Source organism: Streptomyces aculeolatus, assembly GCF_020400605.1.
In the GTDB taxonomy this organism is placed as follows: Bacteria; Actinomycetota; Actinomycetes; order Streptomycetales; family Streptomycetaceae; genus Streptomyces; species Streptomyces aculeolatus.
The window spans coordinates 1-56,300 of sequence record NZ_JAINRD010000012.1 but is presented as its reverse complement, the minus strand read 5'-3'; the positions used below and the strand labels follow the sequence as shown (position 1 = coordinate 56,300).

The window sequence follows — 56,300 nt, the reverse complement described above, 5'->3', positions numbered from 1 at the left end:
CTTCTCGATGGCCGCGAAGGAGTCGCCGATGGTGCAGCGGCCGCCCTGCACGTTGCCGAAGGCGTAGTTGATGTGGGTGAGCTTCTGTGCCGTGCCGGAGGTGTCGAGGTTCTTGGCGTGGTAGTTGCGGTCGTAGACGCCCCATTCGGTGAAGTAGCCGAGCTTCACCCCGGCGGCTTTGGGCCCGGCGGGGTTCGTCGCGGCGCCCGCGGAGCTGGACGGGGCGAGCGTGGCCAGCACCGTGAGCGGGATCGCGAGCGCCAGAGTCAGCAGAACGCCGATGACGCGGGTGCGGGTGCGTACGTGGGGGGATCTCAAGGGCGTGCTCCTCGAGCTAGGTCCGGATACGTGTGGGGGTGGGACCTGCGTCGCCCGGCGAGCATGGGTCAGGATGTCATGCTCACCGCAGTAATGCGGGAGCGTAGGGAAGGTCTGTACCAATCGTCAATAGGTCTGGACCACAGGGGGGTTGGCCGTGTACCGCGGGGTGACGTGCCCGCGCCGGCGCCCTGCGGCGTCAGTGGCGCGGCGCGTTCCGCGAGCGCTGCGGCCGGGTGCCGCGGCGGTCGCGGGCGTTCCAGCAGGCCGTGTGCCAGTGCCGGCGCAGGTCCGCGCCGCTGTGTTCCGGCCACGCCACCACGTGCGGCGTGCCGGGGCGGATCTCCTGGTCACAGCCCGGGCAGCGGTAGCTCTTGTCGGCCGCGGACCCGGAGACGCGGCGGAAGAGGAACTCCTCGCCCCCGTAGTCCGCCGCGTCGGGCATGCCGACGCGGCCGGCGAGGTCGTCGTCCGCGGGCGGACGGGCGGCGCCGCGCGAGCGCGGCTTGTTCCGGCGGGGGGACACGTCGGCACCTCGGGAAGATCGTCGTCACGGAGTCACTACCAGGGTACGGGTCGGGAAGTCCAGCCCCGGGCACAAAGAATGACGATTCACCCGTCGATCGCCAACAATGAAGACGACTTCGGGGTTGTGCCCCATCGCCGCTGGTGACGGGCCTTTGGTACCCCTCGCACAACGGCACCATCGGTACACAGGGGGCAGGATGCACATCGGCTCGTTTGTGCTCGCCGCCCAGTTCCCCGGCCAGGGACAGGGCGAAGCCCTGCACCGCGCCGTGCGGACGGGCGTAGCGGCGGAGGAGGCGGGGCTCGACTCCGTCTGGCTCGCCGAGCACCACTTCATCCCGTACGGCACCTGCCCCTCGGCGGTCACCCTCGCCGCGCTGCTCCTCGGCCGCACCAGCCGCATCCGCGTCGGCACCGCCGTCAGCGTGCTGCCCACGCAGCACCCCGTCGCACTCGGCGAGCAGGCCGCGCTGCTCCACCACGCCGCGCAGGGGCGTTTCGTGCTCGGCGTGGGGCGCGGCGGACCGTGGGTGGACCTGGAGGTCTTCGGCACCGGCCTCGCGGCGTACGAGAGCGACTTCCCCGAGTCGCTGGACCTGCTGCTGCGCTGGCTGCGCGAGCCGCGGGTCGGAGCCGGCGGCGCGCGGTACGAGTTCCGCGAGGTCGCCGTCGTGCCCCGGCCGGCCGAGGCGCTGCACGGCGGCGCCGACGTGCCGGTGCTCGTCGCGTGCACCTCGCCCGCCACCGTCCGGCTCGCCGCCGGGCGCGGGCTGCCGATGCTCCTCGGCATGCACTGCGGCGACGAGGAGAAGGCGGAGATGGTGCGGCTGTGGCGGCGTACCGCGCGGGAGGCCGGGATGAGCCCGGAGGCGATCGACGCGGCGGAACACGTCTCGGCCGGCGTGGCCCAGGTCGACGACACCCCGGAAGGCGCGGCGGAGCTGCTGCGCACCGCCCTGCCGGGGGCGTTCCGCAGCGGCGTGGGGGCGATGGAGACGGTGGACGGCAGAAGCCGTCCGATGCGCGATCCGGAGGCGTACACGGAACTGCTGTGCGCGCTGCACCCGGTGGGCCCGCCCCGGCTGTGCGCCGACCGGCTGGCGGCGACCGCGGAACGCACCGGCATCACGCGCTTCGCGCTGCTCGTCGAGGGCTCGGGGGAGCTGTGCGCCACCGAGCGGAACGTGCGGCGTATCGGTTCGGAGGTGCTGCCGCTCCTCGCTCGCTGACCACGGGATGGGGCGGCGCGAGCGGACGGCGTGGGGAGCGGCAGCGCGGGGGGTGTCCTGGGGCCCTTCAGCAGTCACGCAGCTCCGGTGACTGGTTGAGCAACTGCGCCCGCACCGAGGTGAAGCGGGCCAGAGGCTCCTTCGTCGGGGCTTCCAGGGGGAATACCGCCACGCGATGACAGTTCTGGAAGGCGAGCCGGACGCCGAAGTGGCGTTCCAGTGCCTCCCGTATCGCATTGCTGGCGAGCGCGCGCAACAGCTGGCCGCGGGCGTGCTCGTCCGGGGGCGGGACCTTGTTGTCGGCGAAGTCTCCGCCGTCGACCTTCAGTTGTGCCACCAGGGAACTGATCATGTCCCAGGCATAGGGAAGCGAGGTCCGGACGCAGTCGACAAACTCCCTTTCGTCGACATCTCCCCGCTCGGCTTGATCGAGCAGGGCAGGTGGGACGTCCAGCGACATGGATTCTCCTCTCGCAGCCCCGCGGGGTTCGGGCGGGGCCTGACCGGACAGGTACGGCGATCACCACTCTCGGTGCCCATGTGACAACCGCCTGCTTCCACCGTAGGGCGGAGGATGCGGCTCCACCACAAGAACGCGTACACAACTGGCCATTGCCGAAAGGTGCATCAGGGGTCAGATCGCAGGGTGCGCCGGGAGTCGAGTAGCGTGGTGCGCCATGCGCCTCGTCATCGCCCGCTGCTCCGTCGACTACGCCGGGCGGCTCACCGCACACCTCGCCTCCGCGCCCCGGCTGATCCTGGTCAAAGCCGACGGCAGCGTCTCCGTCCACGCCGACGACCGTGCGTACAAGCCCCTCAACTGGATGTCACCGCCGTGCACTCTGAAAGAAGGTGAGCAGGACGGTGTCGCCGTGTGGACGGTCGAGAACAAGGCAGGCGAAAAACTGATCATTACGATCGAGGAGTTGCTGCACGACACGTCGCACGAACTGGGCGTCGACCCGGGCCTGGTCAAGGACGGCGTGGAGGCCCACCTCCAGGAACTGCTCGCCGACCGCATGGAGGCACTGGGCGAGGGCTGGACCCTCATCCGGCGCGAGTACCCCACGGCGATCGGCCCCGTGGACATCCTGGGCCGGGACGAGAAGGGGACGACCGTCGCGGTGGAGATCAAGCGGCGCGGCGAGATCGACGGCGTGGAGCAGCTGACGCGCTACCTGGAGCTGCTGAACCGCGACCCGCGGCTGGCGCCGGTGCGGGGGGTGTTCGCGGCGCAGGAGATCAAGCCGCAGGCGCGGGTGCTGGCGGCGGACCGGGGGATCGAGTGCGCGGTGCTGGACTACGACGCGCTGCGCGGAACGGACGACGGCAAACTCAAGCTCTTCTGACCCGGGGGGCATTCGCCGGCGTCTGGCAAGGGACCGCCGCAAGGCGCCCGCGGCCTGGTCACCGGGGAGCCGGTGGGGCGGGGGTGTTGGTTGTGGGGTCCTCCGGGTGCTTCGCTGTCGGGTGTGCCCTGGTGAGGGTGCAGGTGCCGGTTGTGCAGCGGCGTTGCAGGCGGCCGTGGGAGATCGTCTGTGCCAGGCCCGCCAGCCAGCAGGTGGGGCAGCCGCGGAAGGCGATCAGGGACAGCGGGGCCGCCAGGAGGGCGGCCGGGCCGGCCACGGGTATCAGGCCGACCGAGGCGGTGATCAGCCCGAAGCCGAGGGCGCCGCGCGCCAGATGGCGGGGGACGGATGTGCCGGCGAAGCTCCTCTCGGGCGCCGGCGGCTGCGCGGTGGCCCGGGTCCTCGCCTCCCGCGCGGGCCTCCCGGTGTGCAGCGTCATGAGGCTCCTCCGAGTGAGTGCCGCAGTGCCGCGCGCGCTCTGTGCAGGCGCGACTTCATCGCGGCGGTACTGAGGCCGAGCGAGCGTGCGACGGTCCTGCCGGGCAGGCCCTGGACGTCCCGCATGATCAGGACCTGCCGCTGGTCACGGGGCAGGGCGCAGACCGCGGCGGCGATCCGCTCCACCTCCAGCCTGCGCAGCACCGCGTCCTCCGCCGACGGTTCCGCGGACGCCTCCGGTTCGGCCGGCGCCTCGCCGCTCCGCGGGACGAGCCGCCGTACCTGCCGGAGGCATTCGTTGCGAACGATCCGGAACATCCATGAGGCCAGCGCGCCGGTGGCCCGCAGGGTGCCGATCTTCCGGTAGAGGATGATCAGCGCCTCCTGCGCCGCGTCCTCCGCGTCCTGCGGCGAGGCGCACAGCGATACGGCGAACTTGCGCACATGAGGCTGCGACTGCAGGACGACGGCCGTGAGGGAAGTGGCGTCGCCGTCCTGAGCGGCCTTGATCAGCCGCTCGTCCGGCCAGGGGAAGCGTTGACTCCGCGCCCGGGCGCCGGTCAGCTTCGGCTCCCGTAGCGCCGCATCAGGTGCCAACTGCATGCGCCCACGAGCAAGGCTCCGATCACGACGAGTCCGGTGACCATCATCGGCATTCCTCCTGGTTCTGCCCGGCCCGTTCGGCCGGTACAGGGATAGGAGGCCGGGAGGTCCGGAAAGGATTCACCTCCCGGCGCCGCTGCACGCTCCCGCGGGGTTCCCGTGGCCCCGGGGGGCCCGAACGGGCTGCGGGGCCCTCTGCGGAGCGCCGGCGGCCGCGTCAGGCGGCCTCGCCGGAGGGGGCGCCGTCCGCTTCGCCGGACGCCGCCGAGTCGGTGCCGGTGGTCGTGCCGCCCTGGGGCGTCGTGCCGCCGTCGTCCGTCGTCGTGCCACCGTCGTCCGTGGTGCCGCCGTCGTCGGTCGTGCCGCCGTCGTCGGTGGTGCCTCCGTCGTCCGTGGTCCCGCCGTCGTCGGTCGTGCCGCCGTCGTCCGTCGTGCCCCCGTCGTCGGTGGTGCCGCCGTCGGTCGTCGTACCGCCGTTCTGGGTGCCGCCGTCGCCGCCGCCCGTGTCCGTACCGCCGCCGTTCGACGTACCGCCCTGCGAGGTCCCGCCGTCCGACGACGAGCCGCTGTCCGAGGGCGTACCCGGCGAACTGCTCGACGGGCTCTGCGGCGGTGCGCTGCTCGTCTCGTCGCCGGCGTCGGTCCACTCCTCTGACGGCTCCGGGGCCGACGACTCCGGCGACGGCGGCGCCGACTCGGAGGACGGGGTGCGGGACGGCTCCTCGGTGGGCAGCGCGTCGTCGTCCGCGGCGGCCGACCTCTCGACCTCGACCCGGTCGGAGGGCGGTTCGTCGCTGCCCGTCATCCCGAGGGTGACCACCGTGCCGAGCACCGCGACGAGCAGCGCGCCGGCGCCCGCCGCGATCAGGTTGCGCTTGGAGGCCGAAGCCGCCTCGGCACCGGGCCCGCGCACCGCCGGCGTCGCCTTCGTCTCCGCGCCCCCCGACGGCGGGGAGAGGAGCACCGCGGGCCGCTCCTCGCCCTCGCCCGGCTCGTCGAACGCGGCCACCGCCTCCGGTACGGCCGCGGCGCCGGCCGGCACGACCGGCAGCGCCGTGGTCACCGCCTCGCTGGCGCCGCCGTGCGTGACGAGCACGAGCGCACGCCGGCTGGCGATCTCGCCGCCGCGGTCGGAGATCGCCCCGCGCAGCGCGAGCGCCGCCTCCAACTCGGCCCGCGCCCGGGCCTCGTTGCCGGTGCACAGCGCCAGCACGCCCAGCTCGTGGTGGAAGTACGCCTCCGCCGCGACCTCGCCCGCGCGCCGGGCCGCCTCCTGCCCGTACCGCAGCGCCCGCTCCCAGGCGCTCCAGCGCAGCGCCGCGGCGAACGCGGGCGCGGCGGCGCGCGCGAGCAGCACGGCGGTGCTGGCGGTGGTGCCCTCCCGGTCGGCGACGAGGCCGCCGAGCGAGGCGAGGATGGCGTCCGCGTCGTCGGCGACCGTCTCGGGGGTCACCGAGCGGTGCGCGGACCACCAGGCGTAGTGCTGCGCGGCGGTGAGCGCCGGCTCCTGGCCGCCCTCCGCGGGCTGGTCGTAGCCGGCGGCGATGAGCTGGGCGGAGACGCCGGCCGCCAGCCGGTAGCGGCCGAGGCCGCCGGAGACCAGGCCGCAGCCGGCGAGTTCGGCGAGCGCGGTGTCGGCCAGCGCCTCGCCGGCGAGCGCGGGCAACTGCGCGTGGTGCGGGAAGACGCCGCCGAGGCCCACGGCGAAGCGCAGCGCGGTACGCGCCGCCCCGCTGAGCCGCGACGCCAGCAGCGCGGCCGGCGCGGCGCTCTCGGCCAGCGTCGGCAGCGGCTCGCCCATGCCCGGCCCGGCGAGCCGCAGCACGGCACCGGCCTGCACGAACCGCAGCGGCAGGCCCTCGGACTCGAACCACAGGTCCGCCGCCCAGGTGCGCTCGTCGTCGCTGAGCGGGCGCCGTCCGGCGCGCTCCAGGAGCTGCATGCAGGCGGCGCGGCCGAGGCCCGGCAGCGAGACCTCTTCGAGGTACGAGGCGGCCGTCGGCCCGGCGACGTCGGGGGTGACGGAGATCAGGTACGCGCACTCGGGGGTGGCGTCCAGCAGCTCTTCGAGCGCCGTGCCGCCGAACTCGGCGTCGTCGAGCACCACGACCGCGCCGATCGTCGGCAGCAGCTCGGCCAGCCGGCCGGGGTCGGGGCGCCGGCCGGCCAGCTCGTAGACGGCGGCGCACAGTTCGTAGCGCAGGTCGGTGGGGGTACGGGCCCGGCCGTTCAGCCGGATGACGCCGTCCGGTGCCAGCTCGGCGCAGTCGGCGGCGACGGCCTCCAGCAGGGCGGTGCGGCCGGAGCCGGAGGGGCCGGTGAGGCGGACGGAGCGGCCGCGGGAGAGCAGGCGCACCAGCCGCTCGCGGATCTCCTCGCGTTCCAGCAGTGGCAGTTGCGGGCCCGCCGGGCCGGGGGGCGGCGACGGCGGCCGGCGCTGTTCCGCGCGCTCCTCCGCGGTCATCCGGCGCGGCGGACCGGGGCGTTCCGCGGGCGGGCACAACTCGGCGTGGGTGCCGTCGACGGGGTTGACGGTGAGGCGGTACTCGCCGGCGATGACCCGGGCCATACGGGCAGGGCCCGGCCGGGAGCCGGCGGGGGAGCGGCCGTCGCCCGGGCGGCCGCGCCCGGCGCCCTTGCCGCCGGGGGCCGCACCGGTGCCCGCGCCGGCGGCGTCGGGGAGCGGGCCGGGGAAGGAGCCCGGGGCGGCCTGGCCGGCCTCCGCGGTCTCGTCGGGTACGCCGTCGGCGTCGTCGCCGTGGGGGCCCAGCACCTCTCCGGCGTACGGCCGCACGGGGTCGTCGCCGGGGAACGCGCCCGCGGCCTCGTACGGAGCCGGCGGCTCCGCGCCGGGGAACGCGCCCCCGTCGTGCTCCGGGTACGCGGCCCCGGGCTCGTCGGGGTCCGGGTGCGTGTACCCCGGCTCGCCGGGGTACGGACCGGGGGAAGCACCCGGGGGCGGGGTTATGCCCTCGGGTGTGTCGTCCTGTCCGTGGCCCGTGTTCGGGTCCATCGCGAAGCCCCCTGCCCGCCGTCCTGCGCCGTGCCGCTCCCCGGCCCGGAAACCCTATGACCTCCGCCGGGCGACCTGTCGAGGGGGACTCCCCGACGACGCCTTTTGTTCACTGAATCGTGAGGATGCGGTGGAGTCTCGTGGCCACCAGCAGTCGCTGCATCTGCGGCGGCACCCCGCGCAGCACGAGCCGGCGATCGGCCCGTCCTGCCCTGCGGTGTGCCCCCATGATGACACCCAGTCCTGTGGCGTCCCAGGAGTGGAGGTCGGTGAGGTCCAGGACCAGGTCGCCGTGGCCCTCGTCGACGGCCCGGTGCAGGGCGACGCGGGCGTCCGCCGCGCTGCGGACGTCGAGGCGGCCCCCGACGGTCAACTCGGCGCAGTCCCCTTTGATGTACGCGGGCGCCCCGGGGCCCGTACCGTCCGCGGTGCCGTCCGGCACCGGGCGGCGGGCGTTCCGGCGCGCGGGGCCCGCGCGGTGGCGGGCCGGGTGGTAGGGCGGGGCGCTTTCGCGGCCCTCCGCCTCAAACATGTGCGCTCCCCGTCTGCGGTTCTCGTTGTCCGTGATGCCGAGTCCGTGCCGGTTCCTCTAGTGATCTGACTCCCCCGGGCGGTGCCGGGTTGCCGTCTGTGCGGGTATCCGCCCCGATTTCACCCCTCCGGGGGACGCCGCACCCGCCCTCGGCCGCCTTCGCGGGCGGGCCGGGGCGACGGGCGGCCCGGGTCAGTGCTCGTAGAAGCCGCGGCCGCTCTTGCGGCCGATGTCGCCGGCGTCGACCATGCGGCGCATCAGCTCCGGCGGCGCGAACTTCTCGTCCTGGGTCTCGGTGTAGATGTTCTCGGCGGCGTGCAGCAGGATGTCGACGCCGGTCAGGTCGGCGGTGGCCAGCGGCCCCATGGCGTGGCCGAAGCCGAGCCGGCAGGCGGCGTCGATGTCCTCGGCGGTGGCGACGCCCGACTCGTACAGCTTGACGGCCTCGACGACGAGCGCGGTGATCAGCCGCGTGGTCACGAAGCCGGCCACGTCGCGGTTGGCGACGATGCAGGTCTTGCCGGTGGATTCGGCGAAGGCCCGGGCGCGGGCGAGGGTCTCGTCGCTGGTCCGCAGGCCCCGTACCAGCTCGCAGAGCCCCATCATGGGGACCGGCGAGAAGAAGTGCGTGCCGACGACGCGCTCGGGGCGGGCGGTCGCCGCCGCGATCTTGGTGAGGGGGATCGCGGAGGTGTTGGAGGCGAGCACGGCGTCGTCGCGCACCAGGCCGTCGAGCGTGCGGAAGATCTCCTGCTTGACGTCGAGCCGTTCGAAGACCGCCTCGACGACGATGTCCGCGTCGGCGGCGGCACCGAGGTCCGTGGTGGTGGTGATCCGGGCGAGTGCCTGCTCGGCGGTGGCCGCGTCCAGCTTGCCCTTGGCGACGAACTTCTCGTACGAGCCCTTGATGCCGTCCGTGCCGCGCGTCAGCGCCTCGTCGGTGAGGTCGCGCAGCACGACGTGCCAGCCGGCCTGGGCGGCGACCTGGGCGATACCGGACCCCATGAGTCCGGCTCCGACGACGGCGAGCTTTCCGGCGGATTCCACGGTGGTTCCCTCGCTATACGGCTCGTTCACGTGCTCCGAAGCGGACACTAGCGCTCCTGGCCCGTTCGCGGAGCGCTTAGAGATGCGCGTCACGTCTCAGATGACGGACATCACACGCCCGCGGCTCACTCGGCGGGCCGGCGCGCGTAGTTGAGCACCTTTTGGCCCAACAGGTCCGCCATCTCGTCGAGAACGCCGAGCGCGGCGCGCGAGACGGCCGCGGGGTGGCCGCCGGCGACCATCTCGCGGCGGATGAAGCCGTAGAGCGCGCTGTTGACCCAGGAGAGCTGACCCGCGATCAGCTCGGGCAGCGGGTCGTCCGCGGCGGCCCGGGTCTCCTCGCGGAGGGTGGCGGCGAGGAGTTCGAGACCCTCCTGCTGCATGTGCCACAGCCGGGCCTGGAGGGCGTTCGCCTCCTGGACGACGACGAGGAACTTCCCCATGCCCGGGTTGAGCCCGACCCGGCCGGACATCGCCTCGACGTCCTCCTGCAGTCCGCGCAGGACGGCCTCCGCGGCGGACTCGCCGGGCGCCCGGCCGCGTACGTCGCGGGAGGTGCGCTCGACCAGGCCGCGGCTGCGGTCGAGGAAGAGGTCCTCCTTGGCCGGGAAGTAGTTGTACACGGTGTTGACCGAGACGTCCGCGGCCTCGGCGACCTCGGCGACCGTGACCGCGTCGAAGCCGCGCTCCAGGAACAGGCCGGTGGCCACGTCGGAGATGTGCTGCCTGGTCTGCCGCTTCTTGCGCTCCCTGAGTCCCTCGGCCATGCACTCATCGTACCCAGCCTGGTGCGAGTGAAAAATTAGAGTCATTGCAAAAATTCAGTGACTCTGTTTTTCTGTGGGGCATGGCGATCCTCAGCGCGTCCGGCCTCGCCCGGACCTTCACCACCAAGCAGGGGCCGGTCGAGGCCGTCCGCGGCATCGACCTGCGGGTCCGGCCCGGTGAGATCGTCGGGCTCCTCGGGCCCAACGGCGCCGGCAAGACCACCACCCTGCAGATGCTCACCACCCTGCTGCCGCCCACCGGCGGCGCCGCCACCGTCGCGGGCCGCGACCTCGTCGCCGACCCCGCCGGCGTGCGCGAGCGGATCGGGTACGTGGCCCAGAGCGGCGGCGTCGACCCGCAGGTCTCCGTACGGGAGGAACTGGTCACCCAGGGCCGGCTGTACCGGCTCGCGAAGGCCGCCGCCGAGGCGCGCACCGCGGAACTCGCCGCCGAACTCGGCATCGAGGACCTGCTCGACCGCCCCTGCGCCGCGCTCTCCGGCGGCCAGCGGCGCCGGCTCGACCTCGCGCTCGGGCTCGTCCACCGGCCCGAGCTGCTCTTCCTCGACGAACCCACCACAGGACTCGACCCGGGCAGCCGCGCCGACCTGTGGGACCTGGTCCGCCGGCTGCGCGAGCGGCACGGCACCACCGTCGTGCTCACCACGCACTACCTCGACGAGGCCGACGCCCTCGCCGACCGGATCGTGGTCGTCGACCACGGCGTCGTCGTCGCCGACGGCACGCCGCGGGAGTTGAAGCAGCGCCACGCCGGCTCGCCCGGCGCATCCCTCCAGGACGCCTTCCTCGCCCTCACCGGCCGCCGCCCCGAGCCCGACCGGGACCCCGCCCCGCTGTCCGTCTGACGGCGACCGCCGCCCGCCCCGACTCCGTACGCCCCCAGCCCCCGGGAGACCGCCGTGCACGCCCTCGCCGCCGACACCGCCCTCGTCTTCGGCCGCTACGCCCGCCAGACCCTGCGCTCGCGCTTCCAGATGCTCTTCGGCATCCTCATGCCCCTGCTCTACCTCGTCTTCTTCGGCCCGCTGCTGCGCGACCTGCCGCTCGCCGCCGACGGCAGCTCGTGGCAGGTCCTCGTCCCCGGGCTGCTGATGATGCTCGGGCTGTTCAGCGCCTCCTTCGCCGGCTTCGGCATCATCGTGGAGAAGAACCTCGGCGTGCTGGACCGCATGCGCGCCACCCCCGTCAGCCGGCTCGCGCTGCTGCTCGGCCGGGTGCTGCGCGACGCGCTGCTGCTGCTCTTCCAGGCCGTGCTGCTCGTCGTCGCCGCGGTGGCGATGGGGCTGCGCGCGCCGCTGCCCGGGGTGCTCATCGGGCTGGTGTTCGTCGTGCTGCTCTCGACGGCGATGGCCTCGCTGTCGTACGCCTTCGCCCTGCGGGTGCGTACGCCGCAGGAGTTCGGCCCCGTCGTCAACGCCGTCACGCTGCCGTCGATGCTGCTGTCCGGGCTGATGCTGCCGATGGCGCTGGCGCCCGGGTGGCTGGACGCGCTGTCGCGCGCGGTGCCGTACCGCTACGTCGTCGACGCCGTGCGCGCCGCCTTCGTCGGCGAGTACGCGGGCGCCGAGATGCTGTGGGGCGCGCTCGTCGCCGCCGCGTTCGCCGTGGGGGCGGTGACGCTGGGCACACGCGTGTTCCGCGGCGCCGGTGCGTAGGGGTGCGGGCATACGCTGTGCGCATGGTCAACCTGACGCGGATCTACACCCGTACCGGAGACAAGGGCACCACCGCCCTCGGCGACATGAGCCGGGTGCCCAAGACCGACCTGCGGATCTCCGCGTACGCCGACGCCAACGAGGCCAACGCCGTCATCGGCACCGCCCTCGCCCTCGGCGAGCTGCCCGAGGAGGTAGCCCGCGTCCTCACCCGGGTGCAGAACGACCTCTTCGACGTCGGCGCCGACCTCTCCACGCCCGTGCGGCCGGACCCCGAGTTCCCGCCGCTGCGCGTCGAGCAGGAGTACGTCGACCGGCTGGAGGCCGACTGCGACCGCTTCCTCGCCGACCTGGAGAAGCTGCGCAGCTTCATCCTCCCCGGCGGCACGCCCGGCGCGGCGCTGCTGCACCAGGCGTGCACGGTGGTGCGCCGGGCCGAGCGGTCGACGTGGGCCGCCCTGGAGGTCCACGGCGAGGTCATGAACCCGCTGACGGCCACGTACCTCAACCGGCTATCTGATCTGCTCTTCATCCTTGCGCGTACGGCCAACAAGGCGGTCGGCGACGTCCTTTGGGTGCCGGGCGGAGAACGCTGAGCCCGCGCTGCCCTCGCGGCCGGCGTCCGGCTCCACCGCGCCGGCCGGGCGCTGCTTGGGGAAGAGCGTGTAACTCGCGGCGATGACCACGTTGATGCCGATGACGAACAGCATCCGCATCTGCCACGCCTTCAGCGACTCGGTGTCGCCGTCGCCGCCGACGTACCAGACGGCGCCCTGGAGCAGCGCGATCGCGATGCCGCTCGCCAGGATCCAGCGGGCGGCGGTCTTCCACTCGTGCAGCGCCCGCGCCATCCCGTACTTCGGCGGCTTCACCGGCGGCGGCCCGCCCGCGAAGCGGTGCGCGAAGCGGGCGTCGACCCAGCGGATCGTCGTCGGGCCGAGCGCGATCGAGAAGCCGATGTAGACGGCGGCCAGGCCGTGCTTCCAGTCCGGCTCCGCACCGTTCTTCAGGTCGATCGCCGTGACGATCAGCAGCACGACCTCCAGCAGCGGCTCGCACAGCAGCACCCCGGCGCCCAGCCGGGGCATTCGCGCCAGGTAGCGCAGCGAGAGCCCTGCGGCGAGCAGCACCCAGAAGGCGACCTCGCAGACGATGATGAGCGTGACGATCACGGTGCTCTCCCTTCCCGGGCCTGCTTCCAGGCTCCCGTGCGGGGCGCGCGGGCACGTCGTCGTACGCGACGATCCCGGACTGCATCCTTCGATGTAGCCCGAGGCCGCCGAAAGCGGGCCGGGATACGGAGGCCCGGGCCGCCACGGCCGTGTTTGATGGGGGAGTGACCAGCTCACGCCCCTCGCTCAGGCCGCACCGCGACGACGTGCTCCTCGCGGTCATCGGCATGCTCGGCGGGCTGGCGCTCTGGGGGCTCGGGCTGCACACCCAGGGCGGGCGGCCGTTCGACGACTCGCGGCTGACGCTGATCCCGCTGGCGTTCATGTCCGGCGCGGAGCTGCTGCGCCGGAGCCGGCCGATGACGGCGCTGGGCATCGCCACCGTCGCCGTCGTCGCCGACCAGTTCACGTGGGGCACGCTGGCCACGGTCATGATGTTCACGGACCTCGTGTACGCGGCCGTCGTCTACGGCACCGCGACCGCCGCCCGCTGGATCCCGCGGATCGCCGCGGGGCTCACCGTGGCCACGACCATCGTCGTGCTGGCCGTCTTCCAGGACCGGGTCGTGATCCTCGTCGGCGTCGCCGTCGGCCTCATCACGCTCGCCCCCGCCACCACCGGCGTCGCCCTGCGCTCGCACCGCCAGGCCGCCGACGCCGCCCGGCTGCGGGCGCAGCAGACGGCGCTGCTGGCCGAGCTGGACCGGCGCGAGGCCGTCGGCGCCGAGCGCGCCCGGATGGCCCGCGAACTGCACGACATGGTGGCCAACCACCTCTCTGCCATCGCCATCCACGCCACCGCCGCCCAGTCGATCGACGACCGGAAGGCGTCCCGGGAGGCGCTGTCCGTCATCCGCGAGAACAGCGTGCAGGGGCTGGCGGAGATGCGCCGCCTCATCGGCCTGCTGCGCGACTCGGAGGGCGACGGGACGAAGGACGAGCCGGCGGCGGCCCCGACGCTGGACGGGCTGGCCGCGCTGGTGGAGCAGGCCCGGGTCAACGGCACCGCCAGCGGCCTCGGCTTCACCCTCGACGACGCCCGCGAGCCGGGCGTGCAGCTGCCGGCGCCGGTGGAGCTGGCCGCGTACCGCATCGTGCAGGAGTCGCTGACGAACGCGCTCAAGCACGCCGCCCCGGGCGAGGTACGCGTCGCGCTGGCCGGACCCGAGCCGCTGACGGTGGCGGTGACCAGCCCGCTCGGCGACGGGCGGCAGCAGGACGGGCGGCCGGGCGGCGGACCCGTGCCGCGGGCGCCGGGCTCGGGCGCGGGGCTGATCGGGATGGAGGAGCGCGTGGCACTGCTGGGCGGCTCGTTCACCGCGGGGCCCGAGGACGGTACGGAAGACGGCAGCCGGGCGGGCAGCGGGAACGGCACGGGGAACGGCACCGGCAAGCGCTGGGCCGTCCGGGCCGGGCTGCCCGCCGGCGAGGACAGCGCACAACCGCAACGGAGGACCCATGGCTGACGCCGCCCCGCCCGTCCGGATCCTCGTCGCCGAGGACCAGCAGGCCGTGCGCGCCGGGCTCGTGCTCATCCTGCGCTCCGCCGCCGGACTCGACGTCGTCGGCGAGGCCGCCGACGGCGAGGAGGCCGTGCGGCTGGCCCGCGAACTGCGGCCGGACGTGGTGCTGATGGACATCCAGATGCCCAAGCTCGACGGGGTGGCGGCGACCCGGCTGATCAGCGCCGAGGAGCTGGCCGACGTGCTGGTGCTGACGACGTTCGACCTCGACGAGTACGTCTTCGGCGCGCTGCGCGCCGGCGCCGCGGGCTTCCTGCTGAAGAACACCGAGGCGGACGCCCTCGTGGAGGCGGTACGCACCGTCGCGCGCGGCGAGGGCCTGATCGCCCCGGCCGTGACCAGGCGGCTGATCGCCGAGTTCGCCGGCGGGCGGCGGCCCCCGGCGCCCGGCGGGCCCGACCCCGCCGTCCTCGACTCGCTCACGCGGCGCGAGCGGGAGGTGCTGGCCTGCCTGGGGCAGGGCATGTCCAACGCGGACGTCGCGGCCCGCCTCGACATGGCGGAGGCCACGGTGAAGACGCACGTCAGCCGGCTGCTGGCGAAGCTGGGGCTGCGCAGCCGGGTGCAGGCCGCGGTGCTCGCCCAGGAACTGGGCGTCTGAGCGGCCGGGGGCGCCTTCCCGTACGGACCCCGTACGGGAAGGCGCCCCCGGGCCGTCCGCGTACGCCTAGACGTCCCGCTTCGACAGCAGCGCGAACGCCAGCAGGAGCATCCCGCCGGTGACGGCGGCCAGCATGCCGAGCAGCCCCCAGCCGCCCATGTCGGCGTCGTCGAAGAACGGGATGCCGAAGAGCGAGGCGAGACCGCTGAGCGGGGAGTACTCGATCAGCTTGCGCTGCACGTCCCGCAGGCTCTCCGCCTGCATGAACAGCGCGATGATCAGCGGCAGCAGGATGAAGCCGACCATCGTGGTGATGGCGCCCGCGGAGTGCCGCAGGATCGCGCCCACGGCCAGCGCGAGCAGGCCGAGCAGCGACACGTACAGCGCCGCGCCCACGGTGGCGTCGAACCACTGGCCGCCGGTGGCGATCAGCTCGCCGCTGTCCGAGACCGAGTCCTTGAACATCGGGTCGCCGGCCTCGTACTCGGGCACCGTCTGGCCGCTGAGGACCGACGAGTGGATCAGCGCCGTGATCGCGCACGCCGCGGTGGTGAGCACGAAGGCGAGCACGAAGAACACCACGGCCTTGGCGGCCAGCACCCGCCAGCGCTGCGGCGAGGCGGTGAGCGTGGTACGGATCATGCCCGTGCCGTACTCGGAGGTGATCACCAGCACGCCGAGCGTCACGATGCAGATCTGGCCGAGCATCAGGCCGAAGAGGCCGCCGGAGAGCAGCGGCGCGCCGACCCAGTCGTCGGTGGCCATCGCCAGCGCGATGAGGAAGCCCACGCCGACGACGAGCACGAGCATGATGCCCAGCGTCCACATCGTCGAGCGCACCGAGCGGATCTTGGTCCACTCGGAGGCGAAGGCGTGGCCCAGGTGCGTCCTGACGATCGGGATCGGCGAGGAGTAGCCGCCGCCCGCGGGGGCGCCGGGCGGCGGTGCGAGGCCGGGGCCGGCACCGGGGAACCGGCCGGGAGCGGCACCGGGCACCGGGGGTGCGCCGGGGGCGGGGGCGGAGGGCTGCGGCGGGTAGCTCATCGGCGGGTCTCACCTTCGCGCGGGGCGGGAGCGGCGGCGCCGGCCGGGGCCTGCGGCGCGGCCGGGGGTGGCGGCGGGGCGTACCCCTGCGGCGGGGGCGGCGCGTAGCCGGGCTGCACGCCGGGCGGCGGCATGCCCGGCACGCCCGGACCGGGCTGCGGCACGCCGGGGCCGGCCGGGGGCATCCCCGGAGCGCCCATGGGCGGCGCGTAGCCGGGCCCCGGGGCCGCGTACCCCTGCGGGGGCACCGGGCCCGCCTGCTGGAGGCCGGCGCGGTGGTCGGCGGTGGAGCGGTAGTCCACGGCGCCCTGCGTCATCCGCATGTACGCCTCCTCCAGCGACGCCTCGTGCGGCGACAGCTCCCACAGCCGGATGCCCGCGTCGTGCGCCAGGTCGCTGATCCGCGGCAGTGGCATCCCGCCCACCCGCAGCGCCCCGTCGTCCTCCGGCTGCACGTGCGCGCCCTGCTCGGTGAGGGCGGCGGACAGCTTCTCCCGCGCCGCCTGCTCCCCGTCGGGGACGCGGACGCGCGCGTAGCTCGCCGAATGCGTGTTGATGAAGTCCCGCACGCTCATGTCGGCCATGAGCTGCCCGCGGCCGATGACGATGAGGTGGTCGGCGGTCACCGCCATCTCGCTCATCAGGTGGCTGGAGACGAAGATGGTCCGGCCCTCGCTCGCCAGCTTCTTCATCAGGTTGCGGATCCACAGGATGCCCTCGGGGTCGAGGCCGTTGACCGGCTCGTCGAAGAGCAGGATCTGCGGGTCGCCGAGCAGCGCGCCGGCGATGCCGAGGCGCTGGCCCATGCCGAGCGAGAAGCCCTTGGAGCGGCGGCCGGCGACCTCGCGCAGCCCCACGACGTCGAGCACCTCGTCGACGCGGCGCTGCGGGATGCCGGAGAGCTGGGCGACGCAGCGCAGGTGGTTGCGGGCGCTGCGGCCGCCGTGCACCGCCTTGGCGTCCAGCAGGGCGCCCACCTGGCGGGGGGCGTTGGGCAGCCTGCGGTACGGATGGCCGCCGACGGTGACGGTGCCGCCGGTCGGCTCGTCGAGGCCCAGGATCATGCGCATCGTGGTCGACTTGCCCGCCCCGTTGGGGCCCACGAAGCCGGTGATGACGCCCGGCTGGACGGTGAAGGAAAGGTTGTACACGGCGGTCTTCCCGCCGTAGGTCTTCGTCAGACCCTGTGCTTCGATCATGTGGCCCCCTGCGCCGGACACGGGGGCACACGCGACTTCCCGTCCCCCTTCAGGCTAAGAGGCTATCGGTGCGCTTCCGGTTCCCGGCGGGCAGGCCGTCAGGCGTCGCGCTTCTTCAGCACGATGTACCCGCCGATCAGCGCCACCGCCGTCCACGCGCACATGATGCCGAAGCCGCCCCACGGCCCGTACGGCGTCTCGTCGCTGTTCAGCGCGCCGGGCACCACCTGCATGACGCGCGAGCCCGCCTGGTCCGGCAGGTAGCGAGCGACGTCCCTGGTGGCCGGGACGCCCGCCAGGATCGAGGAGATCAGGAAGAAGAACGCCATCAGCAGGCCGAGCGAGAGCACCGTGCTGCGCAGCATCGCGGCGACGCCCATGGAGAACATCGCGATCACGGCCATGTACAGCCCGGCGCCGATGACCGCCCGCAGCACGTTCTCGTCGCCGATCGACGCCTTGTGGTCGCCGAGCAGCGACTGACCGAGGAAGAACGTGAGGAAGCTGGTGAGCAGTCCGACGATCAGGGCGAGCAGCGTGGCGACCGCGACCTTCGAGACGTAGAACGTGGCGCGCTGGGGCACCGCGGCCAGCGAGGTCTTGATCATGCCGGAGCTGTACTCCGTGCTGATCACGAGGACGCCGAAGACGACCATCGCGAGCTGGCCGAGCATCATGCCGAAGAAGCTGACCAGGGTGGGGTCGAAGGTGAGTCGCTCGGCCTCGGAGAGGTCGTCGAACGTGGCGTTCATGACGCCGGACAGGAGCGCGCCCACCGCGGCGGTGAGGACCAGCGCGGCGGCCAGCGTCCACATCGTGGAGCTGACCGTGCGGACCTTGGTCCACTCCGACTTGAGCACTGCCGAGGGTGCTGCCATGGCCGTCAGTCTCCCTTGCCCCACTGCGGACCCGGCGGGGGCGGTGCCTGCGCCGCCGGCGGCGCGCCCGGCACGGCCCCCGCCGCCGCGGCGGCGGCGTTCGGGTCGCTCAGATCGTGCGCGTGGTACTCGACCGCCTGGGCGGTCATCTGCATGAACGCCTCCTCCAGGGAGGCCTGTTGCGGGCTCAGCTCGTGCAGCGTCACCCGGTGCTGTGCGGCCAGCTCGCCGACCGGCTCCGCCATGTCGGCGCCCTCGATCTCGAACGCGCCGTCGCCCCGCAGGGAGACGGCCATGCCCGCGGCGCTGGCGGCGTCCTTGAACTGCTCGGGCTGCGGGGTGCGCACGCGCACGTACGACCGCGAGTTCTCCCGGATGAAGCCGGCCATCGAGGTGTCCGCGAGCAGCTTGCCCTGGCCGATGACGATGAGGTGGTCGGCGGTGAGCGCCATCTCGCTCATCAGGTGGCTGGAGACGAAGACCGTGCGGCCCTGGGCGGCCAGGCTCTTCATCAGGTTGCGGATCCAGTGGATGCCCTCGGGGTCGAGCCCGTTGACCGGCTCGTCGAACATCAGGATCTCGGGGTCGCCCAGCAGCGCGTACGCGATGCCGAGGCGCTGGCCCATGCCGAGCGAGAAGCCCTTGGACTTCTTCTTCGCCACCGCCGTCAGGCCGACGGTGTCCAGCACCTCGCTCACCCGGGCGGCCGGGATGCGGTTGCTCTGGGCCAGGCACAGCAGGTTGTTGTACGCGCTGCGGCCGCCGTGCATGTTCTTCGCGTCCAGCAGGGCGCCGATGTACTTCAGCGGCTCCGACAGCTCGCGGTAGTGCTTGCCGTCGATGCGCACCGACCCGGAGGTGGGGTTGTCGAGGTCGAGCATCATGCGCATCGTCGTCGACTTGCCGGCGCCGTTGGGCCCCAGGAATCCGGTGATCATGCCGGGCCGCACCTGGAAGGTCAGGTGGTCCACGGCGAGCTTGTCGCCGTACCGCTTGGTGAGCCCCTCCAGTTCGATCATGGGCTAACCCTAGGCGGGGAGGTCATCGAACGCATCTCCTGGGACCAATCGACACAACCGGATTGGCGCCCTCCGTCGCGGGGGCGGAGGGCGCCGGAGACGTACCGCACGGCCGGGCGGCGGTCATCCGCCCGGCCGCCGCGGCCTCAGCGGGACTGCTGGGCGGGCACGCCCGGCTTGTCCTCGACCTCGTCGGTGCCCCCCTGGGCGGCGACCTGCGCGCCGGTCAGCGTCGCCAGCATCTCGCGGACGTTGGTGAGCTGGGCGTTGATGCTGTCGCGGCGGTTGGTGAGCGCCGCCAGCTCGCGCTCGGACTCGCTGCGGATCCGCTCGGCCTTGGCGTTCGCGTCCGCCACGATGTCCTCGGACTGGCGCTGCGCGGTCTCCACCGTCTGCCGGGCGCGGCGCTCGGCGTCGGTACGCAGCTTCTCGGCCTCCAGGCGCAGCTGCTCGGCGCGGTGCTCGATCTCGGCGAGGCGCTTCTCGGCCTTGGCCTGGCGGGAGGCGAGGTCGCGCTCGGACTGCTCGCGGCGCTTGGCGAGGTTGGTCTCGAAGTCCGCGGCGGCCTGGGCGGCCTTGGCGCGGGTCTCCTCGAAGAGGGTGTCCGCCTCCTCGCGCTTGGACTGGGCATCCTTCTGCGCCTCGGCACGCAGACCGCTGGCCTCGCCCTTCGCCTTCTCGACGATCCGGGCGCCCTCGTCCTCGGCCTTCGCCTTGCGCTCGGCGGCGAACGACTCGGCGTCGTTGCGCACCTGCTGCGCGGCCGACTCGGCCAGCTCGCGGTGCTGGTCGGCGGCGCGGCGGGCCTCCTCGCGCAGGTCCTTGGCCTCTTCCTCGGCGAGCCGCAGGATCTTCTCCACCCGGGCACCGAGGCCGGCGTACGACGGCTCGGAGTCGGCGATCTGCGCCTGTGCGTTCTGCGTCTCGAGGTGCAGCTCCTCGATCCGCTTCTCAAGGGAGGTGATGCGCGAGAGGGCACTGTCGCGGTCGGCTACGAGCTTGGTGATCCGTTCGTCCACCTGCTCGCGGTCGTATCCGCGCCTTGCGAACTCGAAACCGAAGGGGTTGGCAGTGTCGCTCATGGGGTTCCTGTCGAAAGAGACCGAGTGAGGTGATAAGGGGAATCCTAGGGGTGCTGACGGCGTGTCACAGCGTCAATCCAGGTTTGATCTGGAGAATGTCCGCTCAATCGAGTGGTCTGCCACCGGACTGTTTGCCCCCCGAGCGGGCCGCGGCGGCGGCGGGGGCCTTGCCCCCGCCGTCCTTCCCCTTGCTGACCTGGCTGTTCTTGCCGTCCTTGGCGTCCTTGCCGTTCGCCGCGAGGGTACCGGGGTTCTCGAAGGACTCCAGGGCTTCGAGGACGTCCTGCACGCGGGAGATCTCCGCGTTGATGTCCTCGCGTCTGCGGGTGATCAACTCCAGCTCGCGGCCGCCCTCGTCGACCATCCGCTTGGCCTCGGCACGCGCCTCGGCCTTCGTCCGCTCGGCCGCGTCGAACGCCTCGGCCTGCTTCTGCTCGGCCTCCTTGAGCAGCCCCTCCGCCTTCTTCACCGCGGCGATACGGACCTTGTCCGCCTCGCTCTTGGCGTCGGTGAGCAGCTGCCCCGCGCGTGTCTCGGCCGAGTTGAGCTGCTCGTGAGCTGCGGCGACCAGCTTGTCCACGCGCTCGCCGGCGGCCTTGGTGGCCTCCGCGGCCTCGCGCCGCGCGCGGTCGTGCAGGGCGTCGGTCTCGGCCTCCGTGCGCGTACGCAACTCCTCGGCGCGCTCGCGGATCGCCTGGGAGTCCCGGCGGGCCTCCTCCAGCATCCGGTCGGCGTCCGCGCGGGCCTTCTCCACCAGACCGCTCGCCTCCGACGTGGCGCCGCGCACCAGCCGATCGGATTCCTTGCGGGCGGCGGCGACCATCACGTCGGCCTGCTCCTCGGCCGCGGCGGTGGCCCGGGTCGCCTCGTCGTGCGCCTTCTCGACCAGCTTGTCGGCCTGTTCCGCGGCCTCCGCACGGCGCTTCGCGGCGTCGGCGCGGGACTCGTCCCGGACCCGTTCGGCCTCGGTACGCAGGCGCTCTGCCTCTGCTAGCGCGTCGTTGACGGCCGACTCCGCCAACTCCTTGGCGGCGTCCGTCTCTTCCCTGGTCTCCCGGCGCAGCGTCGCCGCGGCGTGCTCCGCGGCCGAGCGCAGCCCCGCGATCTCCTCGTCGGCCTGCCCGCGCAACTCGCTGACCGAGTCCCGTACCTGCTGGGCCGTCTGCTCCGCCGCGGCCACCAGCTCGCGCGCCCGGCGCTCCGACTCCTCGGTGACCCGGGCCGCCTCGGCCTGCGCCTCCTCGACCCGCTTCCGCGCCGAGGCCAGCAGCTCCTCCGCCTGCCGGGTGGCCTGCGTCCGCTCCCGCTCGGCCTCGCCGCGGGCCGCGGTCAGCAGCTCCTCGGCCTCGCGCCGCCGGCGCGCGGCCTCCTCCTGCGCGGCGCTCAGCGCCTCCTGCGCCTCCGCCGCCAGCCGCTCCGCGGCCGCGGACGCCTCGGTGCGGATCCGGTCGGCCGCCTCCTGGGCCTCGCGGCGCAGCCGCTCGGACTCGCCCGTGGCGTCCTCGTGCAGCCGCTGGGCGGCCGCCTCGGCCTCGGCGCGCGTCCCGGCCGTCTCGGCGGCCGCCTCCTCGCGCATCCGGGTCGCCTCGGCCTGCGCCTGCTGCTGGAGCGTGCGCAGCCGCTCCGCGGCCTCCGCGCGCAGCCGCTCGGTCTCCTCCGCGGCCTCCCGGCGGATCCGCTCCGCCTCGCCGCGGGCCCCGGCCAGCGCCTCGTCGGCGGCCGTGACCCGGCCCGCCGCCTCCTGCTGGAGCCGGTCCAGCTCCGTCTGCACCTCGGCGCGGCGGGCGGTGACGGCCTCGTCGGCCTCCGTACGGGTCTTGCGCGCCGCCTCCGCCGCGGCCTCGGCGATCTTCTCCGCCTGGGCCTCGGCCTCGGCACGCAGCTCGTCCGCCTCGGCACGGGCCTTGGCGAGCGCCTCCTCGGCCCGCTCGCGCAGCGTCGCGGCCCGCTCCGCGGCCTCGCCGCGCACCCGCTCGCCCTCGGCCGTTGCGGTCTCGCGCAGCTCCTCGGCGTCCGTGCCGGCCTTCGCGAGCAGCTCCTCGGCGGACTTCGCCGCCTCCTCGATCTGCGCGACGGCGTCCCGGCGGGCCTCGCCGCGGATCCGCTCGCCCTCGGCGGTGGCCTCCGCGCGCAGCTGCTCGGCCTCGTCGCGCAGCCGCCGGGCCTCGCCCTGCAGCTCGACCGTCTTGGCCCGGAACTCCTCGGTGTCGTCCTTGGCCGCGCCCTTGAGCTGCTCGGCCGCCGCGGCGGCCTCGTCCCGCAGCCGCGCGGCCTCCGCCTCCGCCTCGCGGCGGATCCGGTCGGCCTCCTCGCCGGCGGCCGCGGTGGTGTCCTCGGCCTGCTTGGACGCCTTGTTGAGCACGTCCTCGGCGGTCTTGGCGGCCTTGGCGATGGCGTTCGCGCTGTCCTCGGCGGAGCGCGTACGGGCCGTCTCCTCGGCCTCCGCGACCAGGGCCTCGGCCTGCGTACGGGCGTCGGCCCGCACCTGCTCGGCCTCCGCCTTGATCGCCTCGGCCTCCTTGGTGGCCTCGCCGACCAGCCGCGCGATCTCGTTGCGCGTGGTGCGCATCCGCTGGTCGGCGCCCGCCTCGGTCTCGGCGATCTTCTTGGTCGCCGCCTCCTCGGCCTGCGCCACCAGCCGGTCCGCCTCGGTGCGCGCGGCACGCAGCGCGGTCTCGGCCTCCGCGAGCTTCTCCTCGGCCCGGCGCTGCGCGTCCGTCGCCTCCCGGCGCGCCTCCTCCGCCTCCCCGGCCGAGGAGCTGCGCAGCTGCTCGGCGTGGCTGGTGGCCTCCTGCGCCTGGGTGGACGCGGCGTTCAGCAGCCGCTCGGCGTCGGCGCGGGCCCGCCGCAGCAGGTCGTCGGCCTCCGCCCGGGCGGCCTCCGCCTCGCTGCCGACCCGCTGGCGGGTCTGCTCCGACTGGCGCTGCGCCTCGGCCCGGGCGGCGGCCACGAGCCGGTCCGCCTCGGTCCTGGTCTCGTCCATGAGCCGGCGGGCCTGCGCCTCGGTACGGGAGCGCAGCTGCTCGGCCCAGGCGACGTTCTCGTTGACGTGGGTCTCGACGGTGGTGCGGCGCTCCGCCAGCTCCTCGTCCAGCCGCTGCCGCCGGGCGATCGCCTCGGCGTGCAGGTCGGCCTCCATCCGGGCCTGGCGCTCGGCGTGCTCCTGCAGCAGCCGCTGCGCCTGGGCGCGGCTCTCGCGCAGCTCCCGCTCGACGTCGGCGCGCAACTGGTCGGCCTGGGCCTGGGCGTTGCGGAGCAACTGCTCGGCCTGGTGCGAGGCGCTGTCGAAGGAGTTGCGGGCGCCGAGTCCGCGGCGCGCCTCGTGCAGCTTGGCGCGCAGCACCTCGACCTGGTAGCCGAGGTCCTCGGCGTGCTGGACGGCCTTCTCCCGCTCCTTCTTCAGCCGCTCGATCTCGGCCTCGAACTGCGAGAGCCCGTCCATCACGGCGTCAGGCTCGTAGCGGTCGTAGCCCCGCACTGCGCGGTCCCATCCGTCCCCGGGTCGTTTCTGCGTTGCTGGCAATGGCGATGACGTGCTGCGTTTCGTTGGCTGTTCGTGTGCTGGTACCGATGGTGTCAGATGATCGGGCCGCCCAGGACGCGGGCGGCCCCCTGCACTCTACCGGCCATGGGAATCAAAGGTCAGTGTGCGCCCGTGGCCGATGCGGAAGTGACCAATTCTGTCAGTACGCCGTGGCAGTCCTTCGGGTGCAGGAAGGTGATCCGCGAGCCCATCGAGCCGCGCCGCGGCTCGTCGTACAGGACGCGTACGCCCTTGTCGCGGATGGCGTCGGCGTCGCCGTCGACGTCCGCGGTGCCGAAGGCGATGTGGTGGACCCCCTCGCCGTTCCTGGCCAGCCACTTGCCCACCGCCGAGTCCTCCCGGACCGGTTCGAGGAGCTGCAGGTACGAGGCGCCGCCGTCGGACGTCTCGTTGATCTTCAACATGGCTTCGCGGACCCCTTGCTCCTCGTTGACCTCGGTGTGGAACACCTCGAAGCCGTAGGTGGCGCGGTAGAACTCCACGGTTGCGTCAAGGTCATGACAGGCGATTCCGATGTGGTCGATACGCGTCAGCATGCGCACAGTCCACCGCCGCCCGGGAGGTTACGCAACGTGCGCACGGTCACACCGAACGAACCGTGACCCGGGCACGTACCGCTCACTACGCTGAAGTTAACCCTCATTCACTTCTCCCCGAAGGGGATGCGCATGACTGGTAGTGGCACGTCAGGCAGCACATCGGTGATCGTCGCGGGCGCCCGTACCCCCATGGGACGCCTCCTGGGCTCCCTCAAGCCGTTCTCCGGCGCGGATCTGGGCGGCTTCGCCATCGAGGCGGCACTGGCGCGTGCGGGCGTCGCGCCCGCCCAGGTGGAGTACGTGATCATGGGGCAGGTCCTCCAGGCCGGGGCCGGGCAGATCCCGGCGCGGCAGGCCGCGGTCAAGGCGGGCATCCCGATGAGCGTGCCCGCGCTGACCGTGAACAAGGTCTGCCTCTCGGGTCTCGACGCCATCGCGCTGGCCGACCAGCTCATCCGCGCCGGCGAGTTCGACATCGTCGTCGCCGGCGGCCAGGAGTCCATGACCAACGCCCCGCACCTGCTGCCGAAGTCCCGCGAGGGCGTGAAGTACGGCGCCGTGGAGATGCTCGACTCCATGGCGCACGACGGGCTCACCGACTCCTTCGAGGGCATCGCCATGGGCGAGTCCACCGAGAAGCACAACACCCGCCTCGGCATCGCCCGCGAGCCGCAGGACGCCTTCGCCGCCGCCTCCCACCAGCGGGCCGCCGCCGCGCAGGCCCGCGGCGTCTTCGCCGAGGAGATCACCCCCGTCGAGGTGCCCAGGGGCAGGGGCGTGACCGTCGTCGTCGACACCGACGAGGGCATCCGCCCCGGCACCACCGCCGAGGGGCTGGCCGGGCTGCGCCCCGCCTTCGCGCCCGACGGCACGATCACCGCCGGCTCCGCCTCCCAGATCTCCGACGGCGCCGCCGCCGTGGTCGTGATGAGCCGGACCAAGGCCGAGGAGCTGGGGCTGACCTGGCTGGCCGAGATCGGGGCCCACGGGAACGTCGCGGGCCCGGACAACTCCCTGCAGTCCCAGCCCTCGAACGCGATCCTGCACGCCCTGAAGAAGGAGGGCATCGACGTCGGCGACCTCGACCTCATCGAGATCAACGAGGCCTTCGCCGCGGTCGCCGTGCAGTCCATGAAGGACCTCGGCGTCACCCCCGAAAAGGTGAACGTCAACGGCGGCGCCATCGCGCTGGGTCACCCGATCGGGATGTCGGGCGCCCGGCTCGTCCTCCACCTCGCCCTCGAACTGAAGCGCCGCGGCGGCGGCGTCGGCGCGGCGGCCCTGTGCGGGGGCGGCGGCCAGGGCGACGCGCTGGTGGTGCGGGTGCCGGAGGCCTGACGGCCCGCGGGCGCCGGCGGCCTGACGGCCGGTGCCGTACGCCGCCCCCCCGGGGCCCCGCGCCGCCGGCGCGCGGGTGCCGGGGCGGCGGCCCGGTTTGGGCAGGGGACGGAGCCGGGGAGACAGCCCCGGACGGACGCAAGGAGCGATCACACATGCCAGCCCCAGACGTAGCCGCGCTCGTGGCCGCCGCCCGCGAGGGCGGCCCGCGGGCCGTCGCCCGGCTCATCACCCTGGTCGAGGGCGCGTCGCCGCACCTGCGCGAGGTGATGGCCGCCCTCGCCCCGCTCGCCGGCCGGGCCTACGTCGTCGGGCTCACCGGCGCCCCCGGCGTCGGCAAGTCCACGTCCACCTCCGCGCTGGTCACCGCGTACCGCAAGCGCGGCAAGCGGGTCGGCGTGCTGGCCGTCGACCCCTCCTCGCCGTTCTCCGGCGGCGCGCTGCTCGGCGACCGGGTCCGGATGGGCGAGCACGCCTCCGACCCCGGCGTCTACATCCGCTCCATGGCCACCCGCGGCCACCTCGGCGGGCTGGCCTGGTCCGCGCCGCAGGCGATCCGGGTGCTGGACGCCGCCGGCTGCGACGTGGTGCTGGTGGAGACCGTCGGCGTGGGGCAGTCGGAGGTGGACATCGCCGGGCAGGCCGACACCTGCGTGGTGCTGCTGGCGCCCGGCATGGGCGACGGCATCCAGGCGGCCAAGGCCGGGATCCTGGAGATCGGCGACGTGTACGTGGTCAACAAGGCCGACCGCGACGGCGCCGACGCCACCGCCCGCGAGCTGAACCACATGCTCGGCCTCGGCGAGGCCCGCGCCCCCGGCGACTGGCGCCCGCCCATCGTCAAGACCGTCGCCGCCCGCGACGAGGGCACCGACGAGGTCGTGGAGGCGCTGGAGAAGCACCGGGCGTGGATGGAGGAGCACGGCGTACTCGCCGCGCGCCGGCTGCGCCGGGCGGCCGGGGAGGTCGAGACGATCGCGGTGACGGCGCTGCGCGAGCGCATGGCGGACCTGCACGGCGACCGCCGGCTGTCGGCGCTGGCGGAGCGGATCACCGCGGGGGAGCTGGACCCGTACGCCGCGGCCGACGAACTCCTCGAAGGACTCACGGCCGGCTGACGCCGGCGGGGCCGCGGGCAGGGGGCCGGGGCGTACGGACCGGGGCCCGGCCCGTACGCCGCCCGCCGCGCGCTTACCTGCCGTACCCCGCGGGGGTGCCGCCCGGCACGCCCTGCTGGTGCGGCACGGCGCCGGTCGCCAGCCCCGCCTGCATCGTCTCCGTCGACTGCAGCAGCACCTGCCCGGCGCCCGTGAACTGGAACTGGTGCTCCTCGCCGGACGCGCCGCCGATACCGGTCATCGCGCGGATGCCGCCGAGGAAGCCCTGCATGTAGCCGTGGTCGTAGTGGTGGCACGGCGAGGGGCAGTCGGCCCACCCCACCAGCGCCTGCGGGTCGACCCGGATCGGCGGCTCGACGAAGACGACGGCGCCGTTGGAGACGGCGACGAACTTGCCCGTGCCGATCAGCGTCAGGAAGCCCGGCACGATCGACTGCTTCAGTTCCAGCCCCGGCTCGAACGCCAGCAGGTTCCCCGAGCGGATCGTGAGGTTGCCGTCGTCCAGGTCGAAGGAGTTGACGTCGAACGCCCGGTCGGCGAGCACCATCATGCCGTTGCCGTTCGCCACCACCCAGTCCGCGGCGTGCAGCGGCGAGTGGAAGCTGCCGGCGACCAGGCCGTCGAACGCCCCGTGGCCGACGCCCTCGAAGGAGATCTGCCCGTAGTAGGCGATCATCTTCCCCTTCTGCAGGAACCACTGCCCGTTGAGCGCGACGCTGAAGGCGTACGGGTGGACGTTGTCGTTGCGCGGCAGCGTGTTCACGTCGTGGACGACGGGTCCGGCGGTCACAGCTTCTCCTCCGATGCCTGCACGTACACCGTGCCGTTGCCCGACAGCTCCAGCTGGAAGGCCTCGCCGGAGCCGCGCCCCACCATGTCGCGCCAGCCGAGCGCGGTGGAGAGCTTGTTCTGCACCTGGCCGCGGTGGGCGACGTACGCCTGCGGGTCGACGTGCACCGGCCGCTGCGGCGTGATCGGCAGTTCCAGGACGCCGCCGTGGGCCATCACCGCCGCCGCGCCGTGGCCGGCCAGTGTGGTGGTGAACAGGCCCTGTCCGGTGACCTGGCCGCGGACCATGCCCATGACGCCGCCCTGCGAGCCCATGAACATCGTGCCCTGCTGCAGCGAGCCGTCGAAGGCGAGCAGCCGGTCGGCCTCCACGTAGAGGGTGTCGCCGGCCATCTCGATCACGTGCACTTCGTGGCCGCCGTGGCCGAACATCACCGTGCCCGAGCCCTCGACGGTCATCAGCGGCGTCGCCTCGTTCGCGACCCGGCGGCCGATCATCGACGTGAGCCCGCCCTGGCCGCCCTGGATGTTGGGCGTGAAGCTGACCTGCCCGGTGTACGCGAGCATCGACCCGCGCTGGCTGTACATCGTCTGGCCGGGCAGCACCTGCGCCTCGGCGATCTTCGAATTGAGCATGCGGAACGGCATGTCAGACCTGGCCCCCCACGGTGTTGCGCTCGCTGGGCTGCACGTAGACCAGCCCGTCGCCCTCGAAGCGGATCTGGAACCCCTCGCCGCCGCCCTCGCCTATGAGGGTGCGGAAGGTCGCGCCGGACTGGAAGTGCTGCTGCACCTGGCCGGTGTGGGCGACGTACGCGCCGGGGTCGACGACCAGCGGCGTGGCCGGCGTCACCCGCAGCACCACCGCGGGGCCGTCCGACATGACGGCCACCTGCCCCGTGCCCTCCACCGTGGTGGTGAAGAGGCCGGTGCCGGTGCTGGCGCCGCGCATCCCCGTGAAGCTCGTCCCCGTCTTCAGCCCGCCGTCGGTCGCCAGCAGGTTGCTCGATTCCACGTACAGCTTGTCGGCCTGGAGGCCGACCAGATTGATCACGCTGGCCCGGTCGGCGAAGTAGCAGGTGCCCTGCCCCTTCACCTCCATGAGCTCCATCTGCTCGCCGGTCAGCCGGCGCGTCACCATCCCCCGAATCCCCTCGCCGCCCCCCGTGAGCTTCTTGAACGCCATCTGGCCGTCATAGGCGACCATCGAGCCGTTCTTCGCCTTCACCGCGTCGCCGGCCATGTCCACGGCCAGCACCTTGCTGCCTTGCAGTCGAAACTGAGCCACGGGGCGACGCTAGCGGCTCGGCCACCCCTCCCGGAAGGCCGGGTATGGGCGGCTGACACAATGGGGTCCAGTTTGCCCGGGGAGATCCCCCGGAATCCGGACGAACCGAAGGCTTTCCCGTGGACATCGACACCGCATCCGCCCTCCGCCGGCTCCGGCTGATCTCCGCCCCCGAAGCGGTCTCCTTCCTCCTGCTGCTCGTGTCCTCCGTGCTCAAGCGGACGACGGACTTCGACGCGGTCCCGGTCATGGGCATGATCCACGGGCTGCTCTTCATCGGGTACGTGCTCTTCCTCGCCGACGCCTGGAACCGCACCCGCTGGCCGGCCAAGCGCGCCGCCCTGTACTTCGTCCTCGCCGTGCTGCCCGGCGGCGGCTTCGTCGCCGAGCGCAAGCTGCGCCGCGAGGTGGAGGCCGGGATCATCGCCGCCCGCGCCCGCCGCGAGGGAGTCGTCGGCGCCTGACCGGCTCCAGCCGGGCGCTCGGCGCCGGGTGCCCGACCGGCCGGCCGGCGGCCCCGGCTGACGCCCCGTCCGACCCCTGCGGGGGACGGAACCCCCCGCACGGCCCTCCCCGGTTCGACACGTAGGCCATTTCCCCTTTTGGTGGGAGATGTCGTCGTTGTCGGATCTGCGGAGGGATCGTGCGGCCGGAAGGCTATGACTACGAGAAGTTCAGCCGCCTCGCGGGGCCGCTGACGGATCCCGATCCGTCCCGCCCCTACCGGGTGCGCTACACGCGCCTGCTCTCCCGGGAGCCCCACCGCGTCCGGGCGGTCCTGCTCATGGCGCTCGCGCCGGTGCTGTCCTGCGCGCTGCTGCTCTACCTGGTCTGGCCCTCGCACTGGACCGAGCGCACCGGCGCCCCGCCGTGGCTGCTCACCGCGGACGCCGTGATGCTCATATCGATCGGCCTGATCGAGTCGTTCCGGCTGGTCAACGTCATCTCGATCGCGCACGCCACGATGGTCGCCCGCGACCCGGTCCCGGTCACCGCCGAGCCCGGCACCCGGGTCGCGTTCCTCACCACGTACGTGCCCGGCAAGGAACCCATCGCCATGGTGCGCGCCACGCTCACCGGCGCGGTCGCGCTGCGGCACGACGGGCCGCTGGACGTCTGGCTGCTGGACGAGGGCGACGACCCCGAGGCCCGGGCGCTCTGCGCCGAGCTGGGCGTACGGCACTTCAGCCGCAAGGGCGTGCCGCAGTGGAACGCCGAGGAGGGCCCCCACCGGGCGAAGACCAAGCACGGCAACTACAACTCCTGGCTGGCCGCGTACGGCGACGGCTACGACTTCTTCGCCTCGGTCGACACCGACCACGTGCCGCTGCCCGACTACCTGGAGCGGATGCTCGGCTACTTCCGCGACCCGGACGTCGCCTTCGTCGTCGGCCCGCAGGTGTACGGCAACTACGACACCGCCGTCACGAAGTTCGCGGAGAGCCAGCAGTACCTCTTCCACGCGCTGATCCAGCGCGCCGGCAACGCCTCCGGCTCGCCGATGTTCGTCGGCACGAACAACGCCGTGCGCATCACCGCGCTCAAGCAGGTCGGCGGCCTCTACGACTCGATCACCGAGGACATGGCCACCGGCTTCGAGCTGCACCGCACCCGCAACCCGGCCACCGGCCGGCACTGGTCGTCGGTCTACACCCCGGACGTGCTGGCCGTCGGCGAGGGGCCCAGCTCCTGGACCGACTTCTTCACCCAGCAGCTGCGCTGGTCGCGCGGCACGTACGAGACGCTCATCGGCCAGTACGCGCGCGGCGGGAAGCGCTTCCCCGTCCGGCGGCTCCTCAACTACTCGCTCATGCTCGTCTATTACCCGATGACCGCGGTCACCTGGTTCCTGGGCGCCCTGAGCTGCACGCTCTTCCTCTGGCTCGGCTCCTCCGGCACCCAGGTGCCCGCCTCGATCTGGCTGATGCTCTACAGCGACGCGGCGGCCCTGCAGATCGGCCTGTACCTGTGGAACCGGCGGCACAACGTCTCGCCGCACGAGCCCGAGGGCTCCGGCGGCCTCGCCGGGATGCTGATGTCGGCGATGTCGGCGCCGATCTACTTCACGTCGTTCAAGGCGGCGGTGCTGCGCCGGCCGTGCCGGTTCGTGGTGACGCCCAAGGGCGGCGACGCGAGCCCGGACCGGCTGGCGACGTTCCGCATCCACCTGTTCTGGGCGGGGCTCCTCGCGGTGTCGTTCCTGGCGTCGGTGGTGCTGGGCCACACGCACGTCGCGATGCGCACCTGGACGGTGCTCGGCGTGTGCCTCGCGCTCGCGCCCGCGGCGATCTGGCTGTGGTCCGACTGGCAGGTGCGCCACGCCAACCGGCGCGAGGACGTACGGCGCCGGGCGGCCGTGGCCGCCGCCGCTACCGTACGCGGCCGGGCGAAGGGGCTGAGGACGGGGCTGCGGACGAGGCTGTGGAAGCCCGCCAGGGCGGCCGAGGACGCGGGCGCCGGCCCACCCGCGGCGCCGGCGGCGGGACCCGCGACGGCGCCGCCGGCGGCACCGGCCAACGCGCCGGCCACCGCACCGGCTGGTGCGTCGGCCACCGCCGCGACGGCGACCACGGCGACCACCACTGCGACGACGAGCGGGAGCTGATCCATGGGGTACCGGCCCGGCAAACGGTTGAAGAAGGCGGCGATGGGCACGGGCGTGGTCCTGCTGCTCGCGGCGCTCAACGCCCCCGCGGCCATAGGCTTCGCCGAGGAGCAGTACCACGAGTACCGAATATCCCGGCCCGGGTACCAGGCGCGGTACGGCTCCTGGCAGGTGCAGGACACCCCGGACTCGTACCGGCTCAACGCCATCCACGCCACGGTGCTGCACACCGGCAAGGTGCTGCTCATAGCCGGCTCCGGCAACGACGAGAAGCAGTTCGACGCCGGCACCTTCCGCACCATCCTGTGGGACCCGGTGAAGAACAGCTACGAGGAGATACCCACCCCCGCCGACCTGTTCTGCGCCGGCCACACCCAGCTCGCCGACGGCCGGCTGCTGGTCGCCGGCGGCACCGCACGCTACGAGCTGCTCGACGGCGACGTCGAGCGCGCCGGCGGCCGGATGCTGGTGAAGAACGAGGACCCGGACGAGTCCGTCAGGCTCAAGAAGGGCACCGGCTTCATCGCCCCCTCCGGGCTCGTCTACCGCACCACCGCCGCGGTCACCGTCCCGGCCGCGGAGAAGAAGACCGCCAAGGGCGGCAAGGCGGTCGTCACCGCCGCCGAGGCCAACGTCTTCGTCGAGGCCGAGGAGGAGGGCCGCGGCTACGTCCAGGACCGGCAGGCGCAATACGCCGTCGAGGGGCTGACCGGCAAGGAAGCGGACAACGTCTACGGCCTGGCGCAGAAGCTCTCCATGGACAAGCAGGACTTCCAGGGGATCAAGGACACCTTCGAGTTCGACCCGGTCGAGGAGCGCTACGTGCGCGTCGACCCGATGGACAAGGCCCGCTGGTACCCGACGCTCGTGACGCTTCCGGACGGCAAGGTCCTGTCGGTCTCCGGCCTCGACGAGTCCGGCGAGATCCTCTACGGCGACAACGAGATCTACGACCCCGCGACCAAGAAGTGGTCCGAGGCGCCCAACCGCTACTTCCCCACGTACCCCGCGCTCTTCCTCACCGCGGGCGGCAAGCTCTTCTACTCCGGCGCCAACGCCGGCTACGGCCCGGCCGACCGCGGCCGCGAGCCCGGGATCTGGGACCTGAAGGACAACTCCTTCACCACCGTCCCCGGCATGACCGACCCCGACCAGCTGGAGACCGCCGGCTCGCTGCTGCTGCCGCCCGCGCAGGACCAGAGGGTCATGGTCCTCGGCGGCGGCGGGGTGGGGGAGTCGGCGAAGTCGACGCCGCGCACCTCGATCATCGACCTCACCGAGGACCGGCCCGCGTACCGGGACGGCCCCTCGCTGCCGCAGGGCACCCGCTACCTGAACAGCGTGATCATGCCGGACGACACGGTCTTCACCAGCGGCGGCTCCGAGGACTACCGCGGCCGCGGCGCCAGCGACATCAAGAAGGCGCAGTTCTACGACCCGGCCACCAACGCCTTCACGCCCGCCGCCGATCCGGAGGTCGGCCGCAACTACCACTCCGAGGCCGTGCTGCTGCCCGACGGCCGGGTGGCCACCTTCGGCTCGGACTCCCTCTACGGCGACAAGGCCAACACCCGGCCCGGCACCTTCGAGAAGCGCATCGAGATCTTCACGCCGCCGTACCTGCACAAGGCGGACGACGCGACGCGGCTGAGGATCGGTGCGGGGCCCGAGCGCCCGGAGCGGGGGCGGGAGGCGACGTACGAGGTCGAGGGGGCGGAGCGGGTGGCGAAGGCGCGGCTGATCCGGCCGGGTTCGGTCACCCACGTCACGGACGTCGAGCAGCGCTCGATCCAGCTGGACGTGCGGAAGAGCGGCGGGAAGGTGACGGTGACGGTGCCGGAGGACCCGAGTCTGGTGCCGCCGGGCTGGTACATGCTCTTCGTGGCCGACGGCAAGGGCGTGCCGTCCGAGGCGAAGTGGGTGCACGTGCCCTGACAAGCCCGTCGGCGGGGCCGCTGCCCCTCGGCCCCGCCGGCGTACCAGGCCGCGGGCGGGCGCGTACCGGATCGGACGGGCGCGCCCGCGGCCCGTACAGGCGCGCGCCGCCCGCGCGGCGCGCCCGGCGCGCGTACCGGACGGGGCGTCAGCCCGCGCGGCGGGCCAGGCCGAGGGCGTAGTCCGGCCACCACTCGCCGGCCTTGGGCCCTCCGCGGCACTGCCCGTCCGACTCCCCGGGGCGCTTGACCCACAGGAAGGCGTCGGCCCGGTCGTCGCCGGTCCGCGTCGTCGGCGGCTCGCCGAGGGCGCGCCCCGGCGGGTTGCACCACACCTCGCCCGGGGCGCCGTTCATCGGGCCGTTGCCGTTGCGGCTGGTGTCGATGACGAAGTGGGCGCCGCCGAGCAGGTCCGAGACCCGGCGGCCGTAGGCGAGCTGCTCGCCGGTGCGCCGGAAGTTGGAGACGTTGAGCGCGAACCCGTCGGCCTCGCCGACGCCCGCCCGCCGCAGCGCCTGGGCGAGGTTGCCGGGGTCGGAGATCCAGGCGGAGTTCCCGGCGTCGAGGTAGACCTTGACGCCCGGGTGCTGCTTGAGCCGGGCGACGGCCCCGGAGATCAGCCGGTAGCGCTCCTCGTGCAGCTCCGGCGGGGTGCAGCCGTCCACGACGTGCGGGACGGCGTCGGGTTCGAGGATCACCACCGCCTTGGAGTCGCCGATGCCGTCGGCGAAGGAGCCGATCCAGCGCTCGTACGCGGCGGCGTCGGGGGCGCCGCCCGCGGAGTGCTGGCCGCAGTCGCGGTGCGGGATGTTGTACGCGACGAGCACCGCGGTGCGCCCTCCGGCCGCCGCGCCGCGGACCGCCGTGCGCACGTCGGCGCCGGGGTCGTGGCCGGCGGGCCACTCGGCGACCGGCCGGCTCGCGATCCGCTCCAGCAGTTCGGCGTCGTCCGCCCGCCCCTGCTGCTTCCACGCGCGCACCTGGCGGGCGGCGGGGGAGCCGGGGTCCACCCAGAACGGCGACTTCGCCGCCGAGGCCGGCCGCGCCGTCTCGCCGCTCCGCGGCTCGTCCCCGTCGCCGCCCCCGTCCTGGGGCGTGCAGCCGAGCAGGAACCCGAGGAGCAGGAGGCTGGTGAGCGTACGGATCCGCGCCGACATGCACTTCTCCCGCGGGAGGCGATCGAACAGAACCCGTCGATCGTGACATAGCGGATCTTTCCCCATGGAACGCCGCGCCCGCGCGGGCGGAGCCGCGGGCCCGTGGCGTCCGGATGGGCGTCAGCCGCCCGCGGCCAGCGCGGCGCCGAGCGGGGTGCGCTCGTACAGCACCCGGTGGCGCTCGCGGTGGGACGTCAGCAGGCCCGCCGCCTTCAGCACGGTCAGGTGCGCGGAGACGGACGACGGGGCCAGGTCCAGCCGGCGGGCCAGCGCGGAGGTGGAGGCCGGCTCGTCGAGCGCGGCCAGGACCGCGGCCCGGCCGGCGCCGAGCAGCCGCGTCAGCGACCGCCCCGCCTCGGGGGCGGCGTCGGCCCACAGGGTGCCGATGCCGCGGGCGGGGTAGATGACGGTGGGCTGCCAGGGCGGCTGGAAACCGGTCACCACGTCCGGCCAGACGAAGGCGCTGGGCATCAGCATCAGACCGTCGCCGGCGAGGTCGCGCTCGTAGCGGTAGTCGTTCTTGGTCCGCACGGTCAGCAGCCCGTCCTCGTAACTCAGCCGGTTGTGCAGCAGCGCGAACAACTCGCCCAGCCCCGCGGACGCCAGTTGCCGGGCGCGGAAGTCGATGTCCGCCTCCAGCAGGTCGCGCAGTCGCGGCCAGAACGGCTCGACCAGCGCGTGCCAGGCACGCTCGGTGGCGTCGGCCATCAGCTCGATGGCGGCGGCGGGGTCGTCGAGCAGCTTGCGGCCGAGCGGGGACTCGGCGGCGCCGGGCAGCGTGCTGAACGACAGCGTCATCTCCGCGTGCGCCAGCGCCGGGTCGGTGGCGCGCAGCTGGGCGAGGCCGTCCGCCACCGAGGTGTACGCGGCCTGCGGCGGGCCGCCGAGGAAGTCCGGGGTGTAGCCCGGGCCGGCGTACGGCATGAAGATCCACAGCGGTTCGAGGTCGAGCCCGGCGGCGGCCTCGCCGAGCCGGCTCAGCCACGGCCGGTGGTAGCCGTGGCGCTCGGTGCGGCGCAGCGTGCGTACCGCCTCGTGGGTCTCGAAGACCGGGGAGACCGCGAAGCGGCAGCGCAGCAGGTCGTCGGGGCCGAAGCGCATGTACACCGGCACGGGCGGGCTCCTTGCTGTCCTTGCTGTCCCTGCTGTTCTTGCGGTCCTTGCCGCGCGGACTGATTCGGCTGGTGCCGAAAGACTACGGGCCCGCGCCGGCAGCGGGCGAGGCTCCGGTGATGAGCGACACCACAGCCCCGGACGGCACGGCCGCGCCCGTGCCCGCGGCCCTGCCGTCCGGCCAGGGCGACACCCCTGCCGCCCCTGCCGCCGCCTCCGCCGATACACGCGCCCGCTACGCCGACGTCTTCCGCGTCCGCGAGTTCCGCTTCGTCTTCGCCGCCCACGTGATGTCGATCACCGGCGAGGTCGTCGCCGCCATCGCGCTGACCGTCCTCGTCTACGACAGGACCGGCTCCCCGCTGCTGAGCGCGCTCACCCTCGGCGTCGGCCTCCTGCCGTACCTCGTCGGCGGCACCCTGCTGTCCTCGATCGCGGACCGGCTGCCGGCCCGCCGGGTGCTGGTGACCTGCGACCTGCTGGCCGCCGTCTGCTTCGCGCTGATGGTGCTCCCGGGGATGCCCGTCGCCGCGCTGCTGGCGCTCCGCTGCGTCGCCGGCGTCATCTCGCCGGTCTTCACCGGCACCCGGATCGCCACGCTCGCCGACATCCTGGGCACCGGCGACCGGTTCGTCCTCGGCCGCTCCGTCATCCGGCTCACCGCGCAGGCGGCGCAGCTCGTCGGCTTCGCCCTCGGCGGGCTGCTGGCGGCGTTCTCCCCGCGCGCGACGCTGACGATGACCGCCGTGGGGATGCTCGGCTCGGCGCTGGTGCTGCGCTTCGGCACCCGCGCCCGCCCGGCCCGTACCGCGGTGGAGTCCGCGGGAGCGCCCGGCCGTACGAGCACGGTCGGCGCGTCGCTCGCCGCCGCCGGCACCTTCCTGCGCGACCGCCGCATCCGCGCGCTGCTGCTGCTCACCTGGATCCCGCCGACGTTCGTCGTCGCCCCCGAGGCGCTGGCCGCCGCGTACGCCGACGACCTCGGCATCGGCGCCGTCGGGCTCGGCCTGCTCATGACCGGCATGCCGATCGGCGCGGTCACCAGTGAGATCCTCGCCGGCTCGCTGCTCGGCCCGCGCGGCCGGGAGCGGATCGTCTTCCCGGTGGCGGTGCTGTGCACCGTCCCCGCGATCGGCTTCGTGACGCATCCGTCCTTCGGCTGGGCGCTGCCGCTGCTGGTGCTCACCGGGTTCGGGATCTCGTACTCGCTCGGCCTCGACCAGTGGTTCGTCGCCGCCGTGCCGGAGGAGATGCGCGGCCGGGCGATGACGCTGCAGACGGCAGGTCTGATGACGCTGCAGGGGGTGGGGATGGCGGGCGCGGGCGCGGTCGCGGAGTTCGTACCGGTGCACCTGGCCGTCGCCTCGGTCGGCGTCACGGGCTCGGTGTGCTCGCTGCTGGTGTGCCTGGAAGTGCGCAGGACCCGACCGAAGAGTGAGACCGGGCTGACCGCGAAATGACCGGGCGGTAGGGTCGGCGACGTGCCGAAGCCGCTGAGCCTGTCGTTCGACCCCATCGCGCGCGCCGACGAACTGTGGCGCCAGCGCTGGGGGGCCGTGCCCGCCATGGGGGCCATCACCTCGGTGATGCGCGCCCACCAGATCCTGCTGGCGCAGGTCGACGCCGTGGTCAAGCCGTACGGGCTGACCTTCGCGCGCTACGAGGCGCTGGTGCTGCTCACCTTCTCCAAGGCCGGCGAGCTGGCGATGTCGAAGATCGGCGAGCGGCTGATGGTGCACCCGACGTCGGTGACCAACACCGTCGACCGGCTCGTCAGGTCCGGCTACGTGGCCAAGCGGCCCAACCCCAACGACGGCCGCGGCACCCTCGCGTCGATCACGGACCGGGGCCGCGAGGTCGTCGAGCAGGCGACGCACGACCTGATGGCGATGGACTTCGGGCTCAGCGCGTACGACGAGGAGCAGTGCGCGGAGATCTTCGCCATGCTGCGCCCGCTGCGGATAGCCGCGGGCGACTTCGAGCAGTAGCCGGCGCGGCGGCCCGCGGGGGCCGTGCGCCTGCGGCCGTGGCTGCCGCCTGTGCCTTGCGGCCGTGTCTGCCGCCTGTGCCTTCCGGCTACGCCTCCGCCTTCGCCGCCGCGGGCTCGCCCTCGCGGGCGATCAGCGGCGCGACCTCCCGGGTGAGCTTCCGCTCGACGAAGAACGCCGCCGTCGGCACCGTCCCCGCGAGCAGCACCCAGACCTGCTTGCCGATCGGGAACTTCGCCTTGGAGCCCAGGTCGAAGGCGAACACCAGGTAGACGATGTACAGCCAGCCGTGGGCGATGCTCACGGCCTTCGTGAAGCCGTCCGCGCCGGAGAGGTCCAGGGCGTACTTGCCGATCATGCCGACGGTCAGCAGGACGAGGAGCACGCCGGTCACGTACGCCATCGTGCGGTAGCGGGTGAGGACGCTCTTCTTCATGCCACCGAGCCTAAACCCCGCGCAGGACACGCCGTGACCACCCCCACTCCCGGACCGCGTATGCCGCGCCCGGGCCGGGGGCATGCAACACTTACTAGGACGTCCTATTAAATGCGCCGCGCGATCCGCGCGCAGAGAGAGGCGGTACGGCATGGATGCTGCGGCCATGGAGGAGGGCCGGCGCCGCTGGCAGGCGCGTTACGACGCGGCCCGCAAGCGCGAGGCGGACTTCACCACGCTCTCCGGCGACGAGGTCGAGCCGGCCTACGGCCCCCGCCCCGGCGACGTCTACGACGGCTTCGAGCGCATCGGCTGGCCCGGCGAGTTCCCGTACACCCGCGGCCTGTACGCCACCGGCTACCGCGGCCGGACGTGGACGATCCGCCAGTTCGCCGGCTTCGGCAACGCCGAGCAGACCAACGAGCGCTACAAGCTCATCCTCGGCGCCGGCGGCGGCGGCCTGTCCGTCGCGTTCGACATGCCCACCCTCATGGGCCGCGACTCCGACGACGCGCACGCGCTGGGCGAGGTCGGCCACTGCGGCGTGGCCATCGACTCCGCCGCCGACATGGAGGTGCTGTTCCGCGACATCCCGCTGGGCGACATCACCACCTCGATGACGATCAGCGGCCCGGCCGTCCCCGTCTTCTGCATGTACCTGGTCGCCGCCGAGCGCCAGGGCGTCGACCCCGGCGTGCTCAACGGCACGCTCCAGACGGACATCTTCAAGGAGTACATCGCGCAGAAGGAGTGGCTCTTCCAGCCCGAGCCCCATCTGCGCCTCATCGGCGACCTGATGGAGTACTGCGCCGAGCGCATCCCCGCGTACAAGCCGCTGTCCGTCTCCGGCTACCACATCCGCGAGGCCGGCTCGACGGCCGCGCAGGAGCTGGCGTACACCCTGGCCGACGGCTTCGGCTACGTGGAGCTGGGCCTGTCCCGCGGCCTCGACGTCGACGCCTTCGCGCCCGGCCTGTCCTTCTTCTTCGACGCCCACGTCGACTTCTTCGAGGAGATCGCCAAGTTCCGCGCCGCGCGCCGCATCTGGGCCCGCTGGCTGCGCGACGTGTACGGGGCGCGCAGCGAGAAGGCGCAGTGGCTGCGCTTCCACACCCAGACCGCGGGCGTCTCGCTGACCGCCCAGCAGCCGTACAACAACGTGGTGCGCACGGCCGTCGAGGCGCTGGCCGCGGTCCTCGGCGGCACCAACTCGCTGCACACCAACGCCCTGGACGAGACCCTGGCGCTGCCCAGCGAGCGGGCCGCGGAGATCGCGCTGCGCACCCAGCAGGTACTGATGGAGGAGACCGGCGTCGCGAACGTCGCCGACCCCCTCGGCGGCTCCTGGTACGTCGAACAGCTCACCGACCGGATCGAGGCCGACGCGGAGAAGATCTTCGAGCAGATCCGCGAGCGCGGCCGGCGCGCCCACCCCGACGGGCAGCACCCCATCGGGCCGATCACGTCCGGGATCCTGCGCGGCATCGAGGACGGCTGGTTCACCGGCGAGATCGCCGAGTCGGCCTTCCGCTACCAGCGGTCGCTGGAGAAGGGCGACAAGAAGATCGTCGGCGTCAACTGCCACACCGGCTCCGTCACCGGCGACCTGGAGATCCTGCGGGTCAGCCACGAGGTGGAGCGTGAGCAGGTGCGCGCGCTGGCCGCGCGCAAGGACGCCCGCGACGACGCGCGGGTGCGCGCCGCGCTGGCGGCCATGCTCGCGGCGGCCCGGGACGGCGGCAACATGATCGAGCCGATGCTCGCGGCGGTACGGGCCGAGGCCACGCTCGGCGAGATCTGCGACGCGCTGCGCGACGAGTGGGGCGTCTACACCGAACCGGCGGCCTTCTGAGCCGTACCCGCGCGGGCCGGTCCGCGCTCGTGCGCGGCCGGTTCGTGTGCGCGGGGGAGCGGGGTCACACGACGAGGACGGACTTGCCGCGCGTGTGGCCCTTCTCCCAGTCCCGGACCGCCTCGGCGGCCCCGGCCAGCGGGTACCTCCGGCCGACGACCGGCCTGATCGTGCCGGATTCCAGCAGGCCGCGCACCTCCTCGACGTCCTGCGGCCGGGGGCGTACGTAGGGCGCCCGCACCTTCCGGGCGGAGAACACCGAGCGCACGGAGCCGCCGAGCGAGCGCCGCAGGTCGCCGACCCACCTGCCGCCGCCCTCGCCGCCGACGAGGACGACCGTGCCGCGCGGGGCGAGGACGCGCCGCAGCGAGGTGAGCGGGCGGTTGCCCGCGGTGTCGAGCACGAGGTCGTAGCGGCCGGTGCCGGCGGTGACGTCCCGCTCGGTGTAGTCGACGACGTGGTCCGCGCCGAGCGCGCGGACCAGTCCGGTCTTGTCGGTGCCGCAGACGCCGGTGACCTCCGCTCCCCGCGCCTTGGCGAGCTGCACGGCGAACGTGCCCACCCCGCCGCCGGCGCCGAGCACCAGGACGTGCCCGCCCGTCCGCAGCCCGCCCGCGTCGCGCAGCGCGCGCAGCGCGGTGACGGCGGAGGTGGGCGCGGCCGCGGCGGCGTCGAAGTCCACGTCCGCCGGCTTGGCCGCGAACATGTCCGCGGCGCCGCGGCAGTACTCCGCGAAGGTCCCGCCGCGGCCCACGCCGAACACGTCGTCGCCCGGCGCGAAGCGGGTGACGCCCGCGCCGACCGCCGCGACGGTGCCGGCGGCGTCCCAGCCGCGCACCCGGTCCTTCGGCCTGCGCAGGCCGAAGCCCATCAGGCGCATCATGTACGGCAGTCCGGTCATCAGGTGCCACACGCTGGGATCGAGGCCGGCCGCCCGCACCCGTACGACGATCTCGCCCGCACCCGGCTCCGGGCGCTCGATCTCCGCCGTCCGCAGCACCCCGGCCGGGCCGTACCGGTCCTGCACGATCGCCTTCATGGGCCCCTCCTGGAGGTGGGGTGCCAGCATCCCGCTCCGGGCGCGGCCCGGACAGGTCCGAAGGGCCTATTGCGCGGCCGGGTCCTGCCCGCCGGGGTCCGCCAGCGCGGCCAGGCCGCGGGTCAGCAGGGCGGCGAACGCCGTCGCCCACGCGGCCGTCACCGGCTCCGCGCTGACCAGCAGCCGGTGCAGCACGGCGCCGGCGATCACGTCGAAGACCATGTCCGCGTTGCGTTCCGCCGCCGCCGCGTCCGGCTCCACGGGCAGTTCGCCGCGCGCCTGCGCCCGTTCGCGGCCCTGCCGCACCAGGTGCTTCTGCCGGTCCACGACCGAGGCGCGGATCCGCTCGCGCAGCGCCGCGTCGTGCGCCGCCTCCGCCAGCACCGCCATCAGCGCGCCGCGCGTACGCGGCTCCCGCAGCAGCCCGGCGAACTGCAGCACCACGTCCTCCACGTCGGCCGCCAGGCTGCCGTGGTCCGGCAGCCGCAGCGAGTCGAAGAGGTCGGCGAGCGCGTCCAGCACGAGTTCGTTCTTGCCCGGCCAGCGCCGGTAGAGCGTGGTCTTCGCCACTCCCGCGCGGGCCGCGACGCCGCCGAGGGTCACCCCGGCCCAGCCCGACTCGGCGATCGCGTCCCGGGCGGCGTCCAGGATGGCCCGGTCCGCGGTCGCGCTGCGGGGGCGGCCCGGGCGCCGTGCGGAGGGGGGCTCGTGGCTCATGAGCTGGACCTTATCCCTTCTCCCGGCCGCGCCACGTGGGTTACGCTACGACCCGTAGCGTAAGTCACCCCCGAGCGGCCGGTGTCTTCTGCTGCACCTGGGAACCCGCCCGGGACGAACCCTTCCGGGCGGGTTCGACGGGTCATCCGCGGCCCGTCCGTTCAATGCACCGCGCGAAGGGGGGAGGATAGGGCGTATGCAGCCACGCAACATGTCTATGAGCGGAGCGGTCGACCTGGCCGCGGTGAAGGCGGCCGCGGAGGCCAAGGAGAAGGCGGAGGCGGCCCGCGACCGGGCCGCCCGCGACGGGGTGCCCGCGCCCGGCGCCGGTTCGCTGGTCATCGATGTCGACGAGGCCGGCTTCCAGGAGGAGGTTCTCCAGCGCTCCACCGAGGTCCCGGTCGTCGTCGACTTCTGGGCCGAGTGGTGCCAGCCGTGCAAGCAGCTCAGCCCGCTGCTGGAGCGGCTGACGCAGGAGTACGCCGGCCGGTTCGTGCTCGCCAAGATCGACGTGGACGCGAACCAGATGCTGTTCCAGCAGTTCGGCGTCCAGTCCATCCCGGCGGTCTTCGCCGTCGTCGGCGGGCAGGCCATCCCGCTGTTCCAGGGCGCCGCGCCCGAGCCGCAGATCCGCCAGGTGCTGGACGAGCTGGTCAAGGTCGCCGAGCAGCAGTTCGGCATCGTCGGCCGGCCGGTGGCCGGCGACGAGGCCGCGGCCGGCGAGGACGGCGCGGGCGAGCAGGAGGCGGAGGAGCCGGCCGGCCCGTACGACAGCGCGCTGGCGGCGGCCGGCGACGCGCTGGACCGGGGCGACCTGGGCGGCGCGATCCAGGCGTACCAGAACGTGCTGTCCGACGACCCGGGCAACGTCGAGGCCACGCTCGGCCTGGCGCAGGCGGAGCTGCTGCGCCGGGTGGAGGGGCTCGACCCCGCCGCCGTGCGCAAGGAGGCGGCGGACAACCCCGCGGACGTCGAGGCGCAGATCCGGGTCGCCGACCTGGACCTGGTGGGCGGGCACGTCGAGGACGCGTTCGGCCGGCTCGTCGACACCGTGGCGCGGACCGCGGGCGAGGACCGGCAGGCGGCGCGGGTGCGGCTGCTGGAGCTGTTCGAGGTCGTCGGCGGCGACGACCCGCGGGTGGTCGCCGGGCGGCAGGCGCTGGCCCGCGTGCTGTTCTGACCGGAGGTCGACACAGGGTGACAGCCCCTGCCGCTTTGCCAAAAATTGACTGTGAGCAGGGCTGTTACTCGCAGTAACTGACGTCCAGTCAGATGACCGTCTTTGTCATGCTTTCTCGTCGGGTACGTCCGCGCCGGGCGGCGACCCTGGGTGCAGGATCCGGCCACTGTGGCCGGATCTGCGTCACCCTTCGCGTTACCCGTTGGTAACGAACCCCTTGTGCGCCCCCCTTCCGATGCACCACGATCGCCATCCGGACAGGGGGGTTCCCCGTTTCCGCGGGCCGTTCCCGCGGGCCGGAGCCTGTCCGGACAACGAGTCGCTCGGGGGTAACGCCCCCTTCGACGCAGCGCGTCCGCCGCCCGTACCCCGGACCCGCAGAGCCGCGCCCGCGTGCGCGTGCGGATCCTCCTCGCTCCCGAGGACCGGCCCACGGGTCCAGGACGTACGTCCGAGAAGGAGGAAAGCATGGAGTCCCAGGCACGTGGTGGGACCAGGTGGAAGCGGTTCGCCGTGGTCATGGTGCCGAGCCTGGCGGCGACCGCCGCGATCGGCGTGGCGCTCAGCCAGGGCGCGCTGGCGGCGTCGTTCAGCGTGTCGGGCCAGGAGTTCAAGGTCACGGCGGACCGGCTGGAGGGCACCGGCTTCGTCCAGTACGGGGGTGTCGACAGCGGTCACGACCTGGAAGGCAACGAGGCCACCCGGCCGGTGGCGATCTCCGCGTTCAAGGACGCGAAGATCAACGGCATGTGCCAGTCGGTCGTCACGCCCGACGTCCCGCTCATCGGCTCGGTCAGCCTCGTGCTGACGGCCGGCGACGACAAGCCGGTGGAGGCCAAGAACCTCTACATCGACATCGCGCAGCTCGACGCCGACGCGACGTTCGAGAACATCAACATCGGTGTGGCCGCCGGGTCCAGCACCAAGGGACCGGGCATCGGCAAGGGCGACAAGGCGAACCCGAACGGGTTCGCGCAGGAGGCCGACAAGGCCATCCTCACCGATGTGAAGCAGACCGCCTGGGCCACCAGCGCCGGCACCTTCAAGCTGAGCGGGCTCAGCATGAAGCTGCACAAGGGCGTCAAAGAGTGCTTCTGACCACGCACTCGGCCGGCGGGGAGGCGCGTACCGCTCCCCGCCGGACCCCCCTCTGACTGAACCGCACTGCCGTACCGGGGAGCTGTATTCATGAGCGCCGAGTTGCCGGACCTGCTGCACCGTCTGAACACCTGGCGGCTGCGATTCCGTGCCTGGCGCGGCTCCCGTCCGTTCTGGGCGGGTCTGCTGACCATCGCGGGCGGCGTGCCCATCGGCGCGCTGCCGTACTACAACATCAAGCTCGGCAACCTCAGCCTGCAGATGGCGACGCAGGCGGGCGCCGGCGGCCTGATCATCGGCGTGCTGCTGGTGACACTCGGGCTGACCATGTGGTTCCACTCCGTCGTCCGGGTGTTCGCGGGCGTCGCGTCCATCGTGCTGGCGCTGGTGTCGATCCCGGTGTCCAACTTCGGCGGGCTGCTGGTGGGTTTCCTGCTGTCGATGATCGGCGGGGCACTGGCCGTCTCCTGGGTGCCGGGGCAGACCGCGGCGGAGGCCGCCGGCGACGACTCCGGCGAGTCCGGCTCCGCCAAGTCCCCGGCACAGCCCTCGGCGGGCGACTCCGCCGAGGGCGCGGACCGGTCGGACGGCGCGGCGGACGGGAAGAGAGCAGGCGTCGCCGGGATCGGTACGGACGTCCTGGAGGAGATCGACGGCGGGAGGCACCGTGCGGCCGGATGACCACACGAGGGCGGCGCGCAGGGGGCCGCGGCACGCGGCGCCCCGCAGGTCGCTGCTCGGCCGGGTGCCGGCGGGCAAGGCGATAGCCCTGGCGGCCATGCCCACCGCGGTCTTCCTGGGCCTGGGCCTCACGCCGCGGCCGGCGATCGCCGAGGACGATCCGGCGGACCGCTGGCGGCCGGGGCCGTGCGCCGAGCAGTCGGACGAGCCGAAGGACGACTCGAAGGGCGGGTCGAAGGACCGGGCCGGGGACGGGGACAAGGCGGACGGCGCCTCGGGCGGCGGCGAGGACGCGGCCGGTGCGGGGGAGCAGGCGGAGCCGGACGGCGAGCCGTCGCCCAGCCCGTCGGCGACGAAGAGCCCGGACGGCGGCGACGGCTCGGGCTCCGGGTCGGGCGGTGCCGCCGGCGGCGGGTCCGACGTGGGCGGTACGGGGGAGTCCGGGGAGGCGGAGCCGAGTCCTTCGCCGTCGGAGTCCAACCCGTGGTACGACCCGCTGGGCCTCGGCGACAAGCTCGGCGACGTGTTCGACCCGGACGACCCCGAAGCGGAGCCCGAGTCCGGTGCCGGGTCGTCCGGAGACTCGGCGGACGCCGACTCCGGCGCCGGCGGCGCCGGTTCGGGATCCGGCGGCGGTACGGGGCCGGAGCCGGGCTCCGGCGCCGCGGCGGACGAGGAGCGGCGCGAGAAGGAGAAGGCCATCCGCGACGCCGCCGACGAGGCCGGCGCCACCGTGGAGGAACTGGACGACAAGGTACGGGACACGGCCGAGGACCCGGCGGACGAGAAGCCGGACACCGGGGACGGTGCCGCCGCGGACGGCAAGGAGCCGTTCCCCTGCCCCACCCCCGACCCCGAGGCCCTGGCGAACGCCGAACCGGAGCCCGGGCTGCCGCTGCTGCCCGACGAGCCCTGGCGGCTGGAGTCCACCAAGCTCACCCTCAAGGGGCTGAAGTACCACGGCATCGTCGAGGTGCGGACCTACAGCGGCGCGGTGAAGAAGGTGCTCAAGTACACCGCGGACGACGGGGTCGACATCCGCGACCTGCACCAGACGGTCGTCGGCCCCGGCAGGAACACCTCGCACGTACGGGCCGACGAGGGCAGCACCTCCACCATCCGCAACGGCACGGTGACCATGTACACCGAGGAGCTGAAGGGCAGTCTCTTCGGGCTGATCCCGATGACGTTCAGCCCCGAGAGCCCGCCGCCGCTGGACCTGCCGTTCGCCTTCTTCACCGACGTACGGGTCATCCAGGCCGGTCAGTTCGGCGGCACGCTCACCGTGCCGGGGCTGCAGAACACCATCGAGTAGCGCGCCCCGCGCCGCTCAGCGCTCGCCGCCCAGGTGGTGCACGCGGACCATGTTCGTGGTGCCCGGCACCCCGGGCGGCGACCCGGCGGTCATCACCATCGTGTCGCCCGCGTGGAAGCGGTTGAGCTTGAGCACCTCCGCGTCCACCAGGTCCACCATCGCGTCGGTGTTGTCCACGTGCGGCACGAGCACCGGCTCCACGCCCCAGCTCAGGCAGAGCTGGTTGCGCGTGCTCTCGTCGGTGGTGAAGGCCAGGATCGGCTGGCACGCGCGGTAGCGCGACAGCCGCCGCGCGGTATCCCCGGACTGGGTGAACGCCGCGAGCGCCCGGGCGTCCAGGAAGTCCGCGATCTCGCACGCGGCCCGGGCCACGGACCCGCCCTGCGTACGCGGCTTCTTGCCCGGCACCAGCGGCTGCAGCCCGCGCGAGAGCAGCTCGTCCTCCGCCGCCACCACGATCCGGGACATCGTCTTGACCGTCTCGATCGGATACTTGCCGACCGACGACTCGGCCGACAGCATCACCGCGTCCGTACCGTCCAGGATCGCGTTCGCGACGTCGGACGCCTCGGCGCGCGTCGGGCGCGAGGAGCTGATCATCGACTCCATCATCTGGGTCGCGACGATCACCGGCTTGGCGTTGCGGCGGCACATCTCGATCAGCCGCTTCTGCACCATCGGCACCCTCTCCAGCGGGTACTCCACCGCCAGGTCGCCGCGGGCCACCATCACGCCGTCGAAGGCGAGGACGATCTCCTCCATGTGGTCGATCGCCTGCGGCTTCTCGACCTTGGCGATCACCGGCACCCGCCGGCCGACCTCGTCCATGACCCGGTGCACGTCGGCGATGTCGCCGGCGTCGCGGACGAAGGACAGCGCGACCATGTCGCAGCCCATGCGAAGCGCGAAGCGCAGGTCGTCCACGTCCTTCTCGGAGAGCGCCGGGACGTTCACCGCCACGCCGGGCAGGTTGATGCCCTTGTGGTCGGAGACGACGCCGCCCTCGATGACCATGGTGCGCACCTCGGGGCCGCGCACCTCCAGCACCTCCAGCGCCACCGCGCCGTCGTTGACGAGGATGCGCTCACCGGGGGAGACGTCACCCGGCAGGCCCTTGTACGTGGTGCCGCAGATGGTCCGGTCGCCGGGCACGTCCTCGGTGGTGATGGTGAACTCGTCGCCGCGGGCCAGCTCCACCGGGCCCTGGGCGAAGGTCTCCAGCCGGATCTTCGGGCCCTGGAGGTCGGCCAGCACGCCGATGGGCCGCCCGGTCTCCTCCGCGGCCTTGCGCAGCCGGTCGTAGCGCTCCTGGTGCTCGGCCTGGGTGCCGTGGCTCATGTTGAAGCGGGCCACCGACATTCCGGCTTCGATCAGCGCTTTGAGCTGCTCGAAGGAGTCGACGGCGGGACCCAGGGTGCAGACGATTTTCGCTCGGCGCATGGCGGCATCCTATCGGTTTGTTCTCGGCCGGAATTATTCCGGTGGCGGGGGCGCCGAGCCGCCCCCGCGGACCAGGTCGCGGGTCTGGGTGGCGATCTCCAGCTCCTCGTCGGTGGGCACCACGGCCACCGCCACCTGCGAGCCGGGCGCCGAGACCACGCGGGGCGCGGAGCCGCGGACCGCGTTGCGTACGGAGTCCAGCTCGATCCCGAGTACCCCGAGACCGCGCAGCGACGCCTCCCGTACGGCCGCGGAGTTCTCCCCGACGCCGGCGGTGAACGCCACGGCGTCCACCCGGCCCAGCACGGCGGTGTACGCGCCGACGTACTTGCGGATGCGGTGGACGTACACCTCGAAGGCCAGCGCCGCCCGCTCGTCGCCCTCGGCGATCCGGCGGCCGATCTCCCGCATGTCGTTGTCGCCGCAGAGGCCGACGAGACCGCTCCGCTTGTTGAGCAGCGTGTCGATCGCGTCCGTGTCCATGCCCGCCTCGCGGGCGAGGTGGAAGACCACCGCCGGGTCGAGGTCCCCGCTGCGGGTGCCCATCACCAGGCCCTCCAGCGGGGTCATCCCCATCGACGTCTCCACGCACCGCCCGCCGGCCACCGCGGAGACGCTGGCGCCGTTGCCCAGGTGCAGCACGATGACGTTGAAGTCCCCGGGGTCCGCCGGGTCGCGGCCGAGCAGCCGCGCGGTCGCGCGGGAGACGTAGGCGTGCGAGGTGCCGTGGAAGCCGTAGCGGCGGATGGCGTGGGCGTCGGCGGTGGCCGTGTCGAGGGCGTAGCGCCAGGCGTGCTCGGGGAGGGTGGCGTGGAAGGCGGTGTCGAAGACCGCCACCTGCGGCAGGTCGGGGCGCAGCTCGCGGGCGACGCGGATGCCCGCGATGTTCGCCGGGTTGTGCAGCGGCGCGAGCGGGACGAGCTTCTCCATCTCGTCCAGCACACCGTCGTCGACGAGCACCGGCTCGGTGAAGCGGGTGCCGCCGTGGACGGCACGGTGGCCGATGGCCAGCAGGTCGGGAGAGTCGAGACCGTGCCCCGCGGCGGCCAGTTCGTCCCCGACGGCGCGCAGCGCCGCCGCGTGGTCCGGCACCCCGCCGCGGGCCTGCGGCTCGCCGATCCGCTCGACGATGCCGCGGGCCGGGCGGTCGGCGCCGGGAGTCGGGCCGGCCATGTCGATGAGCTGGTACTTCAGCGACGAGGAGCCGGAGTTGAGCACCAGGACCCGGGTCGGGGCGGTCACGGGCGGCCGCCCTGCGCCGGTGCGCCGGTGCCCTGCGCCTGCACGGCGGTGATGGCGACCGTGTTGATGATGTCCTGTACGAGCGCGCCCCGGGACAGGTCGTTCACCGGCTTGTTGAGCCCCTGCAGCACGGGCCCCACGGCGATCGCGCCGGACGTGCGCTGGACGGCCTTGTACGTGTTGTTGCCGGTGTTGAGGTCCGGGAAGACCAGCACCGTGGCCTGACCCGCGACCCGCGAGTCCGGCATCTTGGCGGCGGCGACGGTGGCGTCCACCGCCGCGTCGTACTGGATCGGGCCCTCCACCTGGAGGTCCGGCCGGCGGTCCCGTACCAGCTCGGTCGCGCGCCGCACCTTGTCGACTCCCGAGCCGGAGCCCGAGGTGCCGGTGGAGTACGACAGCATCGCCACCCGCGGCTCGACGCCGAACTGCGCGGCCGTCGCCGCCGACTGGATGGCGATGTCCGCGAGCTGCTCGGCGTTCGGATCGGGGTTGACCGCGCAGTCCCCGTACACCAGGACCCGGTCCGCCAGGCACATGAAGAAGACGGACGAGACGATCGCCGCGCCCGGCGCGGTCTTGATGACCTCGAAGGCCGGCCGGACGGTGGCGGCCGTGGAGTGCGCGGCACCCGAGACCATCGCGTCCGCCAGGCCCTGCTGCACCATCAGGGTGCCGAAGTAGTTGACGTTGCCCAGGACGTCGTACGCCAGCTCCACGCTGACGCCGCGGTGCGAGCGGTACTGCGCGTACAACTCGGCGAAGCTCTCGCGCAGCGGCGAGACGCGGGGGTCGGTGATCCGCGCCGTGGCCGGGCCGCCCGGCTGCCCCGCCGGGGCGTCCGCGCCCAGCAGCGGCAGGCTCAGCCCCAGCTCCGCCGCGCGCTTGCGGATCGTCTGCTCCTCGCCGAGGAGCGTGAGGTCGCACACCCCGCGGCGTACCAGCACCTCCGCCGCCAGCAGCACCCGCTCCTCCGTGCCCTCCGGCAGCACCACGTGCCTGCGGTCGCCCTGCGCCCGCTCGATCAGCATGTGCTCGAACATCATCGGCGTCACGCGCCCGCTCGCGGCCACCGCGAGGCGCCCGGTGAGCTGCGCGGAGTCCACGTGCGACTCGAAGAGGCCGAGGGCGATGTCCGCCTTGCGCGGCGTCGCGGCGTTCAGCTCGCCGCGCAGCCCGACCAGCGCGGCGGCCGTGGGGAACGACCCCTCGGCCACCGTCAGCAGCGGCGTCCCCGGCGCCAGCCGCTCGGCCAGCGCCATGATGTCCGGGCCGGGCCGCTCGTCCAGCGTCAGCAGCACGCCCGCGATGGCGGGGGAGCCCGCCGAGTGCGCGGCCAGCGCGCCGACGACGAGGTCGGCGCGGTCGCCGGGGGTGATGACCATGCAGCCCTCGCTGAGGGCCGGCAGGAACGCGGGGAGCATCGCGCCGCCGAAGACGAAGTCGCGTACGTCACGGGCCAGCCCGCCCGCGTCGCCGGCCAGCAGCCCGGCGCCGAGCGCGTCCCGGATCTGCGCGACGGTGGGCGCGGCGAGGCCGGCGTCCTCGGGGATGACGTACACCGGCACGGGCAGGTGGGCGCCGACGTCCTCGGCCGCGGCCCGGGCCCGCGGGGCGGCGTCGGGGCCGACGCGGTTGGCGATCATCGCCACGACGTCGCAGCCGAGGGAGGCGTACGCGTCGTGCGCGTTGCGCACCTCGGCGACCACCGAGTCCCCGGACTGCTCCGCACCGCCGACCACGGGCAGCACGGCGGCGCCGCACTCGTTGGCGAGGCGGGCGTTGAGGGCCAGCTCGGCGGGGATGTTGGTGTCGGCGAAGTCGGTGCCGAATATCAGCACGGCCTCGTAGTCCGCGGCGACCTCGTGGAACCGCTCGACGAGCCGGGCCACCAGCGCGTCCGTCCCCTCCTCGGCCTGGAGCGCGGAAGCCTTCTCGTACGTCATGCCGAGGACCGCGGCACGCGGCTGGCTCAGCCGGTAGCGGGCGCGGAGCAGGTCGAAGACGGGGTCGCGGACATCGGCGCCGGCGTGGGCCAGCGGCCGGAAGATCCCCACCCGGTCGACCTGGCGGGAGAGCAGTTCCATCATGCCCAGCTCGACGACCTGACGGCCGTCTCCGCGGCCGATGCCGGCGACGTAGACGCTGCGGGTCACTCCTGCACTCCATCCGTCCCGTCCGTCGCGGTCCTGTTCGACCCTACAGCCGTGCGGGAGGCGGAGCGCGGCGGCGGGGGCAGGGTGTGACGGGGCGGTGTGACGGCGCGGTGTGGCGGCGAGGTGACCGCCCGGTGTGACAGAGGGTTAACCGGCTGTTCGGACGGGTGACTCCCGGAGCATGGGAGAATCGGCATCGAGCATGCATGCGACGGCACCGAGCAGGAGAGACATGCGCATCGGAGTACTCACGGCAGGCGGAGACTGCCCCGGCCTGAACGCGGTGATCAGGTCGGTGGTCCACCGGGCCGTGGCCGGTCACGGCGACGAGGTGATCGGATTCGAGGACGGCTTCAAGGGACTGCTCGAAGGGCGGTACAGCAAGCTCGACCTCAACGCGGTCAGCGGCATCCTCGCCCGCGGCGGCACCGTCCTCGGCTCGTCCCGGCTGGAGCGCGACCGGCTCCGCGAAGCCTGCGAGAACACCGAGGAGCTGAGCCGCGAGCTGGGCCTCGACGCGCTCATCCCGATCGGCGGCGAGGGCACCCTCACGGCGTCGGCGATGCTCGCCGACGCGGGGATGCCGGTCGTCGGCGTACCGAAGACCATCGACAACGACATCTCCGCCACCGACCGCACCTTCGGCTTCGACACGGCCGTCGGCGTGGCCACCGAGGCGATGGACCGGCTGAAGACCACCGCCGAGTCGCACCAGCGGGTCATGGTCGTCGAGGTCATGGGCCGGCACGCGGGCTGGATCGCGCTGGAGTCCGGCATGGCCGGCGGGGCGCACGGCATCTGCCTGCCGGAGCGGCCGTTCGACATCGGGAACCTGTGCAAGATGGTCGAGGAGCGCTTCGACCGGCACAAGAAGTTCGCCGTCATCTGCGTCGCCGAGGGCGCGCACCCGGCGGAGGGCACGATGGAGTACCAGAAGGGCGAGATCGACCAGTACGGCCACGAGCGCTTCACCGGCATCGGCAACCGCCTCGCGGGCGAACTGGAGCGGCGCCTGGGCAAGGAGGCCAAGCCGGTCATCCTCGGCCACGTCCAGCGCGGCGGCACCCCCACGGCGTACGACCGCGTGCTGGCGACGCGGTTCGGGTGGCACGCGGTGGAGGCGGTGCACCGCGGCGACTTCGGCCAGATGACGGCGCTGCGGGGGACGGACATCGTGATGGCCCCGCTGGCGGAGGCGACACGGGAGCTGAAGCGGGTGCCGGCGAACAGGATGGACGAGGCGGAGGTCGTGTTCTGACGGCTCGTGTCCGCACTGTGACCGGGAGGTCGCAAAGCCGTCCTTAAACCCCGGTGGAGGGTTCGGTAACGTACCGTGCAGAGTCCGCCACCGGGGGACAAGAGGCCCCGTACCGGAGCCAGTTGTTCCCGCCGACCGACCGGGAGCTTCTTGCCATGCGTACACGCACCGCCCTGACGGCCGCCGCCCTCGCGACGGCCGCCGCGCTGACGCTCACCGCCTGCGGGGACTCCGACTCCGGCGACGACGGCGGCACGGAACAGATCGAGGGCGCGAAGGACTCGTCCTCCGACGCACCGAAGTCGCCGGACGCGGAGGAAGAGGCGCCGGAGGGGGCGCCGGATGTGTCGTTGCCGAAGGACGTGGAACTGGTCTTCGACTGGGACGACGCGTCGAAGCCTGACGAGACTGCGGCGCAGCGCGATGCGCAGAACTACCTCCGGAGCATCTTCCGCGGTGTCACCGAGCAGTCGAACGCCGATCCGGCGGCTCAGTTCTACGCACGTGACCAAGCTCTGACGTACGCCCAGGACCAGGTCGAGCAGAGCCTTGAGGCAGGGGTCACCCTGACGGGTACGCAGCGCTTCTACCGGCTCGAAAGGGAGACGCACGCAACTGCGGTCGCGCTGTCGTTCTGCGCCAACCAGTCGGAGATGTTCAGCAAGGAAGTCGGCTCAGGGAAGGTTCTCCGCACCGAGGAGAGCGACTCCAGCTTCCTGTACTACCGGGTCGTCATGGGTGCGTACCCGGGCAGGGACGACGTCTGGCAGGCCACCAACATCGAGGTCGAGACGGAGGCGACACAATGCAGGGGGTAGCGCCGAGGACGAGGAGCGCGTTATCGCTCCTGGTGGGGATCGGCCTGGTGCTGTCGGCGGGGGCGCCGGCCCACGCGGACCTCATCACGGACCCGGGGACCGACGCCGGGGCCGACGACCAGGCTGTGTGGGCTCAGACCGGTGGTGGGATCGTTTACTCGGGAGCCGTCGAGGAGAAGGGCAGCGGCCCCGGCAACCTCACGCCGACGACGGGCGGATGGGACCCGCCGCCCTGCTGGTATGCCCCGTACCTGGGCGCCAAGGACTTCAAGCGGGTCACCAAGAAGTCCATCGAAGGGCAGATGAAGATGCCGGGGATGACCGGCCACGCGGGCAATGCCCTGCAACAGATGCTCGACCATTACGAAGACGGCTACAGCTGGCCGAAGCACCCGGGCTTCAAGGACTGGAACGTCGCGAACGATGGCGAGGGCATGTTCTGGGCCGGCGTGCCCAACCCGGCTGAGCCGGACAGCGCGCTGCGTGATGCGTGCAACGAGGTCCCCTTCTGGGTGGACAACGGTGAGCCCGCGCCCGACTGGGTCGCCGACCAGGCCATCGATCCCGCGATGCTCGCCGAACTCGCCTACGAGCGGATGGTCGTGCCCGATACCGAGGCCGAGTTGCGGCCCGAGGGTGAGCAGACCGTCAACCTGCCGACATGGGTGTGGCTGGACGGGGCGCAGTTCCAGCCGGTGACCGCGCGGGCCGAGGTTCCCGCCCTCGGCATGTGGGCCGAGACCACCGCCACCCCCGTCTCCCTGACCATCGACCCCGGCACCGACGACGCCGAACTGCATCCCGGCGGCGGTGCGTGCGCGATGAGCGACGGGCGTGTGGGTACTCCGTATCGCAAGGGGGACGCCGACAAGGTTCCGCCGTGTGGCGTGACCTATCTTCGGTCCTCCGAGAGCACCGGGCCGTACGACTTCACCGCCTCGGTCACCTGGGAGGTCAGCTGGAGCGCGTCCGACGGAACCGAGGACGAGCCGCTGCCCACCGGGATCATCGAGGCCACGCAGGAACTCGACGTGCGGGAGATCCAGGCGATCGTGCGGTGACGGTGGTTGCGGGGCCTGGGAAGGGTGGGCGGAGATGACGTTCCGGCAGCATTTGAAGCAGGAGGCGTACCGGATCCTGGATACGTTCCCGGCGGAGCTGAGACCGGAGATCTACGTCGTCGCCTTCCAGATGTACCGCGTCGACCAGGACGCCCGCTACCCGTACGTGTCCGTCGGCTACAACACCGAGGCGCAGATACACCGCGAGCGCGAGGCCGCGCGCGGTGAGCTGGATCCGGACGGCGAGGTGCGGTGGAGTTACGCGTACTGGATCCTCGACGGCTTCGAGCGCGTCGGGCACGTGCCCGAGGACCCCGTGGGTACCGCGCTGCACCGTGCGGAGGCGGTGGCGAAGGGGTTGTGGTTCGAGGACGGGGAGCAGTTCTCGGGGCGGTGGGCCGCGGCGTACGACCTGTTGTGTGCGGACTTCGCGGAGGACTGCGTCGACGTGGCGCGGCATCTGCACGAGACGGGGCGCGTCGAGGAGGTGCTCGGGCGGCCCGTTCCGGTGGTGCTGTTCGACATGGACGATCCCGAGGAGCAGATCCCGCTCACCGCCGAGGCGAATCCGCCGGAGCTGGTGGCGGACTACCTGGCGTGGCAGCGGGCGCAGGTCGAGGAGTAGCGCGGGGCGGGGGCGGCCCCGCGGGCGGGTGTCACAGGGCGGTTGCGGTGCGGACCAGCCGAGCCAGGGCCGGGGAGCGGCTGTGTGCCGGCCACACGAGGTGGGTGACGATCTGCGGCGCGTCGCCGAGGGGGACGGCGGTGTGCTCGGCCCACAGCCAGGCGCGGGCGGAGTCGGGGAAGACGGCCGCGGTGCGGCCGAGGGCGATCAGCTGGGCGAGTTGCGTCTGGTCGTGGATCTCGGGGCCCGGGCCGGGGTCCTCGCTGGTCCAGCGGGCGAGCGGGAGGCCGGGGATGTCCGCGACGTCGGCGAGGGTCAGGCTCGTACGCGCGGCGAGGGGGTGGGCCGCGGGCAGGACGGCGATCTGGCCCTCGCTCGTCAGCTCCTCGCTGTCGAAGCCGGCGAGGGAGTTGAACGGCGTGTGCATGAGCGCGACGTCGGCGCGGCCGTCGCGCAGCATCTCCCCCTGTTCGCACGTGCCGCTGGGCAGCACCTCGACCTCGGCGGCGTCCGGTTCGGCCGCGTAGGCGTCGAGGAGCTTGTGCAGCAGTTCGTGGGACGCGGCTGCCTTCACGGCCAGCACCAGGCGGTTGGGCGCCGCCGCCGAGCGGCCCGCGCCGTCCGCCCCGCCCGCGCGGCGGGTGCGGCGGGCGGCGGCGGTGGTCGCGGCGAGGGCGGCGCGGCCCTCGTGGAGCAGCGTCTCTCCGGCGGCGGTCAGGGCGACGCCGCGGCGGTTGCGCTCCAGCAGGCGGACGCCGAGGCGCCGTTCGAGCCGCTGGACCGCCCGGGACAGCGGCGGCTGGGCGATGCCCAGGCGTTCGGCGGCGCGGCCGAAGTGCAGTTCCTCGGCCACGGCGGCGAAGTACCGCAGCTCGCGGGTCTCCAGGGTGTCCGGCGCCCGCAAGGTGTCCGGCGTCTCGGGGGTGTCCACCCTGCCAGCGTACGACGGTGATACCTGCCGGGTATGACAGCCCACCGCGCCGGTATTGGCCGCGCCCGCCGCCGGCGCGCGAGCATCGACGGCACGGGCGGAACGAGCCCGCCACCGGCCCGACAGCAAAGGCACAGCCATGCAGACCCCCTCCGCCGCACCTCCCGGCGGCACCTGGACCCTGGGCGACCTCACCGTCACCCGCGTCGGCTACGGCGCCATGCAGCTCGCCGGCCCCGGGGTCATGGGCCCGCCCGCCGACCGCGACGGCGCGCTCGCCGTCCTGCGGGAGGCCGTCGCCCTCGGGATCACCCACATCGACACCGCCGGCGCGTACGGACCGCGCGTCACCAACCGGCTGATCCGCGAGGCGCTCCACCCCTACCCCGCGTCCCTGCACGTCGTGACCAAGGTCGGCGCGGTACGCGACCCGCAGGGCGGCTGGCCGCCGGCCCGGCGCCCCGGGGACCTGCGCCGCGCCGTCCGCGAGAACCTCGACGACCTCGGCCTCGACGCGCTCGACGTGGTCAACCTCCGCCTCGGCGACGCCCGGGGCCCCCTGCCCGGCTCGCTCGCCGAGCCCTTCGAGGCCCTGGCCGCGCTCCGGCAGCAGGGCCTGATCCGCCACCTCGGCGTGAGCAACGCGACGCCCGGACAGGTCGCCGAGGCGCGGTCGATCGCGCCGGTCGTGTGCGTGCAGAACATGTACAACCTCGCCCACCGGCAGGACGACGACCTGATCGACGACCTCGCCGGCCGCGGCATCGCCTACGTGCCCTTCTTCCCGCTCGGCGGCTTCACCCCGCTGCAGTCCACAGCGCTGTCCGCCGTGGCCGCGCGGCTGGCCGCGACGCCGATGGCGGTCGCGCTGGCGTGGCTGCTGCGGCGGTCGCCGAACATCCTGCTCATCCCCGGCACCTCGACGGTGGCGCACCTGCGTGAGAACGTCGCGGGGGCGGGACTCGCGCTCTCCGAGGAGGACATGGCGGAACTGGACGGGATCGGCCGCCCCACGGGCGG

At 73.3% G+C, this 56,300-nt stretch carries 52 protein-coding genes and 1 pseudogene (1 of these 53 running past the window's edge); 24 read left to right on the top strand and 29 right to left on the bottom strand.

The window, feature by feature from the left end; translation table 11 throughout:
* A protein-coding gene (locus LG396_RS20575; protein ID WP_225795873.1) for a glycoside hydrolase family 18 protein crosses the window boundary here: on the bottom strand, window positions 1-318 show its start. Its footprint begins 936 nt before the window's first position; only the first 318 of its 1,254 coding nucleotides appear in the window; the start codon lies at window positions 316-318; its stop codon lies off the left edge, out of view.
* A gap of 199 nt (window positions 319-517) precedes the next feature.
* Window positions 518-844, bottom strand: coding sequence for an Rv1322 family protein (locus tag LG396_RS20570; protein ID WP_018840013.1), 327 nt, complete (start codon window positions 842-844; stop codon window positions 518-520).
* Between the two features lie 199 nt (window positions 845-1,043).
* Between LG396_RS20570 and LG396_RS20565 the strand changes: the two genes are divergently transcribed.
* Window positions 1,044-2,075 carry an LLM class flavin-dependent oxidoreductase gene (locus LG396_RS20565; protein WP_037753984.1) on the top strand — a complete coding sequence of 344 codons (1,032 nt, stop codon included), beginning with the start codon at window positions 1,044-1,046 and terminating at the stop codon, window positions 2,073-2,075.
* Window positions 2,076-2,142: 67 nt separating this feature from the next.
* Here LG396_RS20565 and LG396_RS20560 read toward each other — a convergent pair whose 3' ends face one another.
* Window positions 2,143-2,535: an SCO5389 family protein gene (locus LG396_RS20560; protein WP_018851131.1), complete on the bottom strand. Its 393-nt coding sequence runs from the start codon at window positions 2,533-2,535 to the stop codon at window positions 2,143-2,145.
* A gap of 217 nt (window positions 2,536-2,752) precedes the next feature.
* On the opposite strand from LG396_RS20560, the gene nucS reads away from it, so the two are divergent.
* Window positions 2,753-3,424: an endonuclease NucS gene (gene nucS, locus LG396_RS20555; protein WP_018840016.1), complete on the top strand. Its 672-nt coding sequence runs from the start codon at window positions 2,753-2,755 to the stop codon at window positions 3,422-3,424.
* A gap of 58 nt (window positions 3,425-3,482) precedes the next feature.
* Here nucS and LG396_RS20550 read toward each other — a convergent pair whose 3' ends face one another.
* From LG396_RS20550 to LG396_RS20525, 6 genes are all read right to left on the bottom strand, one after another.
* Window positions 3,483-3,863, bottom strand: coding sequence for a hypothetical protein (locus tag LG396_RS20550; protein WP_225795872.1), 381 nt, complete (start codon window positions 3,861-3,863; stop codon window positions 3,483-3,485).
* On the bottom strand, window positions 3,860-4,465 hold the full coding sequence (locus LG396_RS20545; protein WP_225795871.1) for an RNA polymerase sigma factor: 606 nt from the start codon (window positions 4,463-4,465) through the stop codon (window positions 3,860-3,862). Before LG396_RS20545 ends, LG396_RS20550 begins: the two co-directional genes overlap by 4 nt.
* A gap of 217 nt (window positions 4,466-4,682) precedes the next feature.
* Window positions 4,683-7,478: an ATP-binding protein gene (locus LG396_RS20540; RefSeq protein ID WP_225795870.1), complete on the bottom strand. Its 2,796-nt coding sequence runs from the start codon at window positions 7,476-7,478 to the stop codon at window positions 4,683-4,685.
* A 109-nt stretch (window positions 7,479-7,587) separates the two neighbouring features.
* Window positions 7,588-7,920 (bottom strand): STAS domain-containing protein, encoded by a 333-nt coding sequence (locus LG396_RS20535; RefSeq protein WP_051642888.1) that lies wholly within the window; start codon window positions 7,918-7,920, stop codon window positions 7,588-7,590.
* A gap of 282 nt (window positions 7,921-8,202) precedes the next feature.
* Window positions 8,203-9,057, bottom strand: coding sequence for a 3-hydroxyacyl-CoA dehydrogenase family protein (locus tag LG396_RS20530; RefSeq protein WP_018840020.1), 855 nt, complete (start codon window positions 9,055-9,057; stop codon window positions 8,203-8,205).
* 125 nt (window positions 9,058-9,182) lie between these two features.
* Entirely contained in the window at window positions 9,183-9,824 is a 642-nt protein-coding gene (locus LG396_RS20525; protein WP_018840021.1) for a TetR/AcrR family transcriptional regulator, read from the bottom strand.
* An 80-nt stretch (window positions 9,825-9,904) separates the two neighbouring features.
* Between LG396_RS20525 and LG396_RS20520 the strand changes: the two genes are divergently transcribed.
* The 3 genes from LG396_RS20520 to LG396_RS20510 are packed head-to-tail and all read left to right on the top strand — an operon-like array spanning window position 9,905 to window position 12,096.
* The gene (locus tag LG396_RS20520) at window positions 9,905-10,690 is read left to right on the top strand and encodes an ABC transporter ATP-binding protein (RefSeq protein WP_225795869.1); all 786 of its coding nucleotides are present in this window, start codon (window positions 9,905-9,907) and stop codon (window positions 10,688-10,690) included.
* A gap of 54 nt (window positions 10,691-10,744) precedes the next feature.
* The gene (locus LG396_RS20515; RefSeq protein ID WP_225795868.1) at window positions 10,745-11,500 is read left to right on the top strand and encodes an ABC transporter permease; all 756 of its coding nucleotides are present in this window, start codon (window positions 10,745-10,747) and stop codon (window positions 11,498-11,500) included.
* Between the two features lie 23 nt (window positions 11,501-11,523).
* Window positions 11,524-12,096, top strand: coding sequence for a cob(I)yrinic acid a,c-diamide adenosyltransferase (locus LG396_RS20510; RefSeq protein ID WP_225795867.1), 573 nt, complete (start codon window positions 11,524-11,526; stop codon window positions 12,094-12,096).
* Here LG396_RS20510 and LG396_RS20505 read toward each other — a convergent pair.
* A complete protein-coding gene (locus LG396_RS20505; protein ID WP_225795866.1) occupies window positions 12,013-12,672 on the bottom strand; it encodes a hypothetical protein in 660 nt (219 codons plus the stop codon). The genes LG396_RS20510 and LG396_RS20505 overlap by 84 nt on opposite strands.
* Window positions 12,673-12,836: 164 nt before the next feature.
* Here LG396_RS20505 and LG396_RS20500 point away from each other — a divergent pair, with 164 nt between their 5' ends.
* Together LG396_RS20500 and LG396_RS20495 are read left to right on the top strand one after the other, a co-directional pair.
* Window positions 12,837-14,138, top strand: a complete 1,302-nt coding sequence (locus tag LG396_RS20500; RefSeq protein WP_225795865.1) for a sensor histidine kinase — start codon at window positions 12,837-12,839, stop codon at window positions 14,136-14,138.
* A complete protein-coding gene (locus LG396_RS20495; RefSeq protein ID WP_018840027.1) occupies window positions 14,131-14,796 on the top strand; it encodes a response regulator in 666 nt (221 codons plus the stop codon). Before LG396_RS20500 ends, LG396_RS20495 begins: the two co-directional genes overlap by 8 nt.
* Window positions 14,797-14,862: 66 nt before the next feature.
* Here the strand turns inward: LG396_RS20495 and LG396_RS20490 are convergent, their stop codons facing one another.
* The 7 genes and pseudogenes from LG396_RS20490 to mce all read right to left on the bottom strand — a co-directional run bounded on the left by LG396_RS20490 (window position 14,863) and on the right by mce (window position 24,098).
* Complete coding sequence (locus LG396_RS20490; RefSeq protein WP_037753973.1) at window positions 14,863-15,840, bottom strand: ABC transporter permease; 978 nt, start codon at window positions 15,838-15,840, stop codon at window positions 14,863-14,865.
* Window positions 15,840-17,039: pseudogene (locus LG396_RS20485) on the bottom strand (ABC transporter ATP-binding protein); the annotation flags it as partial. The pseudogene LG396_RS20485 and the gene LG396_RS20490, both read right to left, overlap by 1 nt.
* 98 nt (window positions 17,040-17,137) lie before the next feature.
* Window positions 17,138-17,917, bottom strand: a complete 780-nt coding sequence (locus LG396_RS20480) for an ABC transporter permease (protein WP_225795863.1) — start codon at window positions 17,915-17,917, stop codon at window positions 17,138-17,140.
* A gap of 5 nt (window positions 17,918-17,922) precedes the next feature.
* Window positions 17,923-18,936 carry an ABC transporter ATP-binding protein gene (locus LG396_RS20475; RefSeq protein ID WP_100298790.1) on the bottom strand — a complete coding sequence of 338 codons (1,014 nt, stop codon included), beginning with the start codon at window positions 18,934-18,936 and terminating at the stop codon, window positions 17,923-17,925.
* 146 nt (window positions 18,937-19,082) lie between these two features.
* Window positions 19,083-20,018: a coiled-coil domain-containing protein gene (locus LG396_RS20470; protein ID WP_018840032.1), complete on the bottom strand. Its 936-nt coding sequence runs from the start codon at window positions 20,016-20,018 to the stop codon at window positions 19,083-19,085.
* Between the two features lie 103 nt (window positions 20,019-20,121).
* Window positions 20,122-23,496 carry a polarized growth protein Scy gene (gene scy / locus LG396_RS20465; protein WP_018851121.1) on the bottom strand — a complete coding sequence of 1,125 codons (3,375 nt, stop codon included), beginning with the start codon at window positions 23,494-23,496 and terminating at the stop codon, window positions 20,122-20,124.
* Between the two features lie 164 nt (window positions 23,497-23,660).
* Entirely contained in the window at window positions 23,661-24,098 is a 438-nt protein-coding gene (mce, locus tag LG396_RS20460; protein ID WP_027742121.1) for a methylmalonyl-CoA epimerase, read from the bottom strand.
* A gap of 126 nt (window positions 24,099-24,224) precedes the next feature.
* Here mce and LG396_RS20455 point away from each other — a divergent pair, with 126 nt between their 5' ends.
* Both LG396_RS20455 and meaB read left to right on the top strand, forming a co-directional pair.
* Window positions 24,225-25,439 carry an acetyl-CoA C-acetyltransferase gene (locus tag LG396_RS20455; protein WP_372483539.1) on the top strand — a complete coding sequence of 405 codons (1,215 nt, stop codon included), beginning with the start codon at window positions 24,225-24,227 and terminating at the stop codon, window positions 25,437-25,439.
* A gap of 155 nt (window positions 25,440-25,594) precedes the next feature.
* Entirely contained in the window at window positions 25,595-26,557 is a 963-nt protein-coding gene (gene meaB / locus LG396_RS20450) for a methylmalonyl Co-A mutase-associated GTPase MeaB (protein WP_037730301.1), read from the top strand.
* 73 nt (window positions 26,558-26,630) lie between these two features.
* Here meaB and LG396_RS20445 read toward each other — a convergent pair whose 3' ends face one another.
* Genes LG396_RS20445 through LG396_RS20435 form a run of 3 tightly spaced genes read right to left on the bottom strand, consistent with a single transcriptional unit; the run spans window position 26,631 to window position 28,634 of the window.
* A complete protein-coding gene (locus LG396_RS20445) occupies window positions 26,631-27,347 on the bottom strand; it encodes an AIM24 family protein (protein ID WP_018840037.1) in 717 nt (238 codons plus the stop codon).
* Window positions 27,344-27,994 carry an AIM24 family protein gene (locus LG396_RS20440; protein WP_018840038.1) on the bottom strand — a complete coding sequence of 217 codons (651 nt, stop codon included), beginning with the start codon at window positions 27,992-27,994 and terminating at the stop codon, window positions 27,344-27,346. Before LG396_RS20440 ends, LG396_RS20445 begins: the two co-directional genes overlap by 4 nt.
* Window position 27,995: 1 nt before the next feature.
* Window positions 27,996-28,634, bottom strand: coding sequence for an AIM24 family protein (locus LG396_RS20435; RefSeq protein WP_078572989.1), 639 nt, complete (start codon window positions 28,632-28,634; stop codon window positions 27,996-27,998).
* Window positions 28,635-28,753: 119 nt separating this feature from the next.
* Between LG396_RS20435 and LG396_RS20430 the strand changes: the two genes are divergently transcribed.
* From LG396_RS20430 to glxA, 3 genes are all read left to right on the top strand, one after another.
* On the top strand, window positions 28,754-29,098 hold the full coding sequence (locus LG396_RS20430) for a DUF3817 domain-containing protein (protein ID WP_018840040.1): 345 nt from the start codon (window positions 28,754-28,756) through the stop codon (window positions 29,096-29,098).
* A gap of 179 nt (window positions 29,099-29,277) precedes the next feature.
* Complete coding sequence (locus LG396_RS20425; RefSeq protein ID WP_225795861.1) at window positions 29,278-31,239, top strand: glycosyltransferase family 2 protein; 1,962 nt, start codon at window positions 29,278-29,280, stop codon at window positions 31,237-31,239.
* Window positions 31,240-31,242: 3 nt separating this feature from the next.
* Window positions 31,243-33,174: a radical copper oxidase GlxA gene (glxA, locus tag LG396_RS20420; protein WP_225795860.1), complete on the top strand. Its 1,932-nt coding sequence runs from the start codon at window positions 31,243-31,245 to the stop codon at window positions 33,172-33,174.
* A 148-nt stretch (window positions 33,175-33,322) separates the two neighbouring features.
* On the opposite strand, the gene LG396_RS20415 is transcribed toward glxA, so the two are convergent.
* On the bottom strand, window positions 33,323-34,330 hold the full coding sequence (locus LG396_RS20415; RefSeq protein ID WP_225795859.1) for a glycoside hydrolase family 6 protein: 1,008 nt from the start codon (window positions 34,328-34,330) through the stop codon (window positions 33,323-33,325).
* Between the two features lie 120 nt (window positions 34,331-34,450).
* On the bottom strand, window positions 34,451-35,443 hold the full coding sequence (locus tag LG396_RS20410) for an ArsR/SmtB family transcription factor (RefSeq protein ID WP_225795858.1): 993 nt from the start codon (window positions 35,441-35,443) through the stop codon (window positions 34,451-34,453).
* Between the two features lie 119 nt (window positions 35,444-35,562).
* Here LG396_RS20410 and LG396_RS20405 point away from each other — a divergent pair, with 119 nt between their 5' ends.
* Both LG396_RS20405 and LG396_RS20400 read left to right on the top strand, forming a co-directional pair.
* Complete coding sequence (locus LG396_RS20405) at window positions 35,563-36,903, top strand: MFS transporter (RefSeq protein WP_225795857.1); 1,341 nt, start codon at window positions 35,563-35,565, stop codon at window positions 36,901-36,903.
* Between the two features lie 21 nt (window positions 36,904-36,924).
* Window positions 36,925-37,431 carry a MarR family winged helix-turn-helix transcriptional regulator gene (locus LG396_RS20400; protein ID WP_018840046.1) on the top strand — a complete coding sequence of 169 codons (507 nt, stop codon included), beginning with the start codon at window positions 36,925-36,927 and terminating at the stop codon, window positions 37,429-37,431.
* Between the two features lie 88 nt (window positions 37,432-37,519).
* On the opposite strand, the gene LG396_RS20395 is transcribed toward LG396_RS20400, so the two are convergent.
* Window positions 37,520-37,867, bottom strand: coding sequence for a DUF3817 domain-containing protein (locus LG396_RS20395; RefSeq protein ID WP_018840047.1), 348 nt, complete (start codon window positions 37,865-37,867; stop codon window positions 37,520-37,522).
* Between the two features lie 151 nt (window positions 37,868-38,018).
* Here LG396_RS20395 and icmA point away from each other — a divergent pair, with 151 nt between their 5' ends.
* Entirely contained in the window at window positions 38,019-39,719 is a 1,701-nt protein-coding gene (gene icmA, locus LG396_RS20390) for a coenzyme B12-dependent isobutyryl-CoA mutase large subunit (RefSeq protein WP_225795856.1), read from the top strand.
* A gap of 64 nt (window positions 39,720-39,783) precedes the next feature.
* Here icmA and LG396_RS20385 read toward each other — a convergent pair whose 3' ends face one another.
* Together LG396_RS20385 and LG396_RS20380 are read right to left on the bottom strand one after the other, a co-directional pair.
* Entirely contained in the window at window positions 39,784-40,758 is a 975-nt protein-coding gene (locus LG396_RS20385; RefSeq protein WP_225795855.1) for an NAD(P)-dependent alcohol dehydrogenase, read from the bottom strand.
* A gap of 66 nt (window positions 40,759-40,824) precedes the next feature.
* Window positions 40,825-41,475 carry a TetR/AcrR family transcriptional regulator gene (locus LG396_RS20380; RefSeq protein ID WP_100298778.1) on the bottom strand — a complete coding sequence of 217 codons (651 nt, stop codon included), beginning with the start codon at window positions 41,473-41,475 and terminating at the stop codon, window positions 40,825-40,827.
* 196 nt (window positions 41,476-41,671) lie between these two features.
* On the opposite strand from LG396_RS20380, the gene LG396_RS20375 reads away from it, so the two are divergent.
* The 4 genes from LG396_RS20375 to LG396_RS20360 all read left to right on the top strand — a co-directional run bounded on the left by LG396_RS20375 (window position 41,672) and on the right by LG396_RS20360 (window position 45,749).
* Entirely contained in the window at window positions 41,672-42,655 is a 984-nt protein-coding gene (locus LG396_RS20375) for a tetratricopeptide repeat protein (RefSeq protein WP_026276884.1), read from the top strand.
* A 468-nt stretch (window positions 42,656-43,123) separates the two neighbouring features.
* Entirely contained in the window at window positions 43,124-43,753 is a 630-nt protein-coding gene (locus LG396_RS20370; protein ID WP_018851115.1) for a DUF6230 family protein, read from the top strand.
* 90 nt (window positions 43,754-43,843) lie between these two features.
* The gene (locus LG396_RS20365; protein ID WP_225795854.1) at window positions 43,844-44,434 is read left to right on the top strand and encodes a DUF6114 domain-containing protein; all 591 of its coding nucleotides are present in this window, start codon (window positions 43,844-43,846) and stop codon (window positions 44,432-44,434) included.
* Window positions 44,421-45,749, top strand: a complete 1,329-nt coding sequence (locus tag LG396_RS20360) for a hypothetical protein (protein WP_225795853.1) — start codon at window positions 44,421-44,423, stop codon at window positions 45,747-45,749. The genes LG396_RS20365 and LG396_RS20360 overlap by 14 nt, the downstream gene beginning before the upstream one ends.
* 15 nt (window positions 45,750-45,764) lie before the next feature.
* On the opposite strand, the gene pyk is transcribed toward LG396_RS20360, so the two are convergent.
* Genes pyk through pta form a run of 3 tightly spaced genes read right to left on the bottom strand, consistent with a single transcriptional unit; the run spans window position 45,765 to window position 50,587 of the window.
* The gene (gene pyk / locus LG396_RS20355; RefSeq protein ID WP_037753917.1) at window positions 45,765-47,189 is read right to left on the bottom strand and encodes a pyruvate kinase; all 1,425 of its coding nucleotides are present in this window, start codon (window positions 47,187-47,189) and stop codon (window positions 45,765-45,767) included.
* A gap of 33 nt (window positions 47,190-47,222) precedes the next feature.
* Window positions 47,223-48,431: an acetate/propionate family kinase gene (locus LG396_RS20350; protein ID WP_225795852.1), complete on the bottom strand. Its 1,209-nt coding sequence runs from the start codon at window positions 48,429-48,431 to the stop codon at window positions 47,223-47,225.
* Window positions 48,428-50,587: a phosphate acetyltransferase gene (gene pta / locus LG396_RS20345; RefSeq protein WP_225795851.1), complete on the bottom strand. Its 2,160-nt coding sequence runs from the start codon at window positions 50,585-50,587 to the stop codon at window positions 48,428-48,430. The genes LG396_RS20350 and pta overlap by 4 nt, the downstream gene beginning before the upstream one ends.
* Before the next feature lie 232 nt (window positions 50,588-50,819).
* Here pta and LG396_RS20340 point away from each other — a divergent pair, with 232 nt between their 5' ends.
* The 4 genes from LG396_RS20340 (at window position 50,820) to LG396_RS20325 (ending at window position 54,349) form a co-directional block, all read left to right on the top strand.
* Window positions 50,820-51,845, top strand: coding sequence for a 6-phosphofructokinase (locus tag LG396_RS20340; protein WP_018840058.1), 1,026 nt, complete (start codon window positions 50,820-50,822; stop codon window positions 51,843-51,845).
* A 155-nt stretch (window positions 51,846-52,000) separates the two neighbouring features.
* The gene (locus LG396_RS20335) at window positions 52,001-52,663 is read left to right on the top strand and encodes a hypothetical protein (protein ID WP_225795850.1); all 663 of its coding nucleotides are present in this window, start codon (window positions 52,001-52,003) and stop codon (window positions 52,661-52,663) included.
* Window positions 52,664-52,695: 32 nt separating this feature from the next.
* The gene (locus LG396_RS20330) at window positions 52,696-53,724 is read left to right on the top strand and encodes a hypothetical protein (RefSeq protein WP_027767781.1); all 1,029 of its coding nucleotides are present in this window, start codon (window positions 52,696-52,698) and stop codon (window positions 53,722-53,724) included.
* A gap of 34 nt (window positions 53,725-53,758) precedes the next feature.
* On the top strand, window positions 53,759-54,349 hold the full coding sequence (locus LG396_RS20325; protein ID WP_018842196.1) for a hypothetical protein: 591 nt from the start codon (window positions 53,759-53,761) through the stop codon (window positions 54,347-54,349).
* 31 nt (window positions 54,350-54,380) lie between these two features.
* Here the strand turns inward: LG396_RS20325 and LG396_RS20320 are convergent, their stop codons facing one another.
* Complete coding sequence (locus LG396_RS20320) at window positions 54,381-55,280, bottom strand: LysR family transcriptional regulator (RefSeq protein ID WP_308190115.1); 900 nt, start codon at window positions 55,278-55,280, stop codon at window positions 54,381-54,383.
* A gap of 139 nt (window positions 55,281-55,419) precedes the next feature.
* On the opposite strand from LG396_RS20320, the gene LG396_RS20315 reads away from it, so the two are divergent.
* The coding region (locus LG396_RS20315; protein ID WP_225795849.1) for an oxidoreductase at window positions 55,420-56,300 on the top strand (881 nt) is incomplete at its 3' end.

Coding starts and splice junctions, on each gene's coding strand:
- pyk (WP_037753917.1), bottom strand. CDS start 47,189: ATGCGCCGAGCGAAAATCGTCTGCACCCTGGGTCCCGCCGTCGACTCC.
- LG396_RS20550 (WP_225795872.1), bottom strand. CDS start 3,863: ATGACGCTGCACACCGGGAGGCCCGCGCGGGAGGCGAGGACCCGGGCC.
- mce (WP_027742121.1), bottom strand. CDS start 24,098: ATGCTGACGCGTATCGACCACATCGGAATCGCCTGTCATGACCTTGAC.
- glxA (WP_225795860.1), top strand. CDS start 31,243: ATGGGGTACCGGCCCGGCAAACGGTTGAAGAAGGCGGCGATGGGCACG.
- icmA (WP_225795856.1), top strand. CDS start 38,019: ATGGATGCTGCGGCCATGGAGGAGGGCCGGCGCCGCTGGCAGGCGCGT.
- LG396_RS20455 (WP_372483539.1), top strand. CDS start 24,225: ATGCGCATGACTGGTAGTGGCACGTCAGGCAGCACATCGGTGATCGTC.
- LG396_RS20370 (WP_018851115.1), top strand. CDS start 43,124: ATGGAGTCCCAGGCACGTGGTGGGACCAGGTGGAAGCGGTTCGCCGTG.
- LG396_RS20440 (WP_018840038.1), bottom strand. CDS start 27,994: ATGCCGTTCCGCATGCTCAATTCGAAGATCGCCGAGGCGCAGGTGCTG.
- LG396_RS20545 (WP_225795871.1), bottom strand. CDS start 4,465: ATGCAGTTGGCACCTGATGCGGCGCTACGGGAGCCGAAGCTGACCGGC.
- LG396_RS20395 (WP_018840047.1), bottom strand. CDS start 37,867: ATGAAGAAGAGCGTCCTCACCCGCTACCGCACGATGGCGTACGTGACC.
- LG396_RS20375 (WP_026276884.1), top strand. CDS start 41,672: ATGCAGCCACGCAACATGTCTATGAGCGGAGCGGTCGACCTGGCCGCG.
- LG396_RS20335 (WP_225795850.1), top strand. CDS start 52,001: ATGCGTACACGCACCGCCCTGACGGCCGCCGCCCTCGCGACGGCCGCC.
- LG396_RS20490 (WP_037753973.1), bottom strand. CDS start 15,840: ATGAGCTACCCGCCGCAGCCCTCCGCCCCCGCCCCCGGCGCACCCCCG.
- LG396_RS20380 (WP_100298778.1), bottom strand. CDS start 41,475: ATGAGCCACGAGCCCCCCTCCGCACGGCGCCCGGGCCGCCCCCGCAGC.
- LG396_RS20510 (WP_225795867.1), top strand. CDS start 11,524: ATGGTCAACCTGACGCGGATCTACACCCGTACCGGAGACAAGGGCACC.
- LG396_RS20520 (WP_225795869.1), top strand. CDS start 9,905: ATGGCGATCCTCAGCGCGTCCGGCCTCGCCCGGACCTTCACCACCAAG.
- LG396_RS20565 (WP_037753984.1), top strand. CDS start 1,044: ATGCACATCGGCTCGTTTGTGCTCGCCGCCCAGTTCCCCGGCCAGGGA.
- LG396_RS20340 (WP_018840058.1), top strand. CDS start 50,820: ATGCGCATCGGAGTACTCACGGCAGGCGGAGACTGCCCCGGCCTGAAC.
- LG396_RS20325 (WP_018842196.1), top strand. CDS start 53,759: ATGACGTTCCGGCAGCATTTGAAGCAGGAGGCGTACCGGATCCTGGAT.
- nucS (WP_018840016.1), top strand. CDS start 2,753: ATGCGCCTCGTCATCGCCCGCTGCTCCGTCGACTACGCCGGGCGGCTC.
- LG396_RS20540 (WP_225795870.1), bottom strand. CDS start 7,478: ATGGACCCGAACACGGGCCACGGACAGGACGACACACCCGAGGGCATA.
- LG396_RS20495 (WP_018840027.1), top strand. CDS start 14,131: ATGGCTGACGCCGCCCCGCCCGTCCGGATCCTCGTCGCCGAGGACCAG.
- LG396_RS20480 (WP_225795863.1), bottom strand. CDS start 17,917: ATGGCAGCACCCTCGGCAGTGCTCAAGTCGGAGTGGACCAAGGTCCGC.
- LG396_RS20475 (WP_100298790.1), bottom strand. CDS start 18,936: ATGATCGAACTGGAGGGGCTCACCAAGCGGTACGGCGACAAGCTCGCC.
- meaB (WP_037730301.1), top strand. CDS start 25,595: ATGCCAGCCCCAGACGTAGCCGCGCTCGTGGCCGCCGCCCGCGAGGGC.
- LG396_RS20415 (WP_225795859.1), bottom strand. CDS start 34,330: ATGTCGGCGCGGATCCGTACGCTCACCAGCCTCCTGCTCCTCGGGTTC.
- LG396_RS20365 (WP_225795854.1), top strand. CDS start 43,844: ATGAGCGCCGAGTTGCCGGACCTGCTGCACCGTCTGAACACCTGGCGG.
- LG396_RS20470 (WP_018840032.1), bottom strand. CDS start 20,018: ATGAGCGACACTGCCAACCCCTTCGGTTTCGAGTTCGCAAGGCGCGGA.
- LG396_RS20405 (WP_225795857.1), top strand. CDS start 35,563: ATGAGCGACACCACAGCCCCGGACGGCACGGCCGCGCCCGTGCCCGCG.
- LG396_RS20525 (WP_018840021.1), bottom strand. CDS start 9,824: ATGGCCGAGGGACTCAGGGAGCGCAAGAAGCGGCAGACCAGGCAGCAC.
- LG396_RS20560 (WP_018851131.1), bottom strand. CDS start 2,535: ATGTCGCTGGACGTCCCACCTGCCCTGCTCGATCAAGCCGAGCGGGGA.
- LG396_RS20385 (WP_225795855.1), bottom strand. CDS start 40,758: ATGAAGGCGATCGTGCAGGACCGGTACGGCCCGGCCGGGGTGCTGCGG.